General features: G+C 63.1%; 54 protein-coding genes, 1 tRNA gene and 1 other annotated feature (1 of these 56 running past the window's edge). Of the genes, 26 read left to right on the top strand and 29 right to left on the bottom strand.

Annotation, left to right across the window (positions count from 1 at the left end):
• The first annotated feature begins 27 nt into the window (after positions 1-27).
• From B5483_RS11070 to B5483_RS11060, 3 genes are all read left to right on the top strand, one after another.
• Positions 28-927: an aspartyl protease family protein gene (locus B5483_RS11070; protein WP_054948035.1), complete on the top strand. Its 900-nt coding sequence runs from the start codon at positions 28-30 to the stop codon at positions 925-927.
• Between the two features lie 36 nt (positions 928-963).
• Positions 964-2,784 carry an ABCB family ABC transporter ATP-binding protein/permease gene (locus tag B5483_RS11065; protein WP_054948034.1) on the top strand — a complete coding sequence of 607 codons (1,821 nt, stop codon included), beginning with the start codon at positions 964-966 and terminating at the stop codon, positions 2,782-2,784.
• Positions 2,785-2,893: 109 nt separating this feature from the next.
• Positions 2,894-2,949 (top strand) — a sequence feature (sul1 is cis-regulatory element that is thought to sense ions involved in sulfur or methionine metabolism; They are found in Alphaproteobacteria).
• Positions 2,950-3,017: 68 nt separating this feature from the next.
• Positions 3,018-4,502, top strand: a complete 1,485-nt coding sequence (locus B5483_RS11060) for a SulP family inorganic anion transporter (protein WP_079730315.1) — start codon at positions 3,018-3,020, stop codon at positions 4,500-4,502.
• 61 nt (positions 4,503-4,563) lie between these two features.
• Here the strand turns inward: B5483_RS11060 and B5483_RS11055 are convergent, their stop codons facing one another.
• The 4 genes from B5483_RS11055 to B5483_RS11040 form a co-directional block, all read right to left on the bottom strand.
• A complete protein-coding gene (locus B5483_RS11055; RefSeq protein ID WP_007013714.1) occupies positions 4,564-4,764 on the bottom strand; it encodes a DUF1737 domain-containing protein in 201 nt (66 codons plus the stop codon).
• 14 nt (positions 4,765-4,778) lie between these two features.
• Complete coding sequence (gene hslU / locus B5483_RS11050; RefSeq protein WP_054948031.1) at positions 4,779-6,080, bottom strand: ATP-dependent protease ATPase subunit HslU; 1,302 nt, start codon at positions 6,078-6,080, stop codon at positions 4,779-4,781.
• Between the two features lie 14 nt (positions 6,081-6,094).
• Positions 6,095-6,655: an ATP-dependent protease subunit HslV gene (hslV, locus tag B5483_RS11045; protein WP_007013712.1), complete on the bottom strand. Its 561-nt coding sequence runs from the start codon at positions 6,653-6,655 to the stop codon at positions 6,095-6,097.
• Positions 6,656-6,733: 78 nt separating this feature from the next.
• Positions 6,734-7,228, bottom strand: coding sequence for an outer membrane protein assembly factor BamE (locus B5483_RS11040; RefSeq protein ID WP_054948041.1), 495 nt, complete (start codon positions 7,226-7,228; stop codon positions 6,734-6,736).
• 170 nt (positions 7,229-7,398) lie between these two features.
• Here B5483_RS11040 and B5483_RS11035 point away from each other — a divergent pair, with 170 nt between their 5' ends.
• A complete protein-coding gene (locus B5483_RS11035; RefSeq protein WP_176168001.1) occupies positions 7,399-7,929 on the top strand; it encodes a ubiquinol-cytochrome C chaperone family protein in 531 nt (176 codons plus the stop codon).
• A complete protein-coding gene (locus B5483_RS11030) occupies positions 7,926-8,444 on the top strand; it encodes a YceD family protein (protein ID WP_054948029.1) in 519 nt (172 codons plus the stop codon). Before B5483_RS11035 ends, B5483_RS11030 begins: the two co-directional genes overlap by 4 nt.
• 30 nt (positions 8,445-8,474) lie before the next feature.
• On the opposite strand, the gene B5483_RS11025 is transcribed toward B5483_RS11030, so the two are convergent.
• Positions 8,475-9,131: a TetR/AcrR family transcriptional regulator gene (locus tag B5483_RS11025; protein ID WP_079730313.1), complete on the bottom strand. Its 657-nt coding sequence runs from the start codon at positions 9,129-9,131 to the stop codon at positions 8,475-8,477.
• Positions 9,132-9,395: 264 nt separating this feature from the next.
• On the opposite strand from B5483_RS11025, the gene B5483_RS11020 reads away from it, so the two are divergent.
• Positions 9,396-11,735 (top strand): TonB-dependent receptor, encoded by a 2,340-nt coding sequence (locus B5483_RS11020; RefSeq protein ID WP_245828976.1) that lies wholly within the window; start codon positions 9,396-9,398, stop codon positions 11,733-11,735.
• A 507-nt stretch (positions 11,736-12,242) separates the two neighbouring features.
• On the opposite strand, the gene ssb is transcribed toward B5483_RS11020, so the two are convergent.
• The 5 genes from ssb to B5483_RS10995 all read right to left on the bottom strand — a co-directional run bounded on the left by ssb (position 12,243) and on the right by B5483_RS10995 (position 16,378).
• Positions 12,243-12,821: a single-stranded DNA-binding protein gene (ssb, locus tag B5483_RS11015; protein WP_054947913.1), complete on the bottom strand. Its 579-nt coding sequence runs from the start codon at positions 12,819-12,821 to the stop codon at positions 12,243-12,245.
• Between the two features lie 102 nt (positions 12,822-12,923).
• Entirely contained in the window at positions 12,924-14,765 is a 1,842-nt protein-coding gene (gene feoB, locus B5483_RS11010) for a ferrous iron transporter B (RefSeq protein WP_054947912.1), read from the bottom strand.
• Positions 14,762-15,001, bottom strand: a complete 240-nt coding sequence (locus B5483_RS11005; protein WP_054947911.1) for a FeoA family protein — start codon at positions 14,999-15,001, stop codon at positions 14,762-14,764. Before B5483_RS11005 ends, feoB begins: the two co-directional genes overlap by 4 nt.
• Positions 15,002-15,105: 104 nt before the next feature.
• Complete coding sequence (locus B5483_RS11000) at positions 15,106-15,759, bottom strand: COQ9 family protein (protein ID WP_079730396.1); 654 nt, start codon at positions 15,757-15,759, stop codon at positions 15,106-15,108.
• 19 nt (positions 15,760-15,778) lie between these two features.
• Positions 15,779-16,378 (bottom strand): ankyrin repeat domain-containing protein, encoded by a 600-nt coding sequence (locus B5483_RS10995; protein ID WP_079730312.1) that lies wholly within the window; start codon positions 16,376-16,378, stop codon positions 15,779-15,781.
• 156 nt (positions 16,379-16,534) lie between these two features.
• On the opposite strand from B5483_RS10995, the gene B5483_RS10990 reads away from it, so the two are divergent.
• The 6 genes from B5483_RS10990 to B5483_RS10965 are packed head-to-tail and all read left to right on the top strand — an operon-like array spanning position 16,535 to position 20,455.
• The gene (locus B5483_RS10990) at positions 16,535-17,137 is read left to right on the top strand and encodes an SCO family protein (protein WP_245828973.1); all 603 of its coding nucleotides are present in this window, start codon (positions 16,535-16,537) and stop codon (positions 17,135-17,137) included.
• Positions 17,134-17,613: a YcgN family cysteine cluster protein gene (locus B5483_RS10985; RefSeq protein WP_079730310.1), complete on the top strand. Its 480-nt coding sequence runs from the start codon at positions 17,134-17,136 to the stop codon at positions 17,611-17,613. The genes B5483_RS10990 and B5483_RS10985 overlap by 4 nt, the downstream gene beginning before the upstream one ends.
• 4 nt (positions 17,614-17,617) lie before the next feature.
• Positions 17,618-18,343, top strand: a complete 726-nt coding sequence (locus B5483_RS10980; RefSeq protein WP_054947895.1) for a M48 family metallopeptidase — start codon at positions 17,618-17,620, stop codon at positions 18,341-18,343.
• A 32-nt stretch (positions 18,344-18,375) separates the two neighbouring features.
• Positions 18,376-18,870 (top strand): hypothetical protein, encoded by a 495-nt coding sequence (locus B5483_RS10975; RefSeq protein ID WP_079730309.1) that lies wholly within the window; start codon positions 18,376-18,378, stop codon positions 18,868-18,870.
• The gene (gene ribD, locus B5483_RS10970) at positions 18,867-19,853 is read left to right on the top strand and encodes a bifunctional diaminohydroxyphosphoribosylaminopyrimidine deaminase/5-amino-6-(5-phosphoribosylamino)uracil reductase RibD (protein WP_079730308.1); all 987 of its coding nucleotides are present in this window, start codon (positions 18,867-18,869) and stop codon (positions 19,851-19,853) included. The genes B5483_RS10975 and ribD overlap by 4 nt, the downstream gene beginning before the upstream one ends.
• Entirely contained in the window at positions 19,838-20,455 is a 618-nt protein-coding gene (locus B5483_RS10965) for a riboflavin synthase (RefSeq protein WP_054947892.1), read from the top strand. The genes ribD and B5483_RS10965 overlap by 16 nt, the downstream gene beginning before the upstream one ends.
• Positions 20,456-20,458: 3 nt before the next feature.
• On the opposite strand, the gene B5483_RS10960 is transcribed toward B5483_RS10965, so the two are convergent.
• The 3 genes from B5483_RS10960 to B5483_RS10950 all read right to left on the bottom strand — a co-directional run bounded on the left by B5483_RS10960 (position 20,459) and on the right by B5483_RS10950 (position 23,278).
• Positions 20,459-21,013, bottom strand: a complete 555-nt coding sequence (locus tag B5483_RS10960; protein ID WP_079730307.1) for a GNAT family N-acetyltransferase — start codon at positions 21,011-21,013, stop codon at positions 20,459-20,461.
• Positions 21,014-21,015: 2 nt separating this feature from the next.
• On the bottom strand, positions 21,016-22,194 hold the full coding sequence (locus tag B5483_RS10955) for an amino acid aminotransferase (protein ID WP_054947890.1): 1,179 nt from the start codon (positions 22,192-22,194) through the stop codon (positions 21,016-21,018).
• A 241-nt stretch (positions 22,195-22,435) separates the two neighbouring features.
• Positions 22,436-23,278 carry a DUF1134 domain-containing protein gene (locus B5483_RS10950; RefSeq protein WP_079730306.1) on the bottom strand — a complete coding sequence of 281 codons (843 nt, stop codon included), beginning with the start codon at positions 23,276-23,278 and terminating at the stop codon, positions 22,436-22,438.
• Between the two features lie 247 nt (positions 23,279-23,525).
• Here B5483_RS10950 and B5483_RS10945 point away from each other — a divergent pair.
• Positions 23,526-23,616, top strand: a tRNA-Ser gene (locus tag B5483_RS10945).
• A gap of 355 nt (positions 23,617-23,971) precedes the next feature.
• On the opposite strand, the gene B5483_RS10940 is transcribed toward B5483_RS10945, so the two are convergent.
• From B5483_RS10940 to B5483_RS10930, 3 genes are all read right to left on the bottom strand, one after another.
• On the bottom strand, positions 23,972-26,734 hold the full coding sequence (locus B5483_RS10940) for a bifunctional aconitate hydratase 2/2-methylisocitrate dehydratase (RefSeq protein ID WP_079730305.1): 2,763 nt from the start codon (positions 26,732-26,734) through the stop codon (positions 23,972-23,974).
• 232 nt (positions 26,735-26,966) lie between these two features.
• Positions 26,967-28,703: a sensor histidine kinase gene (locus tag B5483_RS10935; RefSeq protein WP_245828970.1), complete on the bottom strand. Its 1,737-nt coding sequence runs from the start codon at positions 28,701-28,703 to the stop codon at positions 26,967-26,969.
• Between the two features lie 459 nt (positions 28,704-29,162).
• Positions 29,163-29,786, bottom strand: a complete 624-nt coding sequence (locus B5483_RS10930) for a response regulator transcription factor (RefSeq protein ID WP_054947741.1) — start codon at positions 29,784-29,786, stop codon at positions 29,163-29,165.
• A 338-nt stretch (positions 29,787-30,124) separates the two neighbouring features.
• Between B5483_RS10930 and B5483_RS10925 the strand changes: the two genes are divergently transcribed.
• Positions 30,125-30,817 (top strand): helix-turn-helix domain-containing protein, encoded by a 693-nt coding sequence (locus tag B5483_RS10925; protein ID WP_245828964.1) that lies wholly within the window; start codon positions 30,125-30,127, stop codon positions 30,815-30,817.
• Between the two features lie 67 nt (positions 30,818-30,884).
• On the opposite strand, the gene B5483_RS10920 is transcribed toward B5483_RS10925, so the two are convergent.
• The 3 genes from B5483_RS10920 to B5483_RS10910 form a co-directional block, all read right to left on the bottom strand.
• Positions 30,885-31,901 carry a LacI family DNA-binding transcriptional regulator gene (locus B5483_RS10920; RefSeq protein ID WP_231634773.1) on the bottom strand — a complete coding sequence of 339 codons (1,017 nt, stop codon included), beginning with the start codon at positions 31,899-31,901 and terminating at the stop codon, positions 30,885-30,887.
• A 183-nt stretch (positions 31,902-32,084) separates the two neighbouring features.
• Positions 32,085-32,987, bottom strand: coding sequence for an SDR family NAD(P)-dependent oxidoreductase (locus B5483_RS10915; protein WP_079730303.1), 903 nt, complete (start codon positions 32,985-32,987; stop codon positions 32,085-32,087).
• A gap of 10 nt (positions 32,988-32,997) precedes the next feature.
• Positions 32,998-33,933 (bottom strand): SDR family NAD(P)-dependent oxidoreductase, encoded by a 936-nt coding sequence (locus tag B5483_RS10910; protein ID WP_079730302.1) that lies wholly within the window; start codon positions 33,931-33,933, stop codon positions 32,998-33,000.
• A gap of 143 nt (positions 33,934-34,076) precedes the next feature.
• Here B5483_RS10910 and B5483_RS10905 point away from each other — a divergent pair, with 143 nt between their 5' ends.
• The 5 genes from B5483_RS10905 to B5483_RS10885 all read left to right on the top strand — a co-directional run bounded on the left by B5483_RS10905 (position 34,077) and on the right by B5483_RS10885 (position 40,529).
• Positions 34,077-35,492, top strand: a complete 1,416-nt coding sequence (locus tag B5483_RS10905) for an MFS transporter (protein ID WP_079730394.1) — start codon at positions 34,077-34,079, stop codon at positions 35,490-35,492.
• A gap of 39 nt (positions 35,493-35,531) precedes the next feature.
• Positions 35,532-36,296, top strand: a complete 765-nt coding sequence (locus B5483_RS10900) for a nuclear transport factor 2 family protein (protein ID WP_079730301.1) — start codon at positions 35,532-35,534, stop codon at positions 36,294-36,296.
• 83 nt (positions 36,297-36,379) lie between these two features.
• Positions 36,380-37,810, top strand: coding sequence for an NAD-dependent succinate-semialdehyde dehydrogenase (locus tag B5483_RS10895; protein WP_176168000.1), 1,431 nt, complete (start codon positions 36,380-36,382; stop codon positions 37,808-37,810).
• A gap of 14 nt (positions 37,811-37,824) precedes the next feature.
• Positions 37,825-38,895 carry an amidohydrolase family protein gene (locus B5483_RS10890; RefSeq protein ID WP_079730300.1) on the top strand — a complete coding sequence of 357 codons (1,071 nt, stop codon included), beginning with the start codon at positions 37,825-37,827 and terminating at the stop codon, positions 38,893-38,895.
• Positions 38,880-40,529, top strand: coding sequence for an MFS transporter (locus tag B5483_RS10885; protein WP_245828961.1), 1,650 nt, complete (start codon positions 38,880-38,882; stop codon positions 40,527-40,529). The genes B5483_RS10890 and B5483_RS10885 overlap by 16 nt, the downstream gene beginning before the upstream one ends.
• Positions 40,530-40,558: 29 nt before the next feature.
• On the opposite strand, the gene B5483_RS10880 is transcribed toward B5483_RS10885, so the two are convergent.
• Positions 40,559-42,028 (bottom strand): lignostilbene-alpha,beta-dioxygenase, encoded by a 1,470-nt coding sequence (locus B5483_RS10880; protein ID WP_079730298.1) that lies wholly within the window; start codon positions 42,026-42,028, stop codon positions 40,559-40,561.
• Positions 42,029-42,133: 105 nt separating this feature from the next.
• On the opposite strand from B5483_RS10880, the gene B5483_RS10875 reads away from it, so the two are divergent.
• Complete coding sequence (locus B5483_RS10875) at positions 42,134-42,601, top strand: MarR family winged helix-turn-helix transcriptional regulator (RefSeq protein WP_054947733.1); 468 nt, start codon at positions 42,134-42,136, stop codon at positions 42,599-42,601.
• A gap of 3 nt (positions 42,602-42,604) precedes the next feature.
• On the opposite strand, the gene B5483_RS10870 is transcribed toward B5483_RS10875, so the two are convergent.
• Together B5483_RS10870 and B5483_RS10865 are read right to left on the bottom strand one after the other, a co-directional pair.
• Positions 42,605-44,302: an acyl-CoA dehydrogenase family protein gene (locus B5483_RS10870; RefSeq protein WP_079730297.1), complete on the bottom strand. Its 1,698-nt coding sequence runs from the start codon at positions 44,300-44,302 to the stop codon at positions 42,605-42,607.
• Between the two features lie 39 nt (positions 44,303-44,341).
• Complete coding sequence (locus B5483_RS10865; protein ID WP_079730296.1) at positions 44,342-45,607, bottom strand: MFS transporter; 1,266 nt, start codon at positions 45,605-45,607, stop codon at positions 44,342-44,344.
• 223 nt (positions 45,608-45,830) lie between these two features.
• On the opposite strand from B5483_RS10865, the gene B5483_RS10860 reads away from it, so the two are divergent.
• Positions 45,831-46,031: a hypothetical protein gene (locus B5483_RS10860; RefSeq protein ID WP_079730295.1), complete on the top strand. Its 201-nt coding sequence runs from the start codon at positions 45,831-45,833 to the stop codon at positions 46,029-46,031.
• A gap of 45 nt (positions 46,032-46,076) precedes the next feature.
• Here the strand turns inward: B5483_RS10860 and B5483_RS10855 are convergent, their stop codons facing one another.
• Genes B5483_RS10855 through B5483_RS10840 form a run of 4 tightly spaced genes read right to left on the bottom strand, consistent with a single transcriptional unit; the run spans position 46,077 to position 50,021 of the window.
• On the bottom strand, positions 46,077-47,513 hold the full coding sequence (locus tag B5483_RS10855) for an aldehyde dehydrogenase family protein (RefSeq protein WP_079730392.1): 1,437 nt from the start codon (positions 47,511-47,513) through the stop codon (positions 46,077-46,079).
• A 43-nt stretch (positions 47,514-47,556) separates the two neighbouring features.
• Complete coding sequence (locus tag B5483_RS10850) at positions 47,557-48,390, bottom strand: glutathione S-transferase family protein (protein ID WP_245828959.1); 834 nt, start codon at positions 48,388-48,390, stop codon at positions 47,557-47,559.
• A 13-nt stretch (positions 48,391-48,403) separates the two neighbouring features.
• The gene (locus tag B5483_RS10845; protein ID WP_079730390.1) at positions 48,404-49,225 is read right to left on the bottom strand and encodes a beta-etherase; all 822 of its coding nucleotides are present in this window, start codon (positions 49,223-49,225) and stop codon (positions 48,404-48,406) included.
• A 43-nt stretch (positions 49,226-49,268) separates the two neighbouring features.
• Positions 49,269-50,021, bottom strand: a complete 753-nt coding sequence (locus B5483_RS10840; protein WP_054947728.1) for a glutathione S-transferase family protein — start codon at positions 50,019-50,021, stop codon at positions 49,269-49,271.
• Between the two features lie 223 nt (positions 50,022-50,244).
• On the opposite strand from B5483_RS10840, the gene B5483_RS10835 reads away from it, so the two are divergent.
• The gene (locus B5483_RS10835; protein ID WP_245828956.1) at positions 50,245-50,934 is read left to right on the top strand and encodes a glutathione S-transferase N-terminal domain-containing protein; all 690 of its coding nucleotides are present in this window, start codon (positions 50,245-50,247) and stop codon (positions 50,932-50,934) included.
• Between the two features lie 3 nt (positions 50,935-50,937).
• Positions 50,938-51,357: an acyl-CoA thioesterase gene (locus B5483_RS10830; RefSeq protein ID WP_079730294.1), complete on the top strand. Its 420-nt coding sequence runs from the start codon at positions 50,938-50,940 to the stop codon at positions 51,355-51,357.
• A 123-nt stretch (positions 51,358-51,480) separates the two neighbouring features.
• On the opposite strand, the gene B5483_RS10825 is transcribed toward B5483_RS10830, so the two are convergent.
• Positions 51,481-52,332, bottom strand: a complete 852-nt coding sequence (locus B5483_RS10825; protein ID WP_079730293.1) for a helix-turn-helix transcriptional regulator — start codon at positions 52,330-52,332, stop codon at positions 51,481-51,483.
• 85 nt (positions 52,333-52,417) lie between these two features.
• Between B5483_RS10825 and B5483_RS10820 the strand changes: the two genes are divergently transcribed.
• From B5483_RS10820 to B5483_RS10810, 3 genes are read left to right on the top strand one after another with little or no spacing between them, the layout of a single operon-like run.
• Positions 52,418-53,353, top strand: a complete 936-nt coding sequence (locus B5483_RS10820) for a beta-keto acid cleavage family enzyme (protein WP_342743665.1) — start codon at positions 52,418-52,420, stop codon at positions 53,351-53,353.
• Between the two features lie 29 nt (positions 53,354-53,382).
• Complete coding sequence (locus B5483_RS10815; RefSeq protein ID WP_079730291.1) at positions 53,383-54,276, top strand: SDR family oxidoreductase; 894 nt, start codon at positions 53,383-53,385, stop codon at positions 54,274-54,276.
• Positions 54,273-54,710 carry a VOC family protein gene (locus tag B5483_RS10810; protein WP_231634769.1) on the top strand — a complete coding sequence of 146 codons (438 nt, stop codon included), beginning with the start codon at positions 54,273-54,275 and terminating at the stop codon, positions 54,708-54,710. The genes B5483_RS10815 and B5483_RS10810 overlap by 4 nt, the downstream gene beginning before the upstream one ends.
• A gap of 282 nt (positions 54,711-54,992) precedes the next feature.
• Here the strand turns inward: B5483_RS10810 and B5483_RS10805 are convergent, their stop codons facing one another.
• Both B5483_RS10805 and B5483_RS10800 read right to left on the bottom strand, forming a co-directional pair.
• Entirely contained in the window at positions 54,993-55,865 is an 873-nt protein-coding gene (locus tag B5483_RS10805; protein WP_139383957.1) for an amidohydrolase family protein, read from the bottom strand.
• Positions 55,862-57,078: the 3' portion of a PQQ-dependent dehydrogenase, methanol/ethanol family gene (locus B5483_RS10800; RefSeq protein ID WP_079730290.1), read on the bottom strand. It continues 931 nt past the right edge of the window; 1,217 of the gene's 2,148 nt are visible here — the last part of the coding sequence; its start codon lies off the right edge, out of view; the stop codon is at positions 55,862-55,864. Before B5483_RS10800 ends, B5483_RS10805 begins: the two co-directional genes overlap by 4 nt.

The following is a 57,078-nucleotide window of genomic DNA, read 5'->3' as shown; positions in this document are numbered from 1 at the left end:
GAAAAACCGACTGCCCGGGAGCAGGAAATGACAGGCACGGCGTTCGCTTTGGCGGCGGCCCTGATCGCGCATTCGGCGATAGCTGCCACGCCAGCACAATCGATCCCTGACGACAGCGATGCCGCCGGCGAAATCCTCGAGGCCCAGCCTGACGCCGACGACCGTATGACCATCGGGGTCGCGATCCACGGCGAGGGGCCCTACCAGTTCCTCATCGATACCGGCTCGCAAAACACGGTGCTGTCGACCGCGCTCGCCAGATCGCTCGGTCTGAGGACCGGTCCGAGCACCAAGGTGATAAGCCTGGCCGGGGTGGACGAGGCGGAAACGGCACGGATCGATTCCATCGATGTCGGGCAACGCACCTTCTACGACCTCACCGTGCCCCTGCTGCAGGACCGGCATATCGGCGCGGACGGCATTCTGGGCACCGACAGCCTGCAGCACCAGCGCGTCGTCCTCGATTTCGACCGCAACACCATACAGATCGGCGACCCCCACGATTTCGACCGCAACGGCAGCTACGAAATCACGGTTCGCGCCCGCAAGCGCTCCGGCCAACTGATCGTGACGCAGGCCATGATCGACGGCATCCGCACTTCGGTTGTCATCGATACCGGCTCCAGCAGCACGATCGGCAATCGCGCGCTGGAACGGGCCATGCGCGAACACAAGAAAGGCACCGGGATGCTGACGTCGGTTACCGGGCAGACGCTTCCCATCAATTTCGGCCTCGCGCAAAAGCTCAAGCTGGATTCGCTGGAAGTCACCAATGTGCTTATCGCCTTCGCCGATGCCCCGGCGTTCAAGGCTCTCGACCTTGAAAGGCGCCCCGCGATCTTCCTCGGCATGCGCGAATTGCGGGCATTCCGGCGCGTGGCGATCGACTTCACGACGCGAAAGATCCTGTTCGATCTGCCCGGTTGAGATTGTGTAACCGCCAAGGTTCCCTAAATAGCGGCGATGCCACCCGATACAGCCGTGAACAATCCCAACGCCCGCCATGACGGCTGGCGCACGCTTCTGAGGTTCCTTCCTTACCTCTGGCCCGCCGACAACAAGGCCCTGCGCTGGCGGATCGTGTTCGCCTGTATCTTCATCCTCGCGTCCATCGGGACGCAGCTTACCCTGCCCTACCTGCTCAAGTGGGCCGTCGATGCGATGGGCGCGACCGGTCCGAAGCTGGTGCAACTGGCGATGCTCACGGTGCTGGGCTACTCGGCCGGGCGCTTTGCGCAGACCGGCTTCGACAACCTGCGCAACATCGTCTTCGAGCGGGTCGGTCAGGATGCGACGCGCTCACTGGCGGAGAACGTCTTCGGCCAGCTCCATCGCCTGAGCCTGCGCTTCCACCTCGGGCGGCGTACCGGAGAGATCACCAAGACCATCGAGCGCGGCACCAAGAGCATCGACACGATGCTCTACTTCATGCTGTTCAACATCGCCCCCACGGTGATCCAGCTCGCGGTCGTCGCGGTCATCTTCTACATCAACTTCGGATGGGGCCTCGTCGCCGCCACGGCCGTCGCGATCGCCGCCTATATCTGGGTAACGCGCACGATCACCGAATGGCGCACCAAACTGCGCGAGCAGATGAACCGACTCGACGGACAGGCCCTGGCCCGCGCCGTCGACTCGCTGCTCAACTACGAGACGGTAAAGTACTTCTCGGCAGAACACCGCGAGGAAGAGCGCTATGCCCAGGCAACGCGCGCCTATGCGGCTGCCGCGGTCAAGAGCGAGAACTCGCTTGGCATGCTCAACATCGCTCAGGCGGTGATCGTCAACCTGCTCATGGCATGCGCCCTCGCCTATACCGTCTGGGGCTGGTACCGCGGCCAGTACACCGCCGGTCAGCTCGTCTTCGTGCAGACCTATCTGACGCAGCTGTTCCGTCCGCTCGACATGCTGGGCATGGTCTATCGCACGATCCGGCAGGGCCTGATCGACATGGCCGAGATGTTCCGCCTGCTCGACGAGCCCCAGGAAGTTTCGGACAGGCCCGGCGCGCCTGCACTTGTCATCCGGCGCCCCTCGGTGGTCTTCGACAATGTCGTGTTCGGTTACGAGAAGGATCGCCAGATCCTCCACGGCCTCTCCTTCGAAGTTCCGGCAGGCCGCAACTATGCCATCGTCGGCCCATCGGGCGCGGGCAAGTCGACGCTCGCCCGCCTGCTTTTCCGCTTCTACGATCCGCAGGGCGGGCGCATCCTGATCGACGGACAGGACATCAAGGACGTCACTCAGGCATCGCTGCGCGCCGCAATCGGGATCGTCCCGCAGGACTCGGTGCTGTTCAACGACACCATCGGCTACAATATCGGTTATGGCCGCGACGATGCGACCCAGGCGGATATCGAGGAAGCCGCCCGCGGCGCCGCGCTCATGGGCCTGATCGATCGCCTGCCGCAAGGTTTCGCAACCGAGGTAGGCGAACGCGGCCTCAAGCTCTCTGGGGGCGAGAAGCAGAGGGTCGCCATCGCCCGCACGCTCGTCAAGAATCCGCCGATACTGCTTCTCGACGAAGCGACCAGCGCGCTCGACACCCGAACCGAGCAGGACATCCTGGCCACCCTCCACCGGGTCGCGGAACACCGCACCTCGCTCTCCATCGCGCACCGCCTCTCGACCATCGCCGATGCCGATTCCATCCTCGTCCTGCAGGAAGGCAGACTGGCCGAAAGCGGCACTCACGGGCAGCTCTTGCGGGCGGGCGGGCTCTATGCCGAGATGTGGGCACGCCAGGCCTCCGAGACCGACGAGCTGGGCGAAGCCGCCGAATAAGGCTCGGGCCGGGACCGCGATCCGCCCTCGAGGCGGCCTGCGCCCGACCGCCTCCGAGCCGCGACGGGTTGCATTCGCACTCGCAACACGGCAAAAGCCGCGCCACTCGCTTGGACCCGGTGCAATTCCGGGTGGCTATCCCGGCCGCCGATCCGCCGGGCAACATCATACATGTTCACTGGCACGCCCGCGTGCTTCGCGGGTCGCGGACATGTGCATGATGCGGACTTTGCATGACTGATACCCTTTCCCGATTTCGCCAGGACTGGCTCGGCAACATCCGGGCCGACGTGCTTGCCGGCCTCGTCGTCGGACTCGCGCTCATTCCCGAAGCTATCGGCTTCTCGATCATCGCCGGGGTCGATCCGGCTGTAGGCCTCTGGGCCTCGGTGGCGATCGCCATCGTGATCTCGTTCACCGGCGGGCGTCCGGGCATGATCTCGGCCGCGACTGCGGCAGTCGCGGTCCTCGTGGGGCCGCTGGTTCGCGAACATGGCGTGGAATATCTCTTCGCGGCGACGATCCTCATGGGCGTGTTCCAGATCATTGCCGGCCTGCTGCGGCTCAATCTGGTGATGCAGTTCGTCTCGCGCTCGGTCATCACCGGTTTCGTGAACTCGCTCGCCATCCTGATCTTCATGGCGCAGCTGCCGCAGCTGATGAACGTGACCTGGCACACTTATGCGATGGTCATTGCCGGGCTCGCGATGATCTACACGCTGCCGCGCCTGACCAAGGCCGTTCCTTCACCGCTGATCTCGATCCTGGTCCTCTCGGCGATCTCGATTTCGATGGGCCTGCCCGTTCACACCGTGGGCGACATGGGCGAACTGCCCTCCGGCCTGCCCTCGTTCGGCCTGCCGCAAGTGCCGCTCACGCTGGAAACTCTCCAGATCGTAGCGCCTACCGCGCTCGCCATGGCGGCCGTCGGCCTGCTCGAATCGCTGCTGACCGCGCAGATCGTCGACGACATGACCGACACCGATTCGTACAAGCGCTATGAATGCCGCGGCCAGGGCATCGCCAACATCGTCGCTGCCCTGTTCGGCGGCATGGGCGGCTGCGCGATGATCGGCCAGTCGGTGATCAACGTAACCTCCGGCGGCCGCGGCCGCCTGTCGACTTTCGTCGCCGGCTTCTTCCTGTTCATCCTGCTGGCGGTGCTCGGACCGTGGGTTGGCCGGGTGCCGATGCCCGCCCTCGTCGCGGTAATGATCATGGTCTCGATCGGCACGTTCTCGTGGAACTCGATCCCGAACCTTCGCCGCCACCCGTGGCAAAGCTCGGTGGTCATGCTCACGACCGTCGTGACCGTCGTCTCCACCCACGACCTCTCGAAGGGCGTGATCGCCGGCGTGCTGCTGTCCGGCATCTTCTTTGCGCAGAAGGTCCAGCGCCTGTTCCGCGTCGAACGGACCCAGGAAGGCGACACCGCCACTTACCGCGTCTCGGGCGAGATCTTCTTCGCCTCGGTGCATCGCTTCGTCGAGCAGATGCAGGCCGGCCAGGAAACCGCGCCCAACGTGGTCATCGACATGACCCACGCCCACCTGTGGGACATCTCCTCGGTCGGCGCGCTCGACAAGATCGTCGGCAAGCTGGACCAGGGCGGCGCCAGCGTGAAGGTGATCGGATACAACGAAGCGAGCAGGGACATCGTCGACAAGTTCGGCCTGCACGACAAGACCGGCTTCGAACTCGGCACCGTCCCGCACTGACAAAACGAAAGGGCCCCCGCCGCACCATGCGACAGGGGCCCTCTCCGACCTTTACGAACCTTTATTTGACGACGTCGGCCTCGTGCCAGACCACCGCCTGCGCCGCCTTCATGCAGTTCTCGGCCGTATCCCACGAAATCGTGGGCGAACCGTAAAGGCGCCATCCCTGCGCCAGCGCCTCGGACACGCGCTCGCAAAAGGCACGGTCGTCCTTGCCGGTAAGCAGGCGATAGATCGGGCGGTCTTCGGGCGTCTGGTACATGGTTTGGCCTCTCCTCAGAGAATGTACTTGGACAGGTCCGCGTTGCCCGCAAGACCTTCCAGCTTGTCGCGCACGTAAGCCCGGTCGATGGTCACCGTTTCACCGGTACGGTCCTCGGCTTCGAAGCTCAGTTCCTCGAGCAGCTTTTCCATCACTGTCTGCAGGCGGCGGGCACCGATGTTCTCGACACTTTCGTTCACCTGCGCGGCGATCTTCGCCACTTCCTGAACCGCATCGGCCGTCACGTGGACCTTGACGTCTTCGGTGCCGAGCAAGGCGCTGTACTGTTCAACGAGATTGGCGCGCGTTTCCGAAAGAATACGCACGAAATCTTCCTCCGTCAGCGCCTTCAGTTCGACGCGAATCGGCAGGCGGCCCTGCAGTTCGGGCAGCATGTCGCTCGGCTTGGCGACGTGAAAGGCGCCCGAGGCGATGAACAGGACATGGTCGGTCTTCATCGGACCGTACTTGGTGGCAACGGTCGTGCCCTCGATCAGCGGCAACAGGTCGCGCTGCACGCCCTCGCGCGAGACGGAGCCGCCGCGCACGTCGGACACGGCGATCTTGTCGATCTCGTCGATGAAGACGATGCCGTTGGTCTCCGCATTGGCCAGCGCCGTGCGGGCCACGTCGTCCTGGTCCATGCGCTTTTCGGATTCTTCGTCGACCAGCTTGTCCCAGGCTTCGGGCACCTTCATCCGCCGACGCTTGAGCTGGTTCTGGCCGAATGCCTTGCCCATGATGTCGGACAGGTTGATCATCCCGACCGAGCCGCCCATGCCCGGAATCTCCATCGGGGCGGAGGGGCTGTCCTCGACCTCGATCTCGACTTCGGTTTCATTCATCGCGTTCTCGGTGATGCGCTGGTGGAATGCGGCGCGGGTCGCTTCTGATGCCCCCTCGCCCACAAGTGCATTGAGCAGGCGATCCATCGCGGCCTTCGATGCCGCCTCGCGAACGGATTCCCGGCGACGGTCCTTCTCCAGGCGGATCGCTTCCTCGACGAGGTCGCGCGCGATCTGCTCGACGTCACGGCCGACATAACCGACTTCGGTGAACTTGGTCGCCTCGACCTTCACGAACGGCGCCTCCGCCAGCTTGGCGAGGCGGCGGCTGATCTCGGTCTTGCCGCAGCCGGTTGGGCCGATCATCAGGATGTTCTTGGGCGTCACCTCGTCGCGCAGGTCGACGGGAAGGCGCTGGCGGCGCCAGCGGTTGCGCAGGGCAACGGCGACGGCCTTCTTCGCTTCCTTCTGACCGATGATGTGTTCATCGAGAGCGCGAACGATGGCCTTGGGAGTGAGGTTGTCTTTCATGCTTCCCCGGAATCTCAGATGGTCTCGACCGTCACGCGGTCATTTGTGAAGACGCAGATTTCGGCCGCGACCTGCATCGCGCGGCGGGCCATGGCCTCGGCGTCATCTTCGTAAGGATCGAGCGCGCGGGCTGCGGCCAGCGCATAGTTGCCGCCCGATCCGATCGCGGTGATTCCGCCCTCGGGCTCAAGCACATCGCCGTTGCCGGTCAGCACCAGCATGGTGTCCGCATCGGCCACGATCATCAACGCTTCGAGGTTGCGCAGGTACTTGTCGGTGCGCCAGTCCTTGGCCAGTTCCACCGCCGCGCGCATGAGCTGGCCGCGATATTGCTCCAGCTTGCGCTCCAGGCGTTCGAACAGGGTGAAGGCATCGGCCGTCGCACCCGCGAAGCCGGCAATGACCTTCCCGCCTTCACCGATCCGGCGCACCTTGCGCGCGTTCGGCTTCATCACGGTATTGCCCATGGAAACCTGGCCGTCGCCGGCAATGACGGTCTTGCCGCCCTTCTTGACGCCGACGATCGTCGTACCGTGCCACTGGATCAGGCCGTGGCTCGCCCCATTGCTATCCATGCCGGGGATATATGCCCCGAGCCGCAAGGTTCAAGCGGCTGGGACCGAGCTGTCCGCAAACGCAAAAAAGAAATGCGCTCAGCTGCCGTTCGGACCGGGTCCGCTCGGACCGCCCTGGCCGCCCATGCCGCCGGCACCCACGGCGCCGATGTTGCCGAACAGGTCTTCGAGCAGACCGCGATGGCGGCCCAGCGTCGGGGTCTTGTCGCCATTCGGGCTGATGCGGGCGACCTGCTCCATGCCGCGGCGATCGACCGCGACAACATTGCCCTTGGGATCGAAGCGGACACGCAGAACCGTCTGCTCGCTGGTGCGCGGACGACCGAAGGGCGGCGTCTTCACAAACTGCGAAACGTAGAACCAGTCCTTTTCGCCGAACTGGCTGACGAAAGTCGGGCGACCGAGCGTCTTTTCCACCGACAGGCGATTGTCGACGCCCGGCTGGACCGAATCGACCAGTGTCTGATCGACGATGTAGCCGCGATGATCCCGGATCGAAGTGCATCCGCCCGCCAGTGCAGCCAGGGCCATCACCAGGCCTGCCGCTGCGATCTTGGGACCAAAACTGCGCATTTTCACACTCCAATCGTCCGGTTCGTCCATGCCAGGCATTGCCAGCAGGCGCCCCGCCCATATATCGGCCGGATTAACGGCATCGAGCCTTAAGGCCCTCCATCGCCTCGTGCAATGGGCGTTGGGGCAGCTGCGTTGAATTGCCGATGAACGAAAGGCCAGTTACCCACGTGTCCCTCCTCTCACGCATTCTCGGCAAGGGCTCCGACAGCCGCAAGGCAGTCCGCCCCCTTTGGCATCGCACGGTGGAGATCGCGCGCGAGAAGGAATGGTACGCACAGTGCGGCGTTGCCGACACCGTTCCCGGTCGCTTCGATGCGGTAACGCTGGTGACCTCGCTGGTCATGCTGCGCATGGAACGGGACAAGACCCTGATCGAACCTTCGGTGCGGCTGACCGAACTTTTCGTCGACGACATGGACGGCCAGCTGCGCCAGTCCGGAGTCGGCGATCTTGTCGTGGGCAAGCGCATGGGCAAGCTGATGAGCGTGTTCGGCGGTCGCCTGGGCGCGCTTCGCGAAGCCTTCGCCGCCGGCGACGATACGCAGGTCAAGGCCGCGCTCGTCCCCGTGCTGGAGCGCAACGTGACGCTGATCGAAGGCGCGGATACCGAAGCGCTGGCCACCCGCCTGCAGGCCCTCGCTGCGCAGCTCGACGCCATTTCCGACGAGGACCTCATGGCCGCAAGGATTGCGCGATGACGCACAACGAATTCTCCCGCGAGATCGACATTCGCCAGGCAGAAGGCAAGGCTGTCCACGTCGAGGCCAACGAGGCCGAGCGCGCCGCGCTGGCGAAGCGCTTCGGGCTGGTGCGGATTTCGAATCTCGAAGCCGATCTCATGCTCAACCGCTCGGGCGAACGCGATGCCGAAGCGCGGGGCACGCTCAGGGCCAGCTTCGTCCAGTCCTGTGCCGTTTCGGCCGAGGACATCCCTGTCGAGGCCGAGGAACCACTGTTCTTCCGATTCGTCCCGCAGGCCACGGACTACAATCCCGACGAGGAAATCGAGCTCGACGCCGACGACTGCGATGAGATCGAGTATTCCGGAACGCACATCGACCTTGGCGAAGCCGTGGCGCAAAGCCTCGCCCTCGCCATCGATCCGTTTCTGACCGGCCCCCAAGCAGACGCCGCCCGCAAGGCCGCCGGCATCGGCTCACCCGAGGATCAGGGGCCCTTCGCGGCACTCAAGGGCCTCGACCTGAAGAACTGACGGGCAAAGCAAGGCGCGCCGGGAAAACGCTCAGTCTTTTACCAACCTGATGGCCTGGCGAAGCACGGCATCGACGACTTCGGTCCCTTCCGGCTCCCCGATTTCGTGGTCCCGCTGGAGCATCCTGTTGCTGCGCAGTAGCGTGAAGCCGTAAAGCAGGGACCAGTACGCGGCCACGCGGAACCCCAGCGCCTCGTCGGGAATCTGCTCACCGACCGACCTGACCGCAGCACGCAGGATTGCAAAGCCCTCGCTTTGGGCTTTCGCAATCGCCGGCTCAAGAAATGGACGGGTCAGTTCGCTCTCGTACATCAGCGAGAAGATGCGGGGATTTTCTTCCGCGAAGGCAATGAAATGCCGGCTCAAGTCCATCAACCCATCTTCCGGCGATGCCGAGGTTTCCCCACGATGCGTCCCCAGCAACCTGTCGTAGCCGGTCAGCGCAACAGCAATCAGCAGAGAGCGGCGGTCGGGAAAATGATGATAGGGCGCGCCCGGCGATACACCGACCACCTGGGCCAGCTTTCGGACCGACAAGTCCTCGTGCCCGTGGTGCTCGACATAATCGGCTGCCGCCTCAACCAGTTGAGTCCGCAAGTCGTCCCGATGATAGCTTCTGTTCGGATCCGCCACCCTGTCCCCCGTCATGATTTCGCACTCCTTGAAGCCTGATGAGGCGCTTGACAAGTGACCCGGCGCCAATCTAATCGGCGCTCAATCAATCAGCGATTAGATTGATCACCGCGTTTCAGCAAAGCGGGATGCTCGTAGGAGAGAAGTCACCGCGCAGGCTTACCGCCGCGCAAATTTCCACATGAAGTTCGGGTTCTCAAAAGATCGTGCCGCCTCGAGCGGTAGCGAGCGCTGGAGCTCATCGTCGGCTCGCAAGAGCGAACGCGGTTCATGGTGTGATCACCAACCGTCGACACCCTATTCGGGAGGAATAAAAACTTGAAGAAACTGCAGTTTGTTTGCGCCATCCTCGCCGGGACCGTCCTGTCCGGAAATCCGGTCTTCGCGCAGGATGCCGACACGGCGCAAGACGCCCCCCAGTCCGAGGAAACGACCGGCAACGACATCGTCGTTACGGCACAGCGTCAGTCCCAGCGCCTGCTCGACGTCCCCCTCAGCGTCCAGGCCCTGAGCGGCGACACGCTGCGTGACCGCGGCATTACCGACCAGCGTCAGCTCGGCCTCATCGCGCCCAGCCTCCAGGTCCAGCGCGACAACAACTACTCGATCCGCGGCATCGGCACGCAGTCCTTCGCCAGCACGATCGAATCGAGCGTTGCGACCGCGGTCGATGGCGTCACTCTGGGCAGCAGCATGCTGAACGGAAACCCGTTCCTCGACGTGGCACGCGTGGAAGTCCTGAACGGCCCGCAAGGCCTGCTGTTCGGCAAGAACGCATCGGCCGGCCTCGTCAACATCACGACCGAGCGTCCGGAGATCGGACACTACGGCGCCAATTTCAATGCACAGGCCACGTCGAACGCACTGCCCGGCAACAACGCGGACGGCGTCCAGGTCGACTCCACGGTCAACGTGCCCGTCACCGACAATTCTGCCCTGCGCGTCAGCGGCGTCTACAAGTACCAGCAGCCGATCACGCATTACAATCGCGAGAATGCGACCGGCCGTCAGGACAACAACTTCCGCCAGTACGGCCTGCGCGGCAAGTACCTGCTGGAAGCTACCGACCAGCTGACCGTCTACGCCATCGGCGAATACTACGAGACGCACGGCATCGGCACGATCTTCGACGTCACCTATCGGCAGCTCGCCGATGGCAGCATCAATACGGGCCCGGTTGCGGGCGATGGCGTAACGCCGGGCGATCGCAACTTCTATGCGGGAAGCGACGGCGCGCAGTATCGCGACCTCAAGACCGGTGGCGCACAGCTCAACCTCGATTATGAACTCGACAGCGGCTGGACCCTGTCGAACATCTTCGCCTGGAAGTTCTACTCGCTCAACCAGCAGATCGACGCTGACTCGACCGGCCAGAACGGTGCGAACATCAACAGCACCAGCTCGCGCTTCGACCAGTTCAGCGAAGAACTGCGCCTTGCCCTTCCGTCGACGGGTCCGCTCACCGGCCAGGTCGGCCTCTACTACTATCACTCGAAGCTCGATCAGGTCAGCCAGATCGCCGGGAACAATTACTTCACGGATCCGCTTCTGGGCAACGCGTTCTGCGTGGGGGCCAACGCTCCGTCGACCTGTGCGCCGACCAACGACTACTTCCTGGGCACCGACAAGGACTATACCAGCAAGAACGAAAGCTACGCTGCGTTCGGTCAGCTGACCTATGCCTTCAACGACATGTTCAACGTCTTTGCCGGCGGCCGCTTCACGCATGACAAGGTCTCGATCGACCTCGTCCAGAACACCGGTGCATACTTCCTGACGCTCGGCGTTCCCAACGGGACGTTCAAGCAGAGCTTCAGCAACGACGAGTTCAGCTGGAAGTTCGGCGGCCAGTTCAAGCCTTCGAACGACGTGATGTTCTATGTCTCTTACGGCCGTGGCTACAAGGGCCCGGGCATGAACGACACCGGCGCATCCCTCGATGCCAACCTCGCCATCTACCCCGAAACCACCAAGAATTTCGAGGCGGGTGTCAAGTCGAGCCTGCTGGGCCGCATGGTCACGATCAACGCCTCGGTGTTCCACACCATCTTCGACAACTTCCAGATCCAGTCGTTCGATACAGATCTGCGGACCTTCGTGATCGGCAATGCTGCCAAGGTGAAGAGCAAGGGCGCCGAAGCTTCGGTCACCGTCCGTCCGGCCCATGGCCTGACGCTGTCGGCGACCGGTGCCTATGCCGATACCAAGTTTGACACCTACTCGGCTGCACAGTGCTACCCGGGCCAGGGATGCGGGACTGCGGGTACTTTCGACGCTTCGGGATACCGCCTTGCATATGCCCCCAAGTTCACCGGGACGATCGGCGCCGCTTACGAGCTGCCGCTGAACGACAACGGCCTGAGCCTGCTGCTGAATGCCGACCTCTACCATCGCTCGAAGGTCGAGACGGTCATCAATCATGCGCCGGATTCGCAGATCGGTGCGATCGACGTCCTGAACGGCAGCATCGGCCTTCGCGGCGACGCCTGGAACCTGTCGGTGTTCTGCAAGAACTGCACGAACAAGGTCTACCCGCTCGCCATCCAGATCGAATCGGGTGACAGCAGCGCCCAGCCGAGCCCCATGCTGAGCTACACGCAGCGCTGGGGCCTGGACTCGACCAGGACGGTCGGCCTGCGTTTCGGCTACAACTTCTGAGTTGAATGACTATGGGCGGGCCATCTTCACGATGGCCCGCCTTTTTCTTGACCTGATCGGATCGTCTGATCACCCGAGCCCCTTACCCGGGGTGACCGACCTACCGCCTCATGGCTCGCTCTGCAGAGCATACGCAGTTAACGTCCTGCGCTCGACCTCGCCGCACACGTTGGCTTGAGGCAAAGCGGGGACAACCCCACCCAACATCGGATGCACTGGGAATTGTGCCGCTACGTTGCGAAGCGCGCCTGTGCGTTGCCAAGGACGAGCGAAACCCGCACGCCCGGCCGAGAGCCGTGCCGCAGATTGCGCCCTGCTTTCAGCCCGGCGGTCTGGCGGCTGCGCGGCCGGCAACCAGTCTATCGCATATATCGAGAGGTCGTGGGCAAGAACCTTGCCCGGCGCTTCTATGGGGAAAGGGCTGTCATCCAGCCCCATCGCTCCTCCGTGCAGGGCCTCAGCGCAAAGGCATCTCCCGCACGGCTCAAGTATGATCCGCGTGGCAGATCAGAACGGAATGTCATCGTCAAGATCGTCGCCGAAGCCGCCGCCGCTGCTGCTGCCGCCCGACGATCCGCCGGTGCGACCCCAGTCGTCGCCGCCACCGCCCGAACGACCCCAGTCGTCACCTCCACGCGCACCGCCACCGCCCGAGCGGCCACCGCCGCCAAAGCCGCCCGATGCGCCGCCTTCGCCGAAGCCGCCGGAGCGACCGCCGCCACCGCCGCCGCCCTGCGCACCATCGAGCATGGTCATGACCGCGCCCGGTCCCTGCAGTACGATTTCGGTCGTATAACGGTCGTTGCCCTGCTGGTCCTGCCACTTGCGGGTGCGCAGCTGGCCTTCGATGTAGACCTTCGAGCCCTTGCGCAGGAAGCGCTCGGCCACGCCGGCCAGACCTTCGGAGAAAATCGCGACCGAATGCCATTCGGTACGCTCCTGGCGCTCCCCGGTGTTGCGGTCCTTCCACGATTCACTGGTGGCGATACGCAGGTTGCATACCTTGCCGCCGTTCTGGAACGAACGGACTTCCGGGTCAGCCCCGAGATTGCCGACGAGAATGACCTTGTTGACGCTGCCTGCCATGGAATCGCTTTCCTATCGTGTGTGGCCGGTTGGGTAGCCAATCGCGGCGTCCGACGCCAACCCCGGAAGCGGGCCTTTCCCACAACCGAGGCGGAAGGATCGCTAGAGGCCGATGGCCGTCGCGGTCCAGAACGTCAGCCCTGCGGCAATATAGGCGAGGCCGAACAGGTAGGCGAGCATGAAGGCGGGCCACTTCCAGCCGTTCGTCTCACGCCGGGTGACGGCAATCGTCGACATGCACTGCGGCGCGAAGACGAACCAGGCCAGGAAAGCCAGTGCCATTGGCAGGGTCCAGCGCGACTTGAGCTGATCGCCCAGTTCCATCGCCTGCTCGTCCTCGTCCGTGGCATCGACCGCATAAGTCGTCGCCAGCGAACTGACTGCCACTTCGCGCGCAGCCATGGCCGGGATCAGCGCCAGTGCCATGTCACGGTTGAAGCCGATGGGCTCGACCACGACGGCAAGGCCATTGGCGACCTTTCCAGCAATCGAGGCGTCGACCTGGCTTTCTCCCGGGCGGGCCTGCGGGAAATTGAGCATGACCCACAGCACGACAGTGACGGTGAAGATGATCGTGCCGGCGCGCCGCAGGAAGATCCAGGCACGCTGCCACAGGCCGATCGCCATGTCCTTGAGGCGGGGAAGCTGGTACTTCGGCAGCTCCATGATGAAGCCCGAAGCCGCCCCCTTGGTCACCGATCGGCGCAGCACGAGAGCGACCGCCATCGCCCCGATCACGCCCGCGACATAGAGCGCGAAGAGAACCAGTCCCTGCAGGCCGATGCCCCAGCCGACGGACCGGCTGGGGATGAAGGCGGCGATGATCACCGCATAGACCGGCAGGCGCGCCGAGCACGTCATCAGCGGCGCGATCAGGATCGTCGTCAGCCGATCCTTGGGATCGCTGATCGAGCGTGTCGCCATGATGCCGGGAATGGCGCAGGCGAAGCTCGAAAGCAGCGGAATGAAACTGCGCCCCGAAAGGCCGACCGAGGACATCAGCCGGTCCATCAGGAAGGCCGCGCGAGCCATGTAGCCCGATGCTTCCATCGCGAGGATGAATGCGAAAAGGATGACGATCTGCGGCAGGAACACGACCACCGAGCCGACACCGGCAAGGATGCCGTCGGTCACGAGATCGCGTACGAGGCCAGCGGGCATGAACTCGATAGTCCAGTCGGTCAGCCAGCCTACCGCTGCCTCCAGTCCGTCGGCGAACGGGGTCGCCCAGGCAAAGACCGCCTGAAACACCACGAAGAGCAGCGCGAACAGAACGAACGGCCCGATCCAGGGATTGAGCAGAAGACGATCGAGCTGCGCGTGCAGGCGATGGCGGCGGGTTTCCGAGAGAATCGCGCCTTCGGCCATGGCATGGGCAGCAACGCGCCGCTCGGTCAGGGAAAGGTCGGTTATGCCCGGCCCGGGGTGGCGCATCTCGGCAGAGGCGATCGCCTCTGCCAGATCGGTCAGGCCGCGGCGACGCACGGCTACCGTGGGAATGACGCGCACCCCCAGTTCCTGCTCGAGCAGCATGGCGTCGAGCACGAGACCGTCGCGTTCGGCAAGGTCGACCATGTTGAGCGCGATGACGGTGGGCTTGCCCAGCGCAAGGATTTCCTGCGCGAAGACCAGGTGCTGTTCCAGGTTCGACGCATCGAGGACGATCACCAGCACGTCCGGCACGGCTTCGCCGGGGAAATGGCCGCGCACGACCTTGGAAGTAACTTCCTCGTCCGGGCTCGTTGCATCTAGGCTGTAAGCGCCGGGAAGGTCGGTCATCTCCACCGGCTCGCCGGTGGGAAGCACGAAGCGGCCCGACTTGCGCTCGACGGTGACGCCCGGATAATTCGCGATCTTCTGACGCGCACCGGTCAGGGCATTGAACAGCGCGCTCTTGCCCGCATTGGGGTTGCCGACCAGTGCGACCTTGCGTTGGCGGCTCACAGGACTTCCACTTCCATGGCTGCGGCGTGGGCGCGGCGCACGGCCACGATCATGCGGCCGACCGAAATCGCGATCGGATCGCGGCCGCCGAAGACGCCGCGATGCGAAACGGAAACCTTGGCCCCCTCGTCGATGCCGAGCGCACGCAGGCGGTGCGCCTCCTCATCGACGAGGCATTTCCAGTCGACCGCTGTGATGCGGGCGCCCTGGCCTACGGGAAGCAAGTCTAAAGTCATGGATCTGCGCTGCCAGATTACATCGTTATTTGCAACTGGTTCGCAATAGCCACCCCCTCCTGTCATTGTCCGCGATCAAATCGGGAGCAGCGACAGGCGAAAAATCAGCGCGCCGGGTAGCGCAACCGGCCCAGCAGCCGGGTCACGCTGAAACGGTCGTCAGGGGCGCGGAACACTTTCGCCTTGGTCTTTTCGAAGCGGATGATGCCGTCGATCCGGCGGTCCAGAAAAGCGCGGGTTTCAGCCTTGTCATCGCTCTTGTCGCGGGCATAGACCTGCAGCGTCGCGGCATAGATCGCTCCAAGGATCGCCCGCTTGGTATAGTGGTTGTAGTCCGTCGCGGTATCCCCTGCGAGGCGCCACATCACATCCGCGCTATGCCATCCCAGCTTTGTCGCGGCGGCGACGTTTTGCGGCATCGCCATGATCGAAAGCGCCCGGGTCAGGGCTTCCTCCCTGCCGGCCACGGCGTCGAGTCGCGCCATGACGAGGCGACGGATACGCTCGCGGATCGGAAGATTCGCCAGCGATTCGGCCGGCGTCGTGGCCACCATGCGTTCATCGACATGGCCGATCCAGGCGGCGATCATCGCCATCGCACCGCCCTGGAAGGCGAACTGGGCAAGTTCGTTATCGATGCCCGCCATGGCCGCGGCCTGCGCCACCGCTTCCTCGCTCCACCCATCGAAGGCGACGGCATCGGCAATCGCCGGGGCGAGCTGTCGGCGCAGCGCTTCGAGAGTCTGCGGCTCTTCCATCATCCTGCCTGCCACGCGATCACATCACCGGGCCGTAGACGGCCTGTGCCTTCTTCTTGTTCTTCGCCGCATATTCGTCGAGTACGGACGTCATCGGGCCGGTCTTGCTGTCGAGCGCCGCATAGTCGCGCGCCGAACGCCCCGAATTGTCGGCACGATTGGGATCGGCTCCGGCCTGCAGCAGCGCCTTGACGAGCTGCAGGTCCTTACGGTGCACGGCATAGATCAACGGCGTTTCGCCCGCGTCGTTCGAAGGGTCGGGCGACGCCTTGCTTTCCAGCAGGAACTCCGCGCCTTCACGCCAGCCCAGATTGACCGCCATTTCCAGCGGCGTGCGGCCGTGATCGTCCGCAGCGTTGACGTTGGCGCCATGCGAGATGAGGTAGTTGAGCCAGGTCAGGTCGCGGCGGGCAGTGACGATGTGCAACGCCGTCTCGCCAGTGGTCACGTCGCGCGAATTGATGATCTGCGATGAAGGATCGAGCAGGGCTTCTTCGACCTTGGCCCCATCCTTCTTCTTGACCGCTTCGAGGAACTTGTACCCTTCCGAGAAGCCCGCCTGGGCCATGACCGGTGAGGAAACCGCAAGACCCGCGGCAAGCGTCGGCAAGACCGCCATCAGGATCGCCCGAGAGATCCGCGCACCGTACCCCAAGTTGTTCCTGGACACTTCGTATTTCCTCCGACTTGGTCGATTCTTCCGGCGCTTGCTGCTGTTCGACCCAGGCATCGCACCTTGCATGGCGCGGCTTAGCAGAGCATGAAGCGACGCGCCATGACCTACCTGACACGCTGGATAGCCCCCTTTGCCCTCGGCCTTGCCGCGAGCCTGTCTCTCACCGCCTGCTCGCAGCAGGAGCAGCCTGAGCGACCGCCGCTGGAAGGCGCCGCGATCGGGGGGCCTTTCACGCTGGTCGACAAGGACGGCAAGCCCGTCACCTGGGACCAGTTCAAAGGCAAGTGGCGCATCGTCTATTTCGGATACACCTTCTGTCCGGATGCCTGCCCGCTCGATGTCCAGGCGATGATGCGCGGCTTCAACCTGTTCGACAAGGCGCACCCTGCGGAAGCGGCGAAAGTGCAGCCGATCTTCATCTCGATCGACCCCGAACGCGATACCCCCAGGGTCGTCGGTGAGTGGACCGCCGCCTTCGGCCCCAACCTGCTGGGCCTGACCGGCACCCCCGATCAGGTAAGAGTCGCCGCCGACGCCTTTGTCGCCTATTACAAGAAGGGTGAGAAAACCCCCGGCGGATACCTGATGGACCACAGCCGCATTGCCTACCTGATGGGCCCGGACGGCAAGCCCATCGCCATGCTCCCCGTCGACAAGGGCCCCGACGCCGTTGCAGCCGAACTTGCCAAGAGGGTGAAGTGAGCAGCGCGACGCCTTTCTGGGAGCGTCCGCTCGAGACGCTCGACCGCGCACAGTGGGAAGCCCTGTGCGACGGTTGCGGCCAATGCTGCCTGCACAAGGTGGAAGACGCCGACACCGGAGAGATCTTTCACACCAACGTCGCGTGCAAGCTGCTCGACCTCAAGACCGCACGGTGCAGCGACTATGCCAATCGCCGCAGCTTCGTGCCCGATTGCCTCAGCCTCAGCCTGAAGAATGCAGGCAGCCTCGACTGGCTGCCGCCGAGCTGCGCCTATCGCCTGCGCTCGGAAGGCCAGCCCCTGCCCGAATGGCACTATCTCCTCAGCGGGGATCGCAATGCGGTGCATGACGCGGGCATGTCGATCGTCGGCAAGGTGATCAGCGAGACCGTCGCCGGGCCGCTGGAGCATCACATCGTCTGGCCCTACGGCGAAGACGATTTCGACGAGGACGCCTGCGAAGAGGAGGAAGGCTGAGTCCGTGCTCGACTGGTTGCGCCGCAATCCTCGCGAAGAGCCTGTCATAGACCTTGACGGCAAGGACGTCCCCATAGTGATCCGCCGCCATGACCGGGCGCGCCGCCTTACCATGCGGCTGGCTCCCGACGGCAGCGAAGTGCGCATCACGATCCCGCGCTGGACGCGTACGGCAGAAGCCATCGCCTTCGCCGGATCGCGGCGCGACTGGCTCGCCCGTCAGCTTGCCGCCCTGCCCGTCGCCGAGCCCCTTGCCCACGGCGCGCAGATCCGGTTTCGCGGCGAAGCCCTTCTCATCCGGCACGATCCCCAGGCCCCGCGCCGCGCCGTCCACGGCGAAGGCGCCATCGCGCTGGGCGGCCCCGAAACCTCGCTGCAATCCCGCCTCAGGCGCTGGCTGGAGGGCGAAGCGCGTACGCTCATGGCCGGGGATCTGGTCGAGTACTGCGCCCGGGCCGAAGTCGCCGCGCCCAAGCTGGCGCTCTCGAACGCGAAGCGGCGTTGGGGCAGTTGCGCGCCCGACGGCTCCATCCGGATCAACTGGCGCCTGATAATGGCCCCGGACTTCGTGCGCCGGTCCGTTGTCGCCCACGAAGTGGCCCACCTCATCCATTTCGACCACTCGCCCGCCTTCCACGCCAGCCTCAATGCGCTGTTCGAAGGCGATATTCGGACTGCGAATGCCTGGCTCAAGGCCCACGGACGCGAGCTTTACCTCCCCTTCGGCTAGCGTTTGGCCCCCGAAGCGCCTAAGTAGGCCCCATGTCGTTGTTCAAACGCTCAGGATACTGGAAGGACGTCAGCCCCACGGGGATGGTCGCCGACTTCAAGGCCGTCTGGAAACAGGCCGGCAGCAACCGCTGGCGCATTGCCGCGCTTTCGGCCGCCTGCACTTTCGGCGTGTTCTTCACGATGTACCAGCAGGAGGCGAAAGGCCCACAGCCTCCGCCGAAGATCACCTATATCTCGACGTTCTCCGGCCATCGCACCGAGGCCGAGATCATCGCGTCCAACATCGCGAACCAGAAGCGCAAGGAAGCGGTCGCCAAGGAACTCGCCAAGCGTGACGAGGAAGTGCGCAACATCTACAAGACGATCGGCCGCATGTCCGGCATGGACGTCGAAAAGATCGCGCGCGAGGCCGAAGCCGAGCAGGCTGCCCGGGACGCCGCACAGAAAAAGAAACAAGGCAAACTGCCCGAAGGCGTTACATCGGTCGAGCAGATCGCGGCCCAACAGGACGAAGCTGCCCAGTGACAGCAGATAATCGCGAGGACGCTCGCTGGCTGGCGGCAACCGCCGGTCTCGCCGCGCGCGCGCGTCCGATCAGTCGACCCAATCCCGGCGTCGGCGCGATCGTCGTGAAGGAAGGCAAGGTTGTTGCCCGCGGCTGGACCCGGGCGACGGGGCGCCCCCATGCCGAAGCCGTCGCGCTCGATGCCGCCGGCGACGCGGCACGCGGCGGCACGCTCTACGTCTCGCTTGAACCCTGCGCCCACGAATCGCCGCGCGGCCCGGCCTGCGCCGACCTCGTGAGCGCCTCCGGCCTGGCCCGCGTCGTGATCGGCTGCATGGATCCCGATCCGCGCACCGCAGGCTTGGGGATGCAGCGGATCCGCCAGGCCGGAATCGCCGCCGAATACCTCCCCTCATCCGCCTGCGAGCAAAGCCTGTCGGGCTATCTCGTCTCGAAGCGGCTGGGGCGGCCCGAGGTCACGCTCAAGCTCGCCATGTCGCTCGACGGCTGCCTTGCGCTGCAGTCGGGCGAAAGCCAGTGGATCACCGGTGCGCAGGCACGTGCACATACCCACGCCATGCGCGCCAGGGCCGATGCGATCCTCGTGGGCGGCGGCACCCTGCGTGCCGATGCCCCGCGTCTCGACGTGCGCCTGCCCGGCCTCGAACAGCGCAGCCCCGAGCGCTGGGTGCTGACCGGTGGCGACGCGCCCGAAGGCTGGCGCGCCCTGCCCTCGCCCGAAGCGATCGCGGACATGGATGGCGTACAGTACCTCTTCGTCGAAGGCGGCGCGGGGGCTGCTTCGTCCTTCCTGCGTGCCGGGCTGGTCGACCGCCTGCTGATCTACCGCGCGCCGATCCTGCTGGGCGGGCGGCCTGCCGTCCGGGACTTCGGCCTCGGGTCGCTTGCTTCGGCTCATGGCCAGTGGCGAATTTGCGAGCGACGCCAGCTTGGCAGCGACACGCTCGAAGTCTACAGCCGCATCCCATGTTCACAGGAATAGTCACCGCCGTCGGCCAGATCCGCGAAACCCGCAAGACCGGGGACCTTCGCGCCGTCATCGCCTGCCCGTTCGATCCCGCCGGGATCGCGATGGGTGCCTCCATCGCCTGTTCGGGCGTCTGCCTGACCGTCGTCGACAAGGGCGGCGTCGCTGGCGATGCATGGTTTGCGGTCGACATTTCCGCCGAGTCCGTTGCCCGCACCGTGCCCGGCCGCTGGGAACAGGGTACCAGCCTCAACCTCGAGCCCGCGCTCAAGCTGGGTGACGAACTGGGCGGCCACATCGTGACCGGCCATGTCGACGGCGTCGGCAAGATCGTCTCGATAACGCCGGAGGGCGATTCGCGTCGCTTCGAGATCGAGGCATCCGCCGAACTTGCCCCCTTCATCGCGCCCAAGGGCTCGATCACCGTCGACGGCATTTCGCTGACGGTGAACGATGTCACCGACCAGCCCGACGGCACCTGCCACTTCACGCTCAACATTATCCCGCACACCGCCGAGGTCACGACCATCGGCGCGGCCAAGGCAGGGGATTGCGTGAACCTGGAGATCGACGTGCTCGCCCGCTACCTCAAGCGGATGCAAAGCCTGCGCGGCTGAACCTCAGGCCGACAGCGGCCCCTGTGCGAAACTCTCGCGGGTGATTTCGTAGATCACGTGATCGACCGTGACGCCGCAGCGTTCGTAGGAACGCATTCGGCCGGGCACGAGCCTGCCGCCGATATTCGCCATGGCCTTGCGGGAAATCGCGTTATCCGCGCCGACCTGGAAGATGGCGCGATCGTAATGCGCCAGCGCATGGACCAGCATCAGCCGCTTGAAATCGGCGTTATATCCTAGCCCCCAATAGGCGCGGGCAAGGAACGACCAGCCGATCTCGATCTCGCCCGGCGCTTCCGCTTCAGGCTCACCGAAGCGGGTCGATCCGATGATCGTTCCGCTTTCCGGCGCGAGCTTGTCGATGATCGCCAAGGCACCGCCGCCGGCAAGGGCTTCGTCGAAGAAAGCCCGGAACACGGGTTCCTGCCAGCGGTCGTGCGAGGGATGCCCGGCCCAGATCTCGCGATCGCAGGCCACGGCAAACAGCGCGTCCCAGTCGCCGGAGCGCAGGGGACGCAGCGTCAGCCGATCCCCTTGAAGGACCGGCTGACGATCCATCGTCAGGCCGTTACGTCCGCAACGGCAGCGATGAACTTGTCGATGTTGCCCTGAGTCAGGCCGGCCACGTTGATGCGGCCCGAACCGGCGAAGTAAATGCCATGCTTGTCGCGCATCGCCTGCACCTGCTCAGGGGTGAAGGGGATGATCGAGAACAGGCCGTTCTGTCCACCGATCGGCGTCAGGTCGACACCGCCGGTCTTTCCGGCAGCAGCCAGCTTCTCGCGCATCAGGCGCATGCGATCGCGCATTTCGTCGAGTTCGGCGAGCCACTGCTTGGTCAGCGCCTCGTCCTCGAGGATCAGGCGAACCGCGGCACCGCCATGATCCGGCGGCTGCGACCAGTTGGCACGGGCCAGGGCATGCGCGTTCGACATGATCTTGGGCAGGCCGTCCTTCTCGGCTGCCAGCACGTAGAGTGCGCCGACGCGGTCACGATAGAGGCCGAAGTTCTTGTCGCACGAATAGCACACGATCGCCTCGGGCACCGATGCGATGACGCGGCGCAGGCCGTAGGCATCTTCTTCCATGCCGTTACCGAGCCCCTGGTAGGCAAGGTCGATGATCGGCAGGATACCCTTGCCGGCGATGAGACCGACGATCTCGTCCCACTCGGCGTTCGAATAATCGATGCCGGTCGGGTTGTGGCAGCAGCCGTGCAGCAGAATCGCATCGCCCGGCTGGGCCTGTGCGATCGCACCGCGCACCGCGTCCATGTCGGTTTTGCCATCGGCATTGGCGTGGCCGAATTCGAAGACTTCGAGGTCGAGGTCGGCGCAGATCTGGTTGTGGTTCGGCCAGCTCGGCTTGCCGACGATGAGGCGGGTCACGCCGGCGCGCTTGGCCATCGCAATGGCAAGACGCAGCGAACCGGTGCCGCCGGGGGTCTGCATGCCTTCGATGCGGCCGTCCTGCGTCGGGTTCGCCTTGCCGAAAACATAGGGCATCAGCGCTTCGACGAAGCCCATGTCGCCCTCGGGGCCAAGGTAGGCCTTGGAGTCCTGCGTTTCGACGAGCTTCTTCTCAGCCGCCTTGATCGCACCGAAGACCGGGGTTTCCCCGTCACCGGTTCGGTAGACTCCGACGCCAAGATCGATCTTGTCGGCGCGCGGGTCCGAATTGTGGAGCTTGATCAGCGCAAGAAGCGCATCGGCGGGCTGTTGCTGAAGATTGTTTAGCATGGCGGGCGCGGCCTTACTCTCGCCCGGTAATGGAAGCAACAGGTGATCTGCGCGAAGCTGACCAACACTGCAACAACGGCAGAAAAAAGAAAGCCGGTGCGGCAAAAGTGTTACCTTGTGCCGCACCGGCTCCAGCCCACTCCCCATCCCAGACCCTTTGCGAGCCCCGGCCCCTCAGGTGCGAGAGGGGGCTCGGATGGGGAGCGGACCGATCCTGTAGAACCTTACCGATCCGGTCGGATCAGAAGGGCAGCCAACGCTGCTTGTGCGAGAACTTCATGTAACCGACGTTGGCACCAAGGCGCAGGCCCGCACCGGCACGGACCGGGATAAGGACGATATCGCCGCGGCGCAGGTAGCTGACGGTGAAGCCGCCGATCAGGTAGGCCTGTCCCTCGCCTGCGCCGAAGCGGTGATAGAGATCCTCGGAGTCATAGAGGTTGTAGACGAGCACGAAGGCGTTGCCGGCGTTGGCCCCGGCATCGAAGCCGATCGAAGGTCCGGTCCAGTAGACCGGCTTTTCGCCTTCCACCTTGTGATAGAGCGTGCCTGAGCCATAGCGCAGGCCGATCGCGAGAGCGCCACCGGCCTCACGCCCGACGATGTAGCCGTTGGGCTCCCCCTGCTTGGCAAGCAGGTCCTTGATCACATCGGCGAGGCCCTTGGCGCCCTTGCCGAAGACGCCTTCGGCCGCGCCGATCAGGTCGTCCTCGTGGTAGGTTGTCGAATTGTCGGCAGCGGGCGTCGCAGACGCGGCCGGCGCTGCCATCTTGTCGGCATTCCAGTCCGAGACACTGCTGCTCGGCTCCATCGGCGTGCCGTTACCCGATGCGGCTGCGGCATCGTGCTGCGCGGGCAGCTCGCCGGTGGGGTCGGACGAGAAGGTGGTGTCGCCCCCCTTGAGGTCCCCATCGATCGCGGCGTCGGGATCGACGGTCGTCACTTGCGCCATGGCGGGCGAGAGCGGCGAGACGACGGCAAGAAAGGCCGCCGCGAGCGCGATCATCGATCGTGATGCACGCGCGCCAGCCCGTTTCGGAGCCTTAATCCGGCTCTGTTCGGTGATTGGCTTGCAGACTGACATGACTTTCCGATCCTCCCTCGCGGTACGGCGGTAAAACTGGCGCCGAAGCGCGGCAACATTGCGACATCGCACAAGAATCCACTGCTAGTGCCGCTGCAATGAACGGGCGATGGACCGAGTCGGTTTTGCGGCAGACCGAATCGCCAAGGCCCCGAATCGTCGCCAGCGAACTAATTTCACATTCGGCGCTCATCCCCCCTTGATGCCCCTGATCCCCCCAGCTATAGGGCCCGCCTGCGCCGCATCCGGAGACGTGGGTGAGTGGCTGAAACCAGTTCCCTGCTAAGGAACCGTACTCTATCAGGGTACCGAGGGTTCGAATCCCTCCGTCTCCGCCACTTCCCGTAGATTACTGCATCGAATCAGTAGCTTACAGGGCCGACGGCAGCCCCGCCCGACATTACGGCAAGACTGGCCTTCCCATGAGAGTCATGCGTTCCGGGCATGGGCTTTGGCAGCAAGATCATGGCTCAGGTCATGCCCTCGTTCGATCATTGACCGATCGCTCGAGGCAGCTCTCCATCCACCAGCGAAACGCTGAATTTATGGAATAAATGCATCCTGAACGCTCAGGATGGAGCAAGCGCACATGCAAGGGCGGCGCAGACATGACGTCTGCGCCGCCCTGCATTTTTTCGCTTGAGCCATGACAGCGCCCGTCCGGTCCCTGAAACGGGACCGGACAGGCATCGATCACGCAGCCTGCGGCGGAGCGAACTTGGTCAGGTCGATGCCCTGCACGGCGCTCTTGTACTCGTCCATGTTCGGCGTGCGGCCGAGGATCGAGGAAAGCACCACGAGCGGGGTCGAAGCGAGCAGCGATTCACCCTTCTTCTCGGCGGCATCTTCCACGACGCGGCCCTGGAACAGGCGGGTCGAGGTGGCCAGAACGGTGTCGCCCTTGGCGGCCTTTTCCTGGTTGCCCATGCACAGGTTGCAGCCCGGACGTTCCAGATAGAGGGTGTTCTCGTACTCGGTGCGGGCGGCGGTCTTCGGTGCGACGTCGTCGAACTCGAAGCCGGCGTACTTCTTGAGCACGTCCCAGTCGCCTTCGGCCTTCAGCTCGTCGACGATGTTGTAGGTCGGCGGAGCGACAACCAGCGGCGCCTTGAACTCCACCTTGCCCTCTGCTGCTTCGATGTTCTTGAGCATCTGCGCCAGGATCTTCATGTCGCCCTTGTGCACCATGCATGAGCCGACGAAGCCCAGGTCCACCTTCTTGGTGCCGCCGTAGTAGGAAACCGGGCGGATGGTGTCGTGGGTGTAGCGCTTGGACACGTCCGGGTTGTTTACGTCCGGGTCGGCGATCATCGGTTCGTCGATCTGGTCGAGATCCACGACGACTTCGGCGAAATACTTCGCGTTGGCGTCGGGGGCCAGAGCCGGCTTTTCGCCCGAACGGATTTCCGCGATGCGCGCGTCTGCCTTGTTGATCAGGCCCTGCAGGGTCTGGGCGGCGTTGTCCATGCCCTTGTCGATCATGATCTGGATGCGCGACTTGGCGATTTCCAGCGATTCGATCAGGGTCTCGTCCTGCGAGATGCAGATCGAGGCCTTGGCCTTCATTTCGGCCGTCCAGTCGGTGAAGGTGAAGGCCTGGTCGGCCAGCAGCGTGCCGATGTGGACTTCGATGATGCGGCCCTGGAAGACGTTCTCGCCGAACTGCTTGAGCATCTGCGCCTGGGTTGCATGGACCACGTCACGGAAGTCCATGTACGGGTGCATCTTGCCCTTGAAGGTCACCTTGACCGACTGCGGGATCGGCATGGTCGCCTCACCCGTGGCCAGCGCCAGTGCGACAGTGCCCGAGTCCGCGCCGAAGGCAACGCCCTTCGACATGCGGGTGTGGCTGTCGCCGCCGATGATGATCGCCCAGTCGTCCACGGTGATGTCGTTCAGCACCTTGTGGATGACGTCGGTCATCGAGTGATAGACGCCCTTGGGGTCGCGTGCGGTGATCAGGCCGAAGTTGTTCATGAAGGACATGAGCTTCGGGATGTTCGCCTGTGCCTTCTTGTCCCACACCGATGCGGTGTGGCAGCCCGACTGGTAGGCGCCGTCGACGATCGGCGAAATGACGGTGGCCGCCATCGCTTCCAGTTCCTGCGCGGTCATCAGGCCGGTGGTGTCCTGCGAACCGACGATGTTCACGCGCACGCGAACGTCCGATCCGGCATGCAGCACCTTGCCCGGCGTCACGCCCACGGCGTTGCGGTTGAAGATCTTCTCGACCGCGGTCAGGCCCTGGCCCTCAACCGAGATTTCCTTGTTCGGTGCAAAAACCGGGGTGGCCTCTACACCCAGCGTTTCGGCAGCAAAGGTCTGGAGCTTCTTGCCGAAGACGATGGCATAGGAGCTGCCCGCCTTCATGAATTCCATCTTCTGCGGGGTGAAGGAGCTTGCAACGTCGACCAGTTCGTTGCCGGCTTCGTCGCGCAGGACCTTGTCCTTGACGTCGATCTTGAGGACCGTGCCGGTCTCGACCGAGAACTTCTGTTCAAGGACGGGGTTTCCGTCGTTGTTGAGGATCGCCTTGCCGTCTTCGCCGACCTTCTTGACCCAATTCTTCAGGTTGATGCCGATGCCGCCGGTCACGTCGACGGTGGTCGCAAAGATCGGCGAGATGCCGTTGGTACCCGCGACGATCGGCGCGTAGTTCACGAAAGGAACATAGGGGCTGGACTGCTTGCCGGTCCACAGCGCCACGTTGTTCACGCCCGACATGCGCGACGAGCCCACGCCCATCGTGCCCTTCTCCGCGATCATCATCACGTGCGCGTCGGGGTGCTGCGCCTTGAGCGCAACGATCTGCTGCTGCGCTTCGGGCGAGATCATGCACTGGCCGTGCAGTTCGCGGTCCGAACGCGAGTGCGCCTGGTTGCCCGGCGAGAGCAGGTCGGTCGAGATATCGCCTTCACCGGCGATGAACGTGACGACCTTGATCTCGTCCTCGACGTCCGGAAGCTTGGTGAAGAACTCGGCCTTGGCGTAGCTCTCCAGCACGTCCCTGGCGATGGCGTTGCCGGCCTTGTAGGCATCGGCGAGACGAGCCATGTCGGCGTCGTAGAGGAAGACCTGAGTCTTCAGCACTTCGGCAGCCTGCGCGGCAACCGCGGCATCATCGCCCAGCGCGATGTCGAGCAGGACCTTGACCGAGGGACCGCCCTTCATGTGCGAGAGCAGTTCGAGCGCGAAGGCGACCGAGATTTCCGGGACGACGACTTCGCCCAGCACGATTTCCTTCAGGAATTCTGCCTTCACGGCAGCGGCGCTCGTGGTGCCGGGCAGCGTGTTGTAGATGAAGAACTCGAGAGCATCGGCGCGGTGTTCGCTGCCGGCATCCTTGATCAGGGTGATGATCTCTTCGATGAGCTTGCCATCGTCGATGGGCTTGGGCGCAAGGCCTTGCGTAGCTCTGCTGTCGATTTCGGTCAGATAATCCAAGTAGATGCTCATCGTAATCCCAAGCTCAAGAGTGAATGGAGCCAAAAAAGTGCCGTGATCCGGCCTAATTCGGTTGCCCGAGGGCATGCGCGGCTCCCGCTACGCCAACCGAAATCAACTGGCAAGGCATCACATTTCGGCCAAACCGACTTGGGACGAAGATGCATGATATATCGGCAGGAGGATGCAACTGCGTGGCTGGCCCCATTCACGATGGACCGGAAGGGCCTCCTGCCCCGGACCGTCAATCCATCTCGTCGACCGGAACGCGCATGCGCAGAGAAGTGGAACCCGGGTTGGAGACGATCTCCAGCGTACCGCCTCGCTCGGTCAGGCGTTCGCGGATCGAGCGCGGGAAAATCGGCTCGTTGCTTTCGCCAAAGCCGTGACCATTGTCCGTCACTTCGATCTCGATGCCTACCGCACGCATGCGGCACTTGATGGTCACTCGCGTGGCATCCCCGTGACGTACGCCATTCGAAACGGCCTCGCGCACGATCTGCTGGATCTCCAGCGAGAGCCATACGGGCACCGGCACGCGATAGTCGGACTCGATGATGTCGACCGTGATCTGCCAACGCAGGGCCAGAGCTTCGCTCGTCGCCTCGAGATCGTCGATCAGGTTGCGCACGCGCGCATCGGAGTCCGTCTCGCGCAATTGCTCGATCAGGCGACGGACATGGATATGCTCGGCTGCCAGCGCGTCCTTGATGGCGTCGATCTCCCCGGTGACCTCGGGATCCGCGCCCACCTTCGAACGCAGCGCGACCAGCAGGAACTTCGCACCGACCAAGGAATGCGCTACGCTGTCATGCAGGTCGCAGGCGACCGACTTGCGCAGCCGGCTCAGGGCGCGGTCGAGCGCGTTGACCGCGCTGACCTGCCAGGCCACGCCCTGCGCCACTTCCGACGCGATAGCGTGGGCAAGGTACAAGTGCCCCCATCCCAGCATAGGAATGCCGGTAAGGATAAGGCAGTTGACGCCGTCCTCGCCGCTGGTCGGGATACACAGGCCCCGCTCCACTCCCAACTCCTTGAGGAGTTGGAAGCCGGGTAGTGCAGAAGCCTTGCATGCGCTCAGCTTGCCCTCTGCCGAGACGATCGCGCGATTGCGGACGAGATCGAAGAGCATCGGCTCCAGCTGGCGCAGGCGATCGGCAGCGCCGAAGCTCAATTTCCTGGGCTGAAGCCGTTCCTCCAGAGAGGCCGGCGTGCAGGAATAGCAGCCGAGATTTTCGCGATCGATCCAGCACAGCACGGCATCGGAGGCAGCGGCAGCTTCCATTGCATAACCCATCGCCGATGCGGTGACGGGATAGCCGGGCCCCGGGGTCTCGCCAGCGAACCGGGGCAGGTTCGTCTTGATCATCTGGCCGCTCGCCCAGACGAGAACCAGCGAGCCGAGCGGAACGAACAGCCCCCATCGCACTACGCTCGCCCAGGCCACAGTCCCGCGAGGCACTTCGACAAGCAGGATGTCGCCGATCCATACCGCGTTGAGAAAAGCGGCAATGGCAAGGACGAGCGCAAGGCGCCAGCGCAGGACGCTGCTGAACAGGATATGCCCGATCAGGCACAGCGACAGGACGACCCACGTCACGCCTTCGTTCATGGGCGGGACCGTCAGCGCAAGGAAAGCCAGTCCATCCAGCCCGATGAACGCCTCGGACGCGATGAAGTCGAGATACCAGTCATTGAAGGCGATGAGCAGCGCGACAAACGCAAAGGCCGCATAACCCAGCGCGAAAACGTCGAAGTAGCCGCCCTGAAGGCCGAGCCCCGATGACTTGGTGAAGGCGAACAACAGCAACACGAATGCGCAGAACGCCCGGCTTACCGCGACGATGTGGTTGGAGTGCGCCCCGCAGGTCAATTCGGACAGGAAGTGCAACAGGCGCGTGCCGGCGCCGGATTGCAGACCTTCTCCAGGACCGATCGGCTGTTCCCCCGCCTTGTCGAAATCATGGACCACGCCGTTCACGCCGCCCACCTCCGAAGGTTACGAAACGGTTTGAAAGAGACAGACACGAAGTCATGCATAGCAAGGCTCACCGCTGGGCGTTGCACCGAAACTGGCGATATTGAGCCTGAGACCGCGAAAGCCATTCGAACGCCATCTTTCTTTGTGCGAGCCTGCGTACGGAACGGTAACTGAGGGGCATTCGCGCCCCGGCGGCCCAACTTTCGCAACCTTGAATACACCCCCGGGTACGAAGCAGGAACCTCAATAACCTGCCCCTGCAGGAGCCGTTTACTTCTATGCCTCGACCGGCAAGAATTAAGTATCTATCGATAGTTAGTCAAGTTCCCTAACCGGGGTAGCTGGCGCGGTACTTCAATGCCGATCCAGCGAGGAGGCGGACCGCACCTCGTCGTCCCGCCACGAGACGCTCCAGCAGCCAAGATGGCGACCAAATGGTCCGAGCTTGCAGCGAAAAGGCTATTCGCCGGCGTCTTTGAGGCTGTTCGCCAGCTCGGTCCGATTCGAAATGCCCAGCTTGGTATAGATGTTGTGAAGGTAGACCTTCACCGTGCCCTCGGTCGTACCCAGGCGCGCCGCGACTTCCCGATTCCGCAGACCACGGGCCACATGCTGGGCCACGTCCAGCTCTTTTGGAGTAAGGCCGGCAAGGCGGGACGAAGGACTGGCCGAACTGGCATGGGCGATCGCCTTGTCGATCAGATCGCCATCCAGGTACCGCATGCCATTCTTGACCGAGTCGATGGCCTTGAGCAGACAATGCTCGGCATCGTGCTTGAAGACGATCCCGTTCACCTGCGACCGGATCACCGACAACAGTTGCTCGTCGTTCATTTCCACGGTCAGGATGATCACCGGGCGCGTATCGCCCCGCCTGCGCAATTCCGAGAGCGTCGAGACGCCATCACGACAGGGCATGCGGACATCGAGCAAGACGATGTCAGGATTCTCACGCTCGATCGCTGCAAGCGTTTCGTCCCCGTCGCCGGTCATGGCGACGACTTCGTGCCCACCCATTCGGAGTACGGCTTCGACACCCAGTCGAAAAAAGGGATGATCGTCGGCAACTAAGATTCGCGACACGTTTTATGTTTCCCACCCGACGACTGCCTTTCGGCAGCTTGATGCCCCCAACCCAAAGGTAACGCCCGATCATTACCTAGCGTCGGATTTTGCAAGGGCGCGTGGACAAGGTCAATAAAATAGCACCCCTGGATCACCCGATTTTCACAATCGATTCCAGGTCCGCCACCCACCGTGAATCCGGTACTCAGATAGTATGACTTGCGCAGGGGCATGGCAGGTCCGCGCATTAACTTGCGTTAGAAGTATTGACTAACGGCCTATATCTTTAGATATTAAACGCGTCTTTCAGCATAATGACCGATCATGGATAACGGCTCAGGACGCGGAGTTGTCAGATGACAGTGATGGCCAATATCAATCTGCGCAGCCGGACGGGCTACCTGCACGGGCAACCCACGCGCAAGCTCAGCCTTGAGGGAGCCGCCGCCAGCTTCAAGGGACAACGGGAATCCGTGTCCGTTACCAATCTGTCGAAGGCAGGCATGTTGCTCGAGACATCGGCTCCGCTCTCGGTGGGCGAACCGTTGATGATCCTCTTCCCCGAAGGAGAGACGTGCAACGCCAGCATCGTCTGGGCCGCCGACACGATTTTCGCCTGCGAATTCGAAAAGGCCCTGTCGATCGCCACGATCCGGAAGGTGCAGCTGCAGAGTCCGCCGGAACCGCGCGCCGAGGAAGAGGCCGCGACCTCCGAAACCCTGGGCGCCCGCATCAAGCGACTGCGCCGCGAACGGGGCTTCGGCGTAGACCATTTCGCCAGCTACATAGGCGTGAGCCGGCCTACCCTGTGGAAGTGGGAGAAAGGCACAGTCTCGCCCCGGCAGAACATGGTCCAGACGATCGCAAAGGCGCTAGGCGTGCCGGAAAAGGAACTGCTCTACGGTAGCCGTCCCGAAGTGGTGCGCCACGACGCCAGCCAGCTTGCGGCCTTCGATGTTTCGAGTTCGGTCATTGCCAGCAAGAAGGTGGAGATCGCAAAGCTCATCGGCGTCGATCCCAATCGCGTGCGCATCCTGATCGAGACCTGATCCCGAAGCCCCTTCTCAGGCCGCTTCAACGCTGGGCCCGATAGCGCCAAGAGGTGTCTTTCGCACCCTATCGCCCGGTGCTTTCCCGGATTACCAGCTTGCCCGGCACCGGGCTCGTGTCGATGGCATCGCCAGAAGATACCCCGATGAAATTCGAGACGAGCCGCCTGGCAATGGCCGGCATGTCCTGCTCGACAGTCGTGATCGACGGATTGGTGAGACGCGTCGCATAGATACCGTCGAAGCCGCACAAAGCCACTTGCCCGGGCACGCTCAGCCCACGTTCGTGCAGAGCCCGCAATGCCCCGATCGCCATGAGGTCGCACGTCGCGAAAATGCCGTCGAGTTGCGTGCCTTCATCGAGCACCTGATGCATCAGCTTGAGGCCCTGCTCCAACCGATCCGTCGGAACGTCCGAATAGCGCACCGTTTCCTTCATGCCGCGGCGGCTCATGACCGACCGGTAGCCCTCGACACGATCGGCAAACTGCCGCTGGTCGCCCGGCCTTGGCGAGAGACAGGCTATTGCCCGACAGCCAATGTCGACGAGATGCTCGACCGCGCCAGCCGCCGCGTCGACATTGGCCGCTGATATAGCCGAGAGACGCTGCGAAGCGATGCCCCACCCCACTACCGGCACCCCATCTTCGGCCAGCGCGCGGAAGCGGTCCCAGCAAACCTTGTCCCGGCCGCTGCCGATGACGATGTAGCCATCGGCCAGCCCTCGCATGACAAGGCCGACATCGCCCATCTTCTCGCTCATCAGCGACGTGAGGACAGCGTAACCTTCCGCATTGGCTGCCACCGAAATGTGCCCCTGCAAGGTGGTGTAGAAGGGATTGAGCGAGCCGATGCCCTCATGATCGTCATAGAGCACGACAAGAGCGATCGTGCGCGTCGTGCTGCGCCGAAGATTGGAAGCGGTGGCATTGGCGATGTAGCCCAGCTTGCGCGCCGCTTCCTCGACACGCACACGTATATCCGGCCTGACCGAAGTCTTGCCGTTGAGAACGCGCGATACCGTCGACTGCGACACGCCCGCCAGACCTGCAACATCATATGCCGTGACGCGGCCCGAATTCACGCCTTCCCCTCCTGCACGACCCAACCGGAACAGCGTCCGTCCGGTCAGACCCTCTATCGGCACAAGCCCATAGCAGCGCAAGCCCGGTGTAGGAACGCCCGAGATCGGCGATGCTTCCGGACGGCCAGCCGCACGAGCGCGACCCTGCGGGACCGCATGGAGGAGAGCGTCACAGCGTCCTGATCAGATCATGCTGCGGGCCGCTTCGCGCGCCTCCTTGTACCGAGCGCGTCGCCCCTCCTCGATCTTGAGCCGGGCATCCAGCCCCGGGTCTGCCGGATAGGCACGAAACGCATCGATCACTTCTGCAAAGACCTCGGCAAGTTCCTCGCGGAATTCCGGGTGAGAGAAGATATAGAAGCGGTTCTCCTTCACCGCATCGATCGTGCGCCGCGCGATCACTTCAGGCTCCATGCCGGCTTCGTGCACTTGCTCGAGCTGGTTTACGAATGCCTTGTTAACGTCCTTCGCCCCGGCCCTGAGCGTCGCGGGCCGAATTTCATCGCTGGCGTAGATATGCGTCTTCACCAGGCCAGGGCAGAGCATCGAGACACCGATCCCATGCGGGGCAAGACTATATCGCAGCGATTCACTCAGCCCACGCACTGCAAACTTCGTCGTGTTATAGATGCCGGGCGTACCGCCGCACAGGAAGGCTGCCATGGATGCCGTATTGCAGATGTGGCCGCCCTGCCCTCGCTCCTTCATGCGCGGCGCGAAAGTAGCCACGCCATTGATCACACCGTGCAGGTTGACGCCAAGCAGCCAGTCCCAATCGTCGTAGGAAGATTCGTCGATCGACTGGAAGAGATTTACGCCGGCATTGTTGAACAGCAGGCTGACCGGCCCCAGTTCGCGCTCCACCTTTTCGGCGGCTTCGGCAAAGCCCTCCCGCGAGGAAACGTCGAGCTGCACACCCATCACTTCCTGATTTTCGAGGAGCTTCAATGCCTGCTCCAAGGCATCCTCGCGTATGTCTGCAATGGCGACCTTGCAGCCCTCGGCCAGAAGCGCGCGCGCAAGCCCCAGTCCGACACCGTTCGCCCCGCCGGTTACGAAGGCCGTTCTTCCCGAAATATCCTGCATTGGCATTTCCTCAGGCCGCGCTGATTTCGGAGAGTTGATCGGCACGCAGCGCGTTCTGGCGCCCGATTTCATCAGCGATGGCCGGATTTCGGAAGAGAATTGCGAAGGTACGCTTATATTCTTCGCTCTCCGGAAGGTGGGTCTGAACCGCAGCGGTGGTCGCCTCACCCCGTTCACGCACGCCGTCCAGGAACTCACTGTGCGTGAGGATGTAGAGTTCATCGTTCATGATGCCGCGCAGTACACGCTGCCCCACCTCTTCCTTCGTCTGGTAAAGGTGGAAGAACTGGTCACCCGACTGCCGGCGCTTGTCCGCCTCGGCATAGCCGGTTGCACTCAGTTCCTCCGGCCGGGTCTTGCCCGCCTCGGCGATATTCGACTGAACGGCCCCCGGACAGAAGGCCGAGCAGATCACGCCGCGCGCTTCCAGTTCCGGACGCATGCATTCCATCATGGAAACGACCGCGGCCTTGCCGGATGAATAGATCGTCGTGCCTGCCGCCGGCACCAAGGCCGACATCGAAGCCGTGTTGACGATGTGCCCGCCTTCGCCATGTGCCAGAATTCTTGGCAAAATTGTGACAATCCCGTTGATTGTCCCACCGACATTGACGCCCATCACCCAGTCCCAATCGGCATAGGTCGCAAGGTCGGTGGGTCCGACAACCGCAACGCCTGCATTGTTGCACAGCAAGTGGATCTTGCCGAACTTCGCCTCCGCGCGGTCCGCAGCCGCGGCAAAGGCCTCGCGGTCGGTCACGTCCAGCCTGATCGCAAGAACCCGTTCGCCACCACCCAGTTCGGCAACCGCCTCGTCGAGATGATCCTGACGGATATCGGCAATCGTCAGGTTCATGCCTGCGCCGAGCAAGGCCTTGGCAATGCCAAGGCCAATGCCGCTGGCACCGCCTGTCACGAATGCGGTCTTGCCCTGAAGATCCTGCATGATTTGCGTCCTCTCTGAATGTCTTTCCTGCGTCGAAACGAATCTCCCCCCTTTTGTTCACCAACCAAAGTTAGTATGCAAGACAAACATTCACGATTGATCCCGTGCCCAAGAAGGCATTTGTAGGACGAATGGGAGAAACCATGGCCGCAGCAACTGCCAATGTCGCGACGCTGGAACAGTCACCGCAGATTGCAGCACCGGGCGCTGCAGACACGCCGGAATGGCCAAGTTCGGCTTCAGCCTATTGGGCCCTGACAGTCATCATACTCGCGACCTTCATGACCTTCTTCGATCAGGTCGTGTTCGGAATGCTGGCTGAACGAATAAAGATCGATTTCGGACTGAGCGATTCGCAACTCGGCTTCCTCGCAGGGCCAGCCAGCATCATCTGCTATCTCTTCGTCGGCATTCCACTCGCGCGCCTGGCAGACATCTGGCCGCGCAAGTACGTGCTCGCCGGGGGTGTTTCCGTCATTGGCTTCGTCACCTTTCTTGGCGGGATCGCCCAGACCTTCACGCAGTTCGTAGGGACCCGCGTATTCCTCGCGGCGGGTGGCTCTGCCCATGCCCCCTCGTCCTATTCGCTCATCGCCGACATGTTCCCCCCTGCGAAGATCACACGCGCTTTCGCGATCCTGCAATTCGGCTTCATCGGCGGAACGACTCTGGGGCCACTGGTTGGGGGACAGCTCATTGCGCTCACCGCGCCCTGGGCTCCGACCGAAATCGGACCGTTCCAGATCCTCGGCTGGCAATGGATCCTGATCTGGACCGGGCTGCCCGCCTTCCTTGTCGCCCTGCTCTTCCTTACCGTACGCGAACCGCGCCGCCGACTGCCCACTGGCGAAGTTCCCGCCGTGAACGGGGATACGAGTCTTGCGCGGCGAGTGCTGACTTTCACCGGCCTCGATGCGGCCAGGGCCATTCGCGCCAACCGCAAGGTCTATTACCCGATGTTTCTCGGCCTTGCCCTCAGCGCCCTCGAAAGCACCGGGTTCGCATTCTGGCGCGTGCCCTTCCTGATGCGCACATACGGCTGGACCGAAGCCGAGATTGGCGCCGCGACATCGGCCTCGATGCTCGCAGCGTCGCTTCTCGGCCTGCTGCTCGGCGGCACCCTCGTCGAATGGCTCGCCAAGCGGCACAAGGATGCGAACGTGCGCGCGGCCTTCATCTGCTTCGTTGCCGTCACGATCTGCGCGATCCTTGCGCCGCTCATGCCTTCCGCCGTGCTCGCCATTCTCGTCATGTCGGTCGGCGTGATGTTCGGCATAGGTGGAGCGGTGCCGCAGAACGCGGCAATCCAGCGCGTCGCCCCAAGCGCAATGCGGGGTCAGGTGACCGCCATCTACCTGTTCATGTTCACGTTCTTCGGGGCGATGGGCAGCTTCGCGATTGGCCTCGTTGCGCAATACGTCGTTGTCGATCCGGCCAGGCTCTGGCTGGCGCTGGAGATCACGGCGGCACTGCTGATGCCGCTCGCAACCCTGTGCATCTACCGCGCCATTCGCCCCTATCGCGAAGAAATCGAGCGCCTTGAGGCAGCGGGAAACTGATGTCCGGCCGGCACCCATAACAGCAAGGAGAAAACTGAAATGGCAGACGACGAGCGCATTGGCGCCCTCGAGGCGCAAGTCGCGAACCTCGCACAGCGTCTTACCCAACGCGAAGATGAACTGGACGTGCGCAAGCTGCAGCACCTCTACGGCTACCTGATCGACAAATGCATGTACAACGAGGTCATCGACCTTTTCACGGACGACGGCGAAGTTCGCTTCTTCGGCGGCCTCTGGAAGGGCAAGGAAGGCGTGCACCGTCTCTACGTCGAACGGTTCCAGAAGCGCTTCACCCACGGCAACAACGGTCCGATCGACGGCTTTCTGCTCGATCATCCGCAATTGCAGGATATCGTCACGATCGATCCCGATGGCGTTACGGCCCATGCCCGGGCCCGCTCGATGATGCAGGCCGGTCGCCATCGCGATTTCGTCGACACTTCCAATCCGCTCACGGCAAGCGTGCGGCAATGGTGGGAAGGCGGCATTTACGAGAACACCTATCGCAAGGTGGACGGCGTGTGGCGCATCCATGTGCTCAACTACTTCCCGCACTGGCATGCCGATTTCGACAAGGGCTGGGCTTTCACGAAAGCCGAATATGTACCCTTCCCCAAGGAACTTTATCCGAAGGACCCAAGCGGCCCCGACGCCCTGATCGAAGACCACTGGCTCTGGCCTACCCACAAGCTCCTGCCCTTCCACATGCCTCACCCGATCACCGGCAAGCCGATGGTCGCGCAGCGCTGGCAAGGTGACATCGATCGCGAACACGCGCGCAAGGAAGGCTTCCCCGCCACATAATCCCAGCCATCCCCATCGGCAGACCTGTCGCCGCACGCGCCTGCGCGGCGCTAGGTTTGCCATCGCCACGATCCAGGTGAGGCATGATCCAGTACCCCAAGCTTTCCATGATCATCGACGGCGAGCGCATATCCGGCGAAGGGCGACGCACCCACGCCGTGCTCAATCCGGCCACCGGCGAAAGGCTGGCTGAACTGCCGCTCGCCAGTGCTGAGGATCTTGACCGCGCCCTCGATGTCGCCGCATCCGGCTTCCGGCTCTGGCGCAAGTCATCGCCGCAGGAACGCGCCGCGGTGCTGCAGGGCGCGGCGCGACTGATGCGCGAACGATGCGAGGACATCGCGCAGGTCGCCGTGCTCGAACAAGGCAAGACGCTCGCCGAAGCGCGCATCGAAGTAGCAATGAACATCGGCCTGTTCGAATTCTATGCTGGCGAAACCTTTCGCATCTATGGGCGGACCCTCGTGCGGCCCGAGGGGATGCGATCGACCGTCCAGTATGAACCGGTCGGCCCCCTCGCAGCCTTCGCGCCCTGGAACTTCCCGATCGGCAATCCCGGCAGGAAGCTCGGGGCACCGATAGCCGCAGGCTGCTCGGTCATTCTCAAGGCGGCGGAAGAAACGCCCGCGTCAGCTCTGGCTGTCCTGCAGTGCCTGTTGGATGCAGGCTTGCCACCCTCTGTGGCGCAGGCCGTATTCGGCGTACCGGATGAAGTCAGCCGGCACCTGCTGGCAAGCCCGGTGATCCGCAAGCTCTCCTTCACCGGATCGACTGCGGTGGGCCGCCACCTCGGCGCCCTTGCCGCGGCGGGCCTGCAGCGCACGACAATGGAGCTGGGGGGCCACGGCCCCGTGCTGGTCTTCGAAGATGCCGACCTCGACCGCGCGCTCGATACGCTTGTCGCGCAGAAGTATCGCAATGCCGGACAGGTGTGCGTTTCGCCGACGCGCTTCATAGTCGAAGACGGCATCTTCGAGGCCTTCTGCGACGGTTTTGCCGAACGGGCGAAGGCGCTCAAGGTCGGGGATGGCCTCGCCCCTGCAAGCCAGGTTGGGCCGCTCGCCAATGCCCGCAGGGTGGAAGCGATCGATACGCTTGTGAAGGAAGCGCTCGAAGCGGGAGCCCGGCTGGAGACCGGCGGCGAACGCCTTGGAAACCGCGGCTTCTTCTACGCGCCAACTGTCCTTCGCGACGTTCCGACGGCGGCGCGGGTCATGAATGACGAACCTTTCGGGCCGGTCGCCCTGATCAACCGCTACGCTAACGAGGAAGCCATGATCGCGGAGGGCAATCGCCTGCCCTACGGCCTCGCCGCTTATGCGTGGACGCAGGACAGTGCTCGCCAGAAGCGGCTCGCCGCACAGCTTGAAGCCGGGATGCTCGGGATCAACACCGCCATGATCGGCGGTGCAGATGCGCCCTTTGGCGGGGTCAAATGGTCCGGTCATGGCCATGAAGATGGACCGGAAGGGCTCATGGCCTGCCTGATTGCAAAAGCCGTCCACGAAGGCTGAAGGGAATTCGCAAGATGTCAGATATCGCGACAACCGCCGATCTGCAGACCGGCGGCGGGCAAGGCTACTTGCGCATCGCTACCGAGGAAGCCTTCGCCACGCGGGACCAGATCGAGGTGTATCTGCGAATGGTACGCGACGGTACCGCGGACCTCGGCATGACCTCGCTGTGGGGATTTTATGCGCAGAGCCCGAGCGAACGGGCAACGCAGATCATCGAACGCCTGCTGGACCTTGGCGATCAACGCCTCGCCGACATGGACGCGGCCGGGATCGACAAGGCGGTGCTGGCGCTGACCTCTCCCGGCGTGCAGCCGCTTCACGCCCTGGAAGAGGCACGGCGCATCGCCGGCAACGCGAACGACTGTCTGGCCGAGCGCTGCGCAGCCCACCCCGACCGCTTTATCGGCATGACCGCCGTCGCACCGCAGGATCCACAGTGGTCAGCACACGAAATCCTGCGGGGCGCAACGCAGCTCGGCTTCAAGGGCGTCCAGATCAACAGTCACACGCAAGGCCGGTATCTGGACGAGCCGTACTTCGACCCGATCTTCCGGGCGCTGAGCGAAGTGGGCCAACCGCTATACATCCATCCCGGCACGCCGCCCGATTCCATGATCGCCCCTCTACTGGACGCCGGCCTCGACGGCGCGATCTACGGCTTCGGAGTCGAAACGGGCATGCATCTGCTGCGCCTCATCACCGCCGGCATCTTCGATCGCTACCCGGACCTTCAGATCGTGGTCGGCCATATGGGCGAGGCCCTGCCCTACTGGCTCTACCGCCTCGACTACATGCATCAGGCCGGCATCCGTTCGCAGCGATACGAACGCATGCGTCCGTTGCAAAAGACGATCGCCGGGTATTTCCGCAGTAACGTCCTCGTGACCTGCAGCGGCATGGCCTGGGAACCTGCCATTCAATTCGCCCGGCAGGTGATGGGCGAGGATCGGGTGATGTACGCCATGGACTATCCCTACCAGTACGAAGCCGATGAAGTGCGCGCTCTCGATGCGATGAACCTCTCACCGCAGAGCAAGCGCAAGTTCTTCCAGACCAATGCAGAACGGTGGTTCAACCTGTGAAGGCGGACGTCAGGAACGCCTCCGGGCCGGATCGCACTTTCGAAGCGCCACGCCAAATCGCCCGGGGCGGATGGTACGCGCTGGCGCTGATCTCACTCACCAATGCGCTGAGTCTGCTCGATCGGCAGATCCTCGCCATTCTCGCGCCGGCGATCAAGGAGGACCTGAAGATCGGCGATGCCGAGATGGGCCTGTTGTTCGGAACGGTTTTCGCCTTGTTCTATGCCCTGTTCTCGCTGCCGGTCGGACGCCTGGCAGACGGCTGGCTGCGGGGTCGCCTGCTGTCATTGAGCATCCTGTTGTGGTCGGCAGCCACAGCGGTGGCCGGCCTGACGTCCAGCTTTGCGATGCTCGCCGCATCGCGCCTGTGCGTCGGTATAGGCGAAGCGGCGACGCAGCCTGCGGGCACATCGCTGATCTACGACTATTGGCCGCGCCATCGTCGCGGTTTCGTCATGGCGGTCCTCGCTGCGGCCATCGCGCTGGGGCTTGGCGGATCGCTCGTCCTGGGCGGGGTCGCTGCACAGACCTGGGCCGATGCATTCCCGCCCGGCGAAGCCCCATTCAACTTGCGCGGCTGGCAGTTCGCCTTCCTCGTCGCGGCAACGCCGGGCTTCATCCTGGCCTGGTTTCTCTGGCGCCTGAAAGAACCGGAACGCGGTGCGATGGACGGTATCTCTTCCCCTACCGATCCGCATCCGTTCCTTTCCAGCCTTGCCCTGCTCGGTGCCGTCACGCCGGGACTGCACCTCCTCGCCATGAAGCGCCGCAAGGCTGGCCCCCGCAGCATTGCCCTGAACCTTGCCGTGATCTTCGCGCTGGTACTTGGCATGGCCTTCCTGTCCCGGATTGGCGCGGCACACTCGCCGCGCCCGCCGCTGGGCTTCGGCTCGTTCGCCGTCGATCCCCATGTCCTGCAATGGCTGGTCATCGGCATCGGCCTGCTGACCATCGTGAACCTGCTGCAAGGCATCAAGGCCAGCGACAGCCAGGCATTCCGCGTGCTCGCCGGCTCACCGACACTCATAATGGCAATCGCGGTCGGCACGCTGCAATCGGCGATCAACTACGGCTTGATGGCATTCAATCCGAGCTTCCTGATCCGCAGCTACGATCTCTCGCTTTCCGAAGCCGCCTTGCAGTTCGGCCTGCTTTCGGCCGCGACAGGAATAGTCGGTCCGCTGGTCTGGGGACCGTTGTCCGATCGTCTGCACCAGCGCTTTCCCAGCAGCGGCCGCGCCATGATCGCGCTCATATCGATGGGCGCGTCCCCGCTGCTTTCGCTTTGGGTTTACACGGCAGATGCGCCTTCCGACTTCTATTTGCGCTTCGTCTTCTACGGCCTGCTTTTGACCGGTTGGATGCCCCCGCTTTATGCGATCCTCTATGATCAGGTTCTCCCGCGCATGCGTGGTCTGACCGCCAGCCTGTATCTGCTGGTCATGACGATCCTTGGCATGGGCGTTGGGCCTTACGTCGTCGGATTGGTGTCGGATGCCACCGGCGACCTTCGCCTTGCATTGCTGTGCATCAACTTCGTGGCAGTGCCGATTGTCGTCCTGATGGTACTGATCGCCCGGCGCTCTGCCCGCGACGAAGGCAATCTCCTGAAGCGCGCCGGCCAGCCTGCCTGAAGGCCGGCGCGACTTCCCCTACCGTTTCTTCAGGCGGCAAGGCCGATGGCGTCGGCATCGGCCCAGTTGCCGTGAAGGCCGAAGCGCAGGCGGATCGGCACTTCGATGGTCGCCACCGGGCCCTTTCCGATCTCCAGCGCATCGAAGATCAACAAGTCGCTGCGTTGTTCTTCCAGACGATTGCAGACCTGCAGAATCCAGCCATCCCCTTCCGGGGCATCCGGAGAACGCGGCGCGAAACAGGGTTCCTGCAGGCTGCTGACGGGACCGCACCACCAGTGCTGCTCGCATCCTGTCTCCAGGTCTTTCAGGAACAGGCAGTTCATCAGCAACCCTCCTGCGCTTCCACCACGGATCTCGACAGGACGGCGCATGTCCATTTCCAGCATCCAGCCATAGCGGGTCCTGCGACCGGTGAATCGGTCATCGATGCGGGGGAACTCGGCCGCCGTGTCGGTAAGGCGTGTGATCGCCGAAAAGTCGGCACCGTTGGACGCCAAGTCGACCGTCCAGTCGGTCAGATAGCTCATGGCCTCCCGCCCGTTGAACGGCGCACCATGCACATCGGGGAAAAACGGGAACATGTTGTTCTTTGCCTCGGCGGTCAGGAAGTGGATCTGCGATCCCTCCTGCCAGGCATTGAGGACATGGCTGGCAAAGCAATTGTCCCTGCGAAACCAGCGTACCTGATCGCCGGTCACGCTCTCGCAGCGCGGCAGGACGCCGAGGTAGACGGGCATCGTCCTATCGAATCCGAAGTGCGGGAGCCCCTGCTCGAGCCGCTCCCAACTGCCGGTCGAGGGAACGATGTGGATGACGAGATAGTCCTCGGTGATCGCGAAGTCATGCATCATGCAGTAGTAGGGCGCCTTGAACCAGACTTCACGGACCAGCGTTCCGCCTCGATCGACTTCGTAGTAGGCCACGTCGTCGCTGCACAGGCCCGAAGCGGCATAGCCGATCGCCACCATGTTGCCGGTCTTCGGATCCACCTTGGGATGCGCGGTGAAAGTTTGCCCCCGCATCGCCCCTTCGAAAGTTTCGAAACCGATCGTCTCCATCGAAGCGGGATCCATCAGCAAGGCAGGACTGTCTTCCTTCATGGCCCAGAGCTTTCCCGCATAGATCCAGGCATTGGTATTCGCCGTCGACCGGTAGACACCCTTGACCGATTCATCGTCCGTAAGCGGATTGCGATAGGCGCCGAACAGACCGCGCCCTGCCTCTCTTTCACGCAGCCACTTGTCGGTTCTCGCCCAGCGCTGGCGCAGATCGCATTGCCCGTCGTGAATGTGGAAGCGGGTGATCATCCCGTCGCCATTGAACGCGATGTCATCACCCAGCCGGGGCGGGAACTGCGGGTCGGGCTGAACCCGAAAGAAGGCACCGTTGAGTTCGCCCGGGATCGTCCCCTTGTAGGCAAGATCCGCGATGTCGGCTTCGATGCGGGACGGGGTATTGAAGCCCGTGAAGTTCGGCGTCTCGGGAAAGTGGGACATGGCCTCTCCAGCTCAGATACTTTCGGTAAATTTTGTATGCACCACTAACATATTTATTCCAAGGCATCGCTTGACGATTCCCGAAAACGCAAGCAACAGGGGAAAATGAAGGATGCCGAAACATTCGCAGGACTGACAGCTGGCCGCACCCTGGACCACGTACTGGATCTCCATTTGCGCTTGGCGCAAAGCGCCACGCAGCGTCGCTTCTCGGAGATATTCAGCGATCTCGGAATCACGCAGACCCAGCTGACGGCAATGCTCCTGATTGCCGAAAACCCGGGCACCTCTCAGGCGGACATCGGTCGCACCCTACAGATGGACCGGGCAACGGTGATGGGCATCATCAACCGTCTCGAAGGCCGCGGGCTGATCGTGCGCGGGCAATCCGCGGAAGACCGACGTCGGCAGACACTCGACATCACCGAAGCCGGAGTGGCCATGCTGTCCGCGGCGCATGAACGCAGTGGTGAACTGGGCAGATGGCTGCGGGAGCGCTTTTCCGAAGCCGAATTCCACATGCTGGCAGCCCTCCTGAAACGCATCCACGAGGTCGACATCGGCGGAGTGTAAGCCTCAGTCGAAAAGCTGACCGAAATCCTCGAGCCTTTCTGCTCCCAGGCAGGCAAGGTCAGCCGCCGCCGCCGAATGGATCGGCAACTCTGCAAGGAAACAGGCCGCTGCAGATTTCATGCGCCGGGCGACGCCATCGTCACCTGCCCTGTGAAGAATGCGCAGGGCAATCCAGCCACTGGCGACCATCGCGCAGAGATCGAGATAGGCGACGGCGCCTGCATCGGCATCGCGTGGCGTATCGCGAAGGCCATCCATCTCCTGCGTCACCCGCTCCAGGCTGGCAATACTTCCGGCCAGCAGCCGGGACGGTTCATCATCGCACATGTCTGCCCGAACCATTGCCAAGAAGCGCGCAAGGCCCTCACCCTCCTCGCGCCAAATGCGGCGATGGACGAGATCGGTGGCCTGCATCCCGGTGGTACCTTCAAACACCGCAAAGACCCGCGCATCGCGCAGGCGCTGCTCGACCGGCCATTCGCGCGTATACCCTGCTCCGCCGAACACCTGCAGCGCCATGCTCGACACATCGAAGGCAAGTCGCGCCGCACCGTCCTTTACCAGCGGCAACAGGAACTGCGCGACAGAGGACCAGTGGGCCCGCGCCTCGGCATCCGGGGCGCAAGCGACAAGGTCCAGGGCAGCTGCACAGGCCAGCGAGACCCCTCGCGCGGTCTCGATGCGACCGGCCATCTGCAGCAGCATCCGCTGGACATCGACATGTTCGGCAATCGGCACGGGAGGCTCGTCGGGCCGCCCGCCCTGCCGCCTTTCCCGGGAATAGCGCAAGCCTGACTCGAACGCGCCGGTTGCAACCCCGATACCCTGGGGCCCGCAGGACAGGCGCATGCGCAGCATCATGTGGAACAGCGTCTGAAGGCCGCGCCCTTCCACGCCGATCAGATACCCGCGCGCATCCTCGAACCCCATGGCGCAAGTCGGCGATCCGTGAAGGCCCAGCTTTTCCTCGATGCGCCGAACGAAGACCCCGTTGCGAAGCCCATTCTCATCGCGATCGGGCACGAGGAAAAGGCTGAGGCCACGAACTCCGCTCTCGGAGCCTGAACGGGCCAGCATGAAATGCCCGATACGCGCAGTCAGGTCGTGATCGCCGAAGGATATCCAGCATTTCTCCCCGGTTATGCGCCAGCCTCCGCACCCGTCAGCCACCGCACGCGTGCGGATACGCCCGACGTCGGATCCTGCATCAGGCTCCGAAATACAGATCGTACCACCCCACTCGCCAGCGAGAAGGCGCGGCACCCATTCGCTTGCCAGCTCGTCAGGTCCAGCCTCGGCGAGAAGTTGCGCCGCCGTGCGATTGGGCGTCGCCAACATCGCGAAAGCAGGCGATGCGCGGTTGATCAGCTCCTCGCATGCGGTCTGCAGCACCAGCGGAAGGCCCATGCCGCCGCGTTCCTCGGGCAACGGCAGGCCGATCCATCCACCTTGCGCATAAGCCTGCCATGCCGCCAGATGCCCTTCGGCGGTGACGACCCTACCATCGACAAGCCTTGCGCCCTGCCGATCCATGACGCGATCGACCGGCGCAACCACCTCTTCGGAAAGCCGCCCGGCTTCTTCCACGATGGCGCGCCACGTATCCGCGTCACTCTCGCAACCGGCCATTTCCAGGGCATCGCGAAACGGCCCGATCTCAAGGTGTCGGCAAAGCGCGTCGATGTGTGACTGATATTCCAAGCTCGCTCTCCTATACCTGGAACCGCAGGCCGCAACGCCTCAATCGCGGGGACGAAACCGCATGGTTATGAGCGCAAACGCAGCGAACAGCGAGCCCATCGCGATAAGGGTGGAAACCCAGGGCAGGGAAAATCCCGCCTCGAACAGCACGCCGGCCAGGATTGGCGAGAGCGCCGCGCCGCCGCGACCGATACCGATTGCAAATCCCGTCCCTGTCGCCCGCACATGCGTCGGGAAACTCCGGGCGAAGATTACATAGAGGCCGGATACCGCGCTGTTGGTAAAGAGGCCAGAGACGAAGGCCAGCGCCGAAAGGCCAGCCAATGTCCGGACACCCGAAGCCCCGAACAGGGCGATCATGAGCGCCGATCCGAACAGCATGGCTATCGTGGCGCCCTTGAGCGGCAACTTCTGCACGGCGAACCCGAATATTCCGCCACCTATCGCCCCGCCAAGGTTCGCGGCAACCAGCACGCCAGCGGCCTCAGGCGCAGGGAAGCCAATGTCGACGACGATTTTCGGCGTCCACTTCAGGATGAAGTAAAAGCTGACGATATGGGCAAAATAGGCGAAGGTGACGAGAACGGTCGTCGCGAGGAGCCCGGGCCTGAAGATATCCGCAAGCGACGGCTTGTCCTTTCCGGACGGTTCGGGCGGCAAGGCTGATACCGGGCCATGCCCGAAGCGCGCCATGAGCCGGTTGATCCGCTCCAGCGTGTGGGGACCGCGGCGGACCAGCAGGTATTGCGCAGTTTCCGGAGCAAAGGCCCAGACAAGAGGAATGAAGCAGGCCGTCAGCAGGCTGCCGAACCAGAAGATGGCCCGCCAGTCGAACAGCACCAGTAATTCCGCCGAAATGAGACCGCCGATCACGGCACCCAGCGGATAGCCGATCACCATCAGACCCATGGCGATCGTGCGGCGCCGGGCATTGGCGAATTCCGCCGTCACGGCGTTGATCGAGGCAAGCATTCCGCCGATGCCGAGGCCGGTCAGGACACGCCAGATCGAAAGTTCGGCAATGCTGCCGGCCTGCGTCACCATCGCCATGCCCAGCGCCATCACGGCGAGGCAGCCCAGGATCGTACGCTGCCGTCCGACGCGATCCGCGACGCCTCCAAGGACAAGCGAACCGACCGCCATGCCGATCAGTTCCATCGACAGGACCGCACCCAGGGCGACCCTGTCGATACCCCATTCGGCAGCAATGCCCGGCGAAGCGAAGCTGATCGAAAGCACGTCGAACCCGTCCAGCGCGTTCAGGCCGACCATGATGGCCACGGCCACGATCTGCGCGCGTGACATGGGAGCATTATCGACAATGTCCCGTGGATCCTTCGCGTTCACCCAATTCCTCCCTTGGCGGGCGCAGCCGCCACAGGCAGGCACCACCCCGTTTAGTATCCTTGAGATACGAATACGTGTCTGCGAAAGGAATTCAATCGGTTTGGCGTGTGGCGAGCAAATTGCCGAAACGCGGGTGCGCAAAATGCATCGGGACGTCACGGCGATAGGGCGGGGTCGGACGATGCTCGCCGGAAGCAACCAGGGACCCATCTTTTCCCATCCCGAATATGCCCGGGATTTCCGCGAAATCTATGAGACGTCCCTCGCCGCCCTGCCCGAAGAGGATCCTCCGGCCGATCGCCTCGAGATCGAGCGCCTGCGCCGCGACGCCAATCGGGCGGCGGCGGCAGGTCGCACCGTTTCGATCAAGGAGCTGACCTGACTGCCGAAGGGCGGACACCGGACGGTCTCCGCCCTCCCGATCCCGTCAGGCGTTTTCGGGCTGGTATGCGCCGATGACCGACTTGATCTCGAGGAATTCCTCGATACCGAACTTGCCGAATTCCCGACCGTTGCCCGACTGCTTGTAGCCACCGAAGGGCATGTCGAAGACGAGACCGCCGGCGTTGACGAAAACGGCGCCCGCCCGCAGCTTGCCGACGATCTTGCTCGCCTTGGCGGGATCACCGGCAATGTAGGCGCCCAGACCGTAAGGCGTGTCGTTGGCGATGCGCACGGCGTCATCCTCATCCTCGTAAGGCATGATGGCCAGGACCGGACCGAAGATTTCCTCCTGGGCGATCGTCATGTCCGGGGTCACGTTCGAGAACACGGTCGGCTTGACGTAGAAGCCACGCTCCAGACCATCGGGACGCCCCAGACCGCCAGTTACCAGCGTCGCGCCCTCGTCGATGCCCTTCTGGATCAGACCCTGGATCTTGTCCCACTGCGCCTTGTTCACCACCGGGCCGATATGCGGGCCTTCCGTCATCGGATCGCCGACCGGCTTGGCGGCGAACATCTCACCCACCATCCTTGCCGCTTCATCATGCTGCGACTTGTGGACCAGCATGCGCGTAGGGGCGACGCAGCTTTGGCCCGAATTGATCAGCACACCGCCCACCCCTCCGGGCAGCGCGGCATCGAGGGGAGTTCCTTCGATGATGATGTTGGGCGACTTGCCTCCCAGTTCCTGCGACACGCGCTTGACGGTATCGGCGGCATTCTTGGCAACCATGATGCCGGCACGCGTGGAACCCGTGAAACTGATCATGTCGATGCCCGGATGCTTCGCAAGCGCGGTGCCGACACCGGGCCCGTCCCCCTGCACGAGGTTGAAGACACCGGCAGGAACGCCCGCCGCTTCCATGACTTCGGCAAAGATCGCGGCGGAAGTCGGCGCTTCCTCGCTGGGCTTGAGGATCATTGTGCAGCCCGCAGCAAGGCATGGGCCGACCTTGGCGACGATCTGGTTCATCGGCCAGTTCCAGGGAGTAATGAGGGCGACAACGCCGATGGGCTCGCGGACCACCGTGTTCTCGCCCAGGCTCTCGGAGAACGCAAAGTCCTTGAGAGCAGCCAAAGCCTGGCCAAGATGCGCCACACCCGATCCCGCCTGCGCGGTGGACGCCGTCGAGATCGGACAGCCCATCTCGACTGCAATCGCTTCTGCAATGTCGGGAATACGGGCCTTGTAAGCCTCGATCACCCTTTCAAGCAGGGCCATGCGTTCTTCACGGGTGGTTTGCCCGAAGCTTTCGAAAGCCCGCCGCGCCGCCGCCACAGCCCGGTCGACGTCAGCCGCCGTGCCCAGCACGATCTGCGAGCAGGTATCCTCGGTTGCGGGGCTCACGACGGGGTGCCCGACGCCGCCTTCGCTGTCGACCCAGCTGCCATCGATATAGTTCTGCAAGTAGCTCTTCATGAAAATGGTCCTGTTCTCGGCAAGAGTAAGAATATCGGAGATCTCAGGCACCGACAGTCGCGGTGGCAAGGCCCAGTTCGCGATCGGTGGCAGGCGTGCCCCACTTGTCGCGCGGAGGCATGGGACGCTTGTCCCAAGCCGGATCGAGAGTGAAGCTGGAGACCTGCCGCCCTTGAGGAAGACGACCGTTGCCGCCGCCCTGGCTGTAATCGTAATACAGGGTCATCAGCTCGCGATGACTGTGCCTGTTCGCAACGGCCGGGTGTTCGGTACAGGCTTCGCGCCAACGCAATACGCGCGTGAGGTGCCGGGGCACTTCGTAATCTTCATAGTATTCAAGGAACCAAAGGCGCTTGAACATCGGCGCAAAGGCCACTTCGGCCCAACCGAAAGTAGCGAACAGATAATCGCCGTCAGGGCTGTAGTGCCTCAGGAAATCATCCAGCCTTGCATACTGCGCATCCACTTCCGCCTTGTGGTCGTCGCGCTTCGAGCGGTCCCGGTTGAGGATCATGCGATAACCGGCACCGGTAAACTGCCCGTCCGTGGCACAAAGCATGGCCTCGACCGCATGTTCAAAGGGATCGCGCCGCGCGACCGGCCGTTCGGGAAACCGCTCCTCGAAGTAGCGCAGGATCACCATGCTCTCCTTCAGGGTTTCGCCGTTCTCCAGCTCGAGCGCGGGAAGCGAGGTCGTCCCACGCGTTTTCGACAGGAGCCAGTCCGGCCGAGGCTTCGAGATGTCGATTTCATGGTCGGCCATGATCCCCGACAGCCCCTTGAGATCGAGCAGGATTTCCACGCGTTCGGAAAAAGGGCAGCCCGGGATGTGATACATCCGCAGGGCACCCGGCGGCGGCTCTTCGTGCCATGCCATCGTCACTCTCCTCTCAGTCCGCCATCTCGGCACTTCGCGCAGTTCCGCGGTTGACCGGAGCCACCTCGATCCCTGCACCGTCACGCACGAACGGTTCGGGATCACCTTCCCGCAGTTGCAGGCCGAAAAGACTGTGCATCCCGGGGTGCCGGCCCAGCCCGCCATGGAGATCGAAACCGCGATCGAGCCAGCCGCGCAAGGGATCGTCCTCGGTCAGAGGTGGTGTCGTTGCGACCGAGGCCGTCCACAGAAAGACGGAAAGCGCCGTGTAATCGGCGAAGTTCGGCGCATCCCCGCCAAGCCAGGGCGTATCGCGCAGCAACTTGCGGAAGGGTTCCAGCGTCGGAGGCACCAGCGGCAGGCGATCTTCCCTGCCCGCCTGCACTTCCTCCAGAGTCTTCCCGCCCAGAAACATCGTCTCGCGCGAGTGGCGGACATAGGCCTGATCCTGGGGCAATGACAGGTCGTGATAATCCTGGATATAGCAACGGAACCAGGGGCCGATCGCAGTCTGCCACAGCCAGGCGTCGAGAAACTTGGTGAGCTGTTGCATCGAAGGGCCTTCGAACAACATCGGCCGTTCCGGATAGCGCTCATCGAGGTATTCGGCGATTTTCCAGCTGTCCAGCACCCATTCGCCGTCATCGACGATGACCGGAACGCGCTCGCTGCGCCCACCCGTCCGTTCGGCGATTCCGGTAAAGCCGCCGGGCACGATATCGATGTCGAACCCCTTGTGCGCCAGCGCATATTTCGTACGCCAGACGAAGGGGCTGATCGTGCAGCCCGAAGCGAGTTGCAGATCGTAAAGGGTAATACGGTTGTCTCTGGCCATCCCGGGAAGCTCCTTGGTCGCAGGTTCGTGGCGGTGGGAACCGTCAGGCGGTGACTTTCCGGCCACGGTCGGCGAATTCGCTTTTCGAGTGAGCGAACATCGTCTTGCAGGCCGGGCGGTCGTTGATCTTCTCGATCCACGCTACGAGGTGCGGTGTCGCTTCGCGGTTGACGATATCGGAAAATCCGTTCTGCATGCCGTTGGCGATGGCGAAATTGCAAACGTCGGCCAATGTGAACTCATCGCCGGCGAGCCAGGGGCTCTCGGCAAGCCGCATTTCGAGCCGGTTCACCGATACGCCGATCTTGCGCATCTCTTCGGCCAGCACGTCCTTCGGGAAACCGGCGCGCGCGGTGCGCCACTTCGTACGTTGCTCCGGCACGGGAATGCGCGCGACCTTCGCCTCGAATTCCTCGTCCGAAAGCGCCCGCGCCATCGGCCCGATCATCCGTTCCCAGCCGATCGTGGAAACGCACCAGCAGAAGTATTCGTCCACCCACTTCGTCCAGACCCGCATTTCAGCGATATTCACCGGATCGACGGGTCGCAGGCGCGGAGCTTCGGGAAAGGCATCCTCGAGATACTCGCAGATCACCGTCGATTCGGTGATGATGTGCCCGTCATGGTCGAGCGCCGGGACCTGCCCGCGCGGATTGATCTTCTTGAACCAGTCTTCGTGATGCTCGAACCGCGTGGGATCGACGAAGCGCGGTGTGAATTCCAAGCCCTTCTCGTAAAGGGCAAGCAGTGGCTTGAGCGAATTGGCCCCCGGACCGAAGCTGTAGAGCGTCAACATGAACTGGCAGTCCCTCTCCGTCTGTCATTCTCGATATGACACGCAGAGTGCTGCACGGTTCGCGGGTGAGGAAGTCCACCGCCAATACTATTAGAATCGCCAACTGGTTAAGCGCTTCGGGAAGCTGTCAGTCCCACTAATACTGTTTTCGCTCTTCTGGTTGCGAAGGCGCCGCTCTGCTTGTCTTGCCCTTCAAGGCGCGGCGAATCGCGCGAAATGCGGAGTGAGACGCTTGCTCGAATTGCTGACATCGGAAACGCCGAACGGCTGGAAGACCACGATCATGCTCGAGGAACTGGGCGTGGCCTACAGGCTGCGCCCGATTTCGCTCACGGATCGAGAGCAGAAGGAAGAGTGGTATCTCAGGCTCAATCCCAACGGCCGCATTCCGACGCTGATCGATCACGATGTCGAAACTGTGCGAGGTCCCTTCGCGGTCTTCGAATCCGGTGCGATCCTCATCTATCTTGCCGAAAAGTTCGACCGCTTCCTGCCCGCAGATGTCACAGGACGCAGCGAAGTGATCCAGTGGGTCATGTGGCAGATGTCGGGCCTGGGTCCGATGATGGGACAGGCGACCGTCTTCAATCGCTACTTCGACGAAAAGCTGCCGTCCGTGATCGACCGTTACACCCGCGAGAGCCGGCGTCTGTTCGAGGTGATGGACCGCAACCTCGCCGATCGGGAATTCCTTGCAGGCGACTATTCGATCGCCGACATCGCCTGCTTCCCCTGGGTCCGTGGCCGCGACTGGGCCTGTATCGACATGGATGGCCTGACGCATCTCCAGCGATGGTTCGACACGGTCGCTGCCCGCCCGGCCGTGCAACGCGGTCTCCTCCTTCCCGAACCTCCCACGGCATCGGAAATGGCCGAACAGACGACCCGACAGGGCAAGAACATCCTGGCCTGAACGATGCAGCCATTCCTGATCCGCGAGCATCGCATCGAATGGGGCCAGTGCGACCCGGCCGGGATCGTCTTCGCCCCGCGCTTCATCGACATGTTCGCCGAGAGCACGATCCTCCTTTTCGAAACGGCCGGCCTGCCCCGCAAGCGCGACATGCTTGCCCAGATGGGAGTGGTTGGCTTTCCCCTCGTCGACCTTTCGGCGCGGTTCGTCTCCCCAGCCAGCTATGGCGATGTGGTGAGGATCGAGGCAGATGCCCCGATTTTCGGGAAAAGCAGCTTCACGATTGCGCATCGCATCCTGCTGGGAGATCGGCTCTGCGTGGAAGGCACCGAAAAACGCGTCTGGACGGTCGCATCGCCCGATGCCCCCTCCGGCCTGCGCTCAGCCCCAGTGCCGGATGACGTAAGGTCGCGCTTCTGCTGAACTTGCCTTTCGTGCCCGAAATGCAAGACGAAGGCTCTTCCTATCGGATGACCCCGATCTCGCTTACGCTACTCGGGTATGGTGCTGCGCGCCTCGTTGCCCTGCTCACTGCCTGTCCCGGGATTATCGATCGCACTGCGCAGGAACATCGAGTTCCGGCTTGAGCTTGCGCAGACGTTCGAGCAGAACGGCATCGCGTTCCTCGTTCGGCGCAAACAGGATCAGGCGCTGGCTGGAGGCTTCCTCGATCGCATAGGACGTGTGCCGGAACCAGATTTCTCCGATTTCGGGGAAGAAACTGGAATTGATCCCCTCAAAGTGAGCCCGGATCTCGCTACGCTCCCAACTCTCCCTGAACAGCGCGGATCGCTCGGCCATCTCGGCAATGATCTCGTCGAAGACTTCGGGCTGCGCGGTCTGGCTGTAATCCCACTTGAATCGCGCCGTCAGGCGCTGTCCCATTTCCCGAAAGAAGTCGGGATCGGCCTGATAGCGCTCGTTGAGCATCAGGATCTTGAACAGGTTGCGTTCGTTGCGCGGCAAAACACTGTAGTCACGGAAGGCGGCGGAAACGAAGGAGTTCCATCCCACGACCGTCCAGTCCTCGACGATCACGAGCGCCGGAATGGCGAGATGGTCAAGCAGATGCTGCGTGCCGGGCCGAATCGTCTCGTCAAAGCGCGAAACGAGCGGCGGCGGGCGATGCTGTGCCAATGCAAAGAGGTACTCGCGTTCGGTATCGGTCAGATGCAGCGTGCGGCCCAGCCGTTCGATCATCGGCGCAGATAGCTGCACTTCACGGCCCTGCTCGAACCACGTGTACCAGGTCACGCTCATGCCGGCGAGCGCTGCCACTTCCTCGCGCCGCAGTCCCTTGGCACGGCGCCGCTCGCCCGGCGGCAGCCCGACATCGCCGGGCTTCAGCCGACCGCGCGCGGACTTCAGGAATCGCGACAGCTCTTCGCGATGCGACATCTTTGTGCTTCCTCCTCCAGTGTCATCCTGAACCAGTTACCTTACCTGATAGGATAGGCGCTGGTCTGTTCCGACCTTTCCGAATTTGCGAATCCCTCGAATCAGCAAATCAGAAGAACTGAGGAGAGCGAGATTGGCGCGAAAAGTCTATATTACATGCGCAGTTACAGGAAGTTCCCCGATGCCGGAGCATCCGAACTTTCCGTTTCGGCCCGATCATGTCGCCAATGAAGCCCTGGCAGCTGCCGAAGCAGGCGCATCGATCATCCACGTCCATGTCCGCGACCGCGAAACCGGCGAACCATCGCAGGCGCTCGACGATTATCGCGAAGTCGTGGGCCTGATTCGCGAAAAGAACCGCGAGGTCATTCTCAACGTCACGACCGGACCGGGCTGCAACTGGATGCAGAGCGAAGAAGATCCGGCCGTATGCGGCGAAGGCACGCTGATGTTCACGGCAGAGCGCAGGCTGGAACATATTCTCGATCTCAAGCCGGACATGTGCACGCTCGACATCTGCACCATGCAACTCTGGGGCGGTGTCGCGATCAATCTCGATCCGATGATTACCCGCATGGGCCATATGATCCAGGATGCCGGGGTCATGCCCGAGATCGAATGCTTCGAGGCAGGCGACTTCGTATTCGCCGATGACCTCATGGCGAAAGGGGCGATCCCCGGCAACGCGCCGTTCTCCTTCGTCCTCGGCACCAAGTACGGATTGCCGGCGACACCGGAAGCGATGCTCTACGCATCCAACCAGATTCCGAAAGGCGCACATTTCACCGGCTTCGGCATCAGCCGTCACTCCTACCCCATGGCCGCGCAGTCGGTGCTCCTGGGCGGTCATGTCCGCGTCGGCTTCGAAGACACGATCTACCTGCGCAAGGGACTTATGGCGCCCGACAACGCCGCTCACGTGCGCTGGGCGGTCGAACTGATCGAACGCCTGGGCGCTGATGTCTCAAGCGCCGCAGAAACGCGCGACATGCTTGGGCTGGAGAACCACGCCTTCGCCTGAAAAAACACCATGCTCAAGGGAGAGTGAAGATGACACAAGTCGCAGGCCGCACAGCCTTCATAACAGGCGGCGGATCGGGCGTGGCGTTGGGCCAGGCCAAGGTCTTTGCGAAGGCAGGTTGCAGGATCGCCATTGCCGACATCAGGCAGGACCATCTCGACGAGGCGATGGCCCACTTCGCCAATACCGACGCCACGGTGATGCCGGTCCTTCTCGACATCACCGACCGCGAGGCCTACCGGCGCGCCGCCGATGACGTGGAAGCAGAGCTGGGACCGGTCGAACTGCTCTTCAACACCGCTGGCGTCTCTCATTTCGGCGCTATTCAGGACGCCACGTACGATGACTGGGACTGGCAGATCGACGTCAATCTTCGCGGTGTCATCAACGGCGTGCGCACGTTCGTCCCGCGCATGGTGGAGCGGGGCAACGGCGGACACATCGTCAACACCGCATCGATGTCGGCTTTCGTCGCGCTGAAGGGAACCGGCATCTACTGCACCACCAAGATGGCCGTTCGCGGCCTGACCGAGACTCTGGCTCTCGATCTGGACGGCACCGGGATCGGCGTATCCCTGCTCTGTCCCGGGGCCGTGAACACCAATATCCACGAAGCCTTGCTAACGCGGCCGAAGCATCTTGCCGATACCGGCTACTATCGGGCCGACCCAACCATGTTCGAACACCTCAAGAAGGTGATCGAAATCGGAATGGAGCCCGAAACGCTGGCCCGGCACGTGCTCAAGGGCGTGCAGGAGGACCAGCTGTACATCCTCCCCTATGCCGAATTCCGCGGCACACTGGAGGACATCCACGCCCGGGTCATGGGCGCACTTGCACGGCCCGAAGACGATCCGGACTATGAGCGCCGCGTTGCCCGGGGCGTGCCCGGTGGCGAAAGGAAGCAGGAGGAAGCCGCATGAACAGCCCCTTCATGGCTTTCGAAACGCGGGTTCGGGCCCGCGTCGTCGCTCTCGATCACTTCAACGTGATCGTCTCCGACCTCGACCGTAGCGAAGCATTCTACCGCGATGTTCTTTCGCTGGAGAGCTGCGCTCCGCCGGCCCCGCTTACCCGGGAGATGGCGCGCTGGATCTACAACAGCGACGAGCGCCCCATCCTTCACCTGAATGCACAAGACGCGCCGCGCGCCATGGACCGGGACATGACTCCGGGACCGACCGGGGCCCTCCACCACATTGCCCTTCGCTGCGAAGGTTTCGATGAGATCCGGGACCGCCTGGAAGACCGCGGACTCCGCTACGAAAGCAATGTTATCCTAAGCATCGGCCTGCGCCAGATCTTCGTCCATGATCCGGACGGCGTCCTGCTGGAACTCAACTTCTTCGACGAGTAAGGCGGGCAAGCGAAGGCGCGTTCGCCTAGACAGACAGGGTCCCGAGCACGCCGCCATCGACCGCGAGGCTCTGTCCCGTCACGTGCGATGCGGCATCGGCAGCACTTGGGCGATAGCGCGAAACGCACACAGGAGATTGGCCTGCATGGCCTGCATGAAATCACTGTCCGGGTAACTCTCCACCGGGGAGACGGCCCCCCGGTTCCGGCGTTGAGGAAAAGGCCATCGACGAGACCGTTAACCGCGACGGCCCGGTCGATCGCGGCAATCAATGCCGCGCGGTCAGACAAGACCCAGCACTTTGGCCGCATTGTCCTTCATGATCCCGGCCATGACGCTTTCCTTGAACCCGATATCGCGAGCCGCCTCGATCCACATGTCAGGCCGGATCAGGGGGAAATCCGAACCGAACATCATTTTGCCCGAAAGCTGGCCATTGGCGTAGCGCACGATCTGGGGCGGAAAGTACCGGGGGCTCCAGCCCGACAGGTCGATGAAGACGTTCTCCTTGTGCAAGGCCATCGACAGGCTCTCATCCACCCAAGGCCAACTGGGGTGAGCCAGGATGATCTTCATGTCGGGAAAGTCCGCCGCGACATCGTCCACCAGCATGGGGCGGCCATATTTCAGGCGTAGCCCTGCGCCGCCGCGCATCCCCGTGCCCATGCCGGAATGCCCGGTGTGGAATATGGCCGGCAATCCGAATTCGGCGATGACCTCGTATATCGGATAGCCGACGCGATCGGCCGGGTGACAGTCCTGCACGATGTGATGGAACTTGAACCCCCGCACGCCGTGGTTCTCGACAAGATCGCGCGCTTCGCGAGCTCCGAGCTTGCCCTTGCGCGGATCGATCGAAGCGAACGGCAGGCAGATGTCCGCATGTTGCGCGGCAAAATCCGCAACTTCGTAGTTGGAGACCCGGCGCGCTCCCAGACCACTCTCCGCATCGACCGTAAACAGGCAGAAAGCGATATTCTGGCGCCTGTAGATCTCTGCGATCTCGGGCATCTTGGGACGTTCGCGAGGCGCCTTGAAATAAGCCGAGGCAGCATCGAAGAACTGGGCCATGACCGGATCCTCGGGATCATGGCAGGAAACTTCGGCGTGGACATGAACGTCGATCGCGCGGATGGCCTTTACGTCGATGGTCATCGGCTAGCCGTCTTGGCGGAGCCCGCGTCGAGATCGCGATCCTCGTTCGCACGATGGACGACGTATTGGCGGACCGCCTCGATTTCATCGGGGTTCAGAACATTCGCGAAACTGACCATGCCGTTGGCTTCGAGGGCACCGTCATGGACCACGGTCTGGAAGGCCGTTTTGTCTGCAACGATCGCAGAGCGACGCAGATCGGGCAGTAGCCCGCCGCCAATGGCCGCATCGCCGTGACAGGTTCCGCAGAAGCGACCATAGCGATAGGCGCCACTCTTCACCTGCTGCATCGTGCCGGTGAAGGGCGGCGGATCGATGGGCAGCTGATTGATCGGCGGGGTTGCAGGAAGCTTGGCCTTCCCGCCCAGCTTGAAGACGAGCAGCCGGCTGACGTTGTGCACCGGCCCACCGTCCTGCGACAGCAGTCCAGGTGCCAGGGCCCAGATACCGCCCCACCCCGCGACCACGGCCAGATACTGCGTATCGCCGATCTTGTAGGTGACCGGCGGTGCGACCACGCCGGTCTGGACAGGGTAAGACCACAGCTTCGCCCCCGTATCGGTGGCGTAGGCCGCCATTTCACTTTTCATGTTGCCCTGGAACACGAGTCCACCGCCGGTCGCCAGTAGGCCACCGTTATTGGCGCTGGGGAACGTGACCCGCCAGCGCTCCTTCTGCGCCACCGGGTCCCAGGCGATCAGGACGCCCTGCGTCGCCTGTTCGGCTCCGGCGCGGACCTTGCGATCGGCCGGCATGGCCCCGGCGGACATGTCGACGCCGGTATTGAAACCCTTCTTCGCCGGCTTCCAGTCCTTGTCCGCAAAGTAGGGGAAGGCTGCGATCTGGGCCGGAATGAATACCAGTTTCTCCTTCGGGTCCCACGCCATCGGATGCCACGAGTGCGCCCCGCCTGCGCCCGGCGATCCGATCCATGGGCGACCGGTCTTGTAGTAGCGCGCCTCGGGGTTCTCGATTGGCCGCCCGCTCTTCGGATCGAGGCCGCTGGCCCAATTGACCGGCACGAAGTTCTTGCCCGAGATGAACTCACCCGTCTCACGGTCGATCACGTAGAAAAACCCGTTCTTGGGCGCCTGCATAAGCACCTTGCGAACTTTGCCGTCGATCTTGAGATCGGCAAGCATGATGTGCTGCGTCGCCGTGAAGTCCCAGGTTTCGCCCGGCGTTTCCTGGAAATGCCAGACGTATTCGCCGG

This window comes from Novosphingobium mathurense, assembly GCF_900168325.1.
GTDB lineage: Bacteria > Pseudomonadota > Alphaproteobacteria > Sphingomonadales > Sphingomonadaceae > Novosphingobium > Novosphingobium mathurense.
This window is presented reverse-complemented; position numbering and strand designations above follow the sequence as displayed.

Bases quoted from the DNA above. Each gene is read 5' to 3' on its own strand.
- B5483_RS11055 (WP_007013714.1), bottom strand. From the start codon at position 4,764: ATGTACCAGACGCCCGAAGACCGCCCGATCTATCGCCTGCTTACCGGC.
- hslU (WP_054948031.1), bottom strand. From the start codon at position 6,080: ATGAAAGACAACCTCACTCCCAAGGCCATCGTTCGCGCTCTCGATGAA.
- hslV (WP_007013712.1), bottom strand. From the start codon at position 6,655: ATGGATAGCAATGGGGCGAGCCACGGCCTGATCCAGTGGCACGGTACG.
- B5483_RS10840 (WP_054947728.1), bottom strand. From the start codon at position 50,021: ATGTTGACGCTCTACAGCTTCGGTCCGGGGGCCAATTCGCTCAAGCCA.
- B5483_RS11000 (WP_079730396.1), bottom strand. From the start codon at position 15,759: ATGGAAGAGCCGCAGACTCTCGAAGCGCTGCGCCGACAGCTCGCCCCG.
- B5483_RS10995 (WP_079730312.1), bottom strand. From the start codon at position 16,378: ATGGCGGTCTTGCCGACGCTTGCCGCGGGTCTTGCGGTTTCCTCACCG.
- B5483_RS10990 (WP_245828973.1), top strand. From the start codon at position 16,535: ATGACCTACCTGACACGCTGGATAGCCCCCTTTGCCCTCGGCCTTGCC.
- B5483_RS10875 (WP_054947733.1), top strand. From the start codon at position 42,134: ATGAAGGATGCCGAAACATTCGCAGGACTGACAGCTGGCCGCACCCTG.
- B5483_RS10910 (WP_079730302.1), bottom strand. From the start codon at position 33,933: ATGCAGGATCTTCAGGGCAAGACCGCATTCGTGACAGGCGGTGCCAGC.
- B5483_RS11060 (WP_079730315.1), top strand. From the start codon at position 3,018: ATGACTGATACCCTTTCCCGATTTCGCCAGGACTGGCTCGGCAACATC.
- B5483_RS10940 (WP_079730305.1), bottom strand. From the start codon at position 26,734: ATGAGCATCTACTTGGATTATCTGACCGAAATCGACAGCAGAGCTACG.
- B5483_RS10895 (WP_176168000.1), top strand. From the start codon at position 36,380: ATGATCCAGTACCCCAAGCTTTCCATGATCATCGACGGCGAGCGCATA.
- B5483_RS10965 (WP_054947892.1), top strand. From the start codon at position 19,838: ATGTTCACAGGAATAGTCACCGCCGTCGGCCAGATCCGCGAAACCCGC.
- B5483_RS10830 (WP_079730294.1), top strand. From the start codon at position 50,938: ATGCAGCCATTCCTGATCCGCGAGCATCGCATCGAATGGGGCCAGTGC.
- B5483_RS11070 (WP_054948035.1), top strand. From the start codon at position 28: ATGACAGGCACGGCGTTCGCTTTGGCGGCGGCCCTGATCGCGCATTCG.
- B5483_RS10890 (WP_079730300.1), top strand. From the start codon at position 37,825: ATGTCAGATATCGCGACAACCGCCGATCTGCAGACCGGCGGCGGGCAA.
- B5483_RS10905 (WP_079730394.1), top strand. From the start codon at position 34,077: ATGGCCGCAGCAACTGCCAATGTCGCGACGCTGGAACAGTCACCGCAG.
- B5483_RS10915 (WP_079730303.1), bottom strand. From the start codon at position 32,987: ATGCAGGATATTTCGGGAAGAACGGCCTTCGTAACCGGCGGGGCGAAC.
- B5483_RS10925 (WP_245828964.1), top strand. From the start codon at position 30,125: ATGACAGTGATGGCCAATATCAATCTGCGCAGCCGGACGGGCTACCTG.
- B5483_RS11005 (WP_054947911.1), bottom strand. From the start codon at position 15,001: ATGACTTTAGACTTGCTTCCCGTAGGCCAGGGCGCCCGCATCACAGCG.
- B5483_RS10855 (WP_079730392.1), bottom strand. From the start codon at position 47,513: ATGAAGAGCTACTTGCAGAACTATATCGATGGCAGCTGGGTCGACAGC.
- B5483_RS10860 (WP_079730295.1), top strand. From the start codon at position 45,831: ATGCTCGCCGGAAGCAACCAGGGACCCATCTTTTCCCATCCCGAATAT.
- B5483_RS10845 (WP_079730390.1), bottom strand. From the start codon at position 49,225: ATGGCCAGAGACAACCGTATTACCCTTTACGATCTGCAACTCGCTTCG.
- B5483_RS10825 (WP_079730293.1), bottom strand. From the start codon at position 52,332: ATGTCGCATCGCGAAGAGCTGTCGCGATTCCTGAAGTCCGCGCGCGGT.
- B5483_RS10950 (WP_079730306.1), bottom strand. From the start codon at position 23,278: ATGTCAGTCTGCAAGCCAATCACCGAACAGAGCCGGATTAAGGCTCCG.
- B5483_RS10900 (WP_079730301.1), top strand. From the start codon at position 35,532: ATGGCAGACGACGAGCGCATTGGCGCCCTCGAGGCGCAAGTCGCGAAC.
- B5483_RS10850 (WP_245828959.1), bottom strand. From the start codon at position 48,390: ATGGCATGGCACGAAGAGCCGCCGCCGGGTGCCCTGCGGATGTATCAC.
- B5483_RS10865 (WP_079730296.1), bottom strand. From the start codon at position 45,607: ATGTCACGCGCGCAGATCGTGGCCGTGGCCATCATGGTCGGCCTGAAC.
- B5483_RS10815 (WP_079730291.1), top strand. From the start codon at position 53,383: ATGACACAAGTCGCAGGCCGCACAGCCTTCATAACAGGCGGCGGATCG.
- B5483_RS10960 (WP_079730307.1), bottom strand. From the start codon at position 21,013: ATGGATCGTCAGCCGGTCCTTCAAGGGGATCGGCTGACGCTGCGTCCC.
- B5483_RS11040 (WP_054948041.1), bottom strand. From the start codon at position 7,228: ATGCGCAGTTTTGGTCCCAAGATCGCAGCGGCAGGCCTGGTGATGGCC.
- B5483_RS11065 (WP_054948034.1), top strand. From the start codon at position 964: ATGCCACCCGATACAGCCGTGAACAATCCCAACGCCCGCCATGACGGC.
- B5483_RS10810 (WP_231634769.1), top strand. From the start codon at position 54,273: ATGAACAGCCCCTTCATGGCTTTCGAAACGCGGGTTCGGGCCCGCGTC.
- B5483_RS10955 (WP_054947890.1), bottom strand. From the start codon at position 22,194: ATGCTAAACAATCTTCAGCAACAGCCCGCCGATGCGCTTCTTGCGCTG.
- B5483_RS11030 (WP_054948029.1), top strand. From the start codon at position 7,926: ATGACGCACAACGAATTCTCCCGCGAGATCGACATTCGCCAGGCAGAA.
- B5483_RS10805 (WP_139383957.1), bottom strand. From the start codon at position 55,865: ATGACCATCGACGTAAAGGCCATCCGCGCGATCGACGTTCATGTCCAC.
- B5483_RS10880 (WP_079730298.1), bottom strand. From the start codon at position 42,028: ATGTCCCACTTTCCCGAGACGCCGAACTTCACGGGCTTCAATACCCCG.
- ssb (WP_054947913.1), bottom strand. From the start codon at position 12,821: ATGGCAGGCAGCGTCAACAAGGTCATTCTCGTCGGCAATCTCGGGGCT.
- B5483_RS10975 (WP_079730309.1), top strand. From the start codon at position 18,376: ATGTCGTTGTTCAAACGCTCAGGATACTGGAAGGACGTCAGCCCCACG.